The organism is Halomonas sp. IOP_31 (assembly GCF_021151495.1).
GTDB lineage: Bacteria > Pseudomonadota > Gammaproteobacteria > Pseudomonadales > Halomonadaceae > Modicisalibacter > Modicisalibacter zincidurans.
Map to the genome: position 1 here is coordinate 1 of NZ_JAIRBP010000031.1, position 45,499 is coordinate 45,499.

At 65.8% G+C, this 45,499-nt stretch carries 45 protein-coding genes; 27 read left to right on the top strand and 18 right to left on the bottom strand.

The window, feature by feature from the left end; translation table 11 throughout:
* Nucleotides 1–217: 217 nt before the first annotated feature.
* Nucleotides 218–1,126: a LysR family transcriptional regulator gene (locus K7I12_RS13965; protein WP_231664474.1), complete on the top strand. Its 909-nt coding sequence runs from the start codon at nucleotides 218–220 to the stop codon at nucleotides 1,124–1,126.
* A 76-nt stretch (nucleotides 1,127–1,202) separates the two neighbouring features.
* Here the strand turns inward: K7I12_RS13965 and K7I12_RS13970 are convergent, their stop codons facing one another.
* Nucleotides 1,203–2,354, bottom strand: coding sequence for a zinc-binding dehydrogenase (locus K7I12_RS13970; protein ID WP_442908064.1), 1,152 nt, complete (start codon nucleotides 2,352–2,354; stop codon nucleotides 1,203–1,205).
* Between the two features lie 36 nt (nucleotides 2,355–2,390).
* Complete coding sequence (locus K7I12_RS13975) at nucleotides 2,391–3,149, bottom strand: SRPBCC family protein (protein ID WP_231664476.1); 759 nt, start codon at nucleotides 3,147–3,149, stop codon at nucleotides 2,391–2,393.
* Between the two features lie 368 nt (nucleotides 3,150–3,517).
* Between K7I12_RS13975 and K7I12_RS13980 the strand changes: the two genes are divergently transcribed.
* The 5 genes from K7I12_RS13980 (at nucleotide 3,518) to K7I12_RS14000 (ending at nucleotide 5,891) form a co-directional block, all read left to right on the top strand.
* Nucleotides 3,518–3,994, top strand: a complete 477-nt coding sequence (locus tag K7I12_RS13980) for a peroxiredoxin (RefSeq protein WP_031382755.1) — start codon at nucleotides 3,518–3,520, stop codon at nucleotides 3,992–3,994.
* A 59-nt stretch (nucleotides 3,995–4,053) separates the two neighbouring features.
* Nucleotides 4,054–4,791 carry a serine hydrolase domain-containing protein gene (locus K7I12_RS13985; protein ID WP_331460594.1) on the top strand — a complete coding sequence of 246 codons (738 nt, stop codon included), beginning with the start codon at nucleotides 4,054–4,056 and terminating at the stop codon, nucleotides 4,789–4,791.
* A gap of 166 nt (nucleotides 4,792–4,957) precedes the next feature.
* Complete coding sequence (locus K7I12_RS13990; protein WP_160171085.1) at nucleotides 4,958–5,122, top strand: hypothetical protein; 165 nt, start codon at nucleotides 4,958–4,960, stop codon at nucleotides 5,120–5,122.
* A 2-nt stretch (nucleotides 5,123–5,124) separates the two neighbouring features.
* Nucleotides 5,125–5,331 carry a hypothetical protein gene (locus K7I12_RS13995; RefSeq protein ID WP_031382753.1) on the top strand — a complete coding sequence of 69 codons (207 nt, stop codon included), beginning with the start codon at nucleotides 5,125–5,127 and terminating at the stop codon, nucleotides 5,329–5,331.
* A gap of 380 nt (nucleotides 5,332–5,711) precedes the next feature.
* On the top strand, nucleotides 5,712–5,891 hold the full coding sequence (locus tag K7I12_RS14000; RefSeq protein ID WP_031382752.1) for a hypothetical protein: 180 nt from the start codon (nucleotides 5,712–5,714) through the stop codon (nucleotides 5,889–5,891).
* Here the strand turns inward: K7I12_RS14000 and K7I12_RS14005 are convergent.
* On the bottom strand, nucleotides 5,881–6,156 hold the full coding sequence (locus K7I12_RS14005; protein WP_031382751.1) for a DMT family transporter: 276 nt from the start codon (nucleotides 6,154–6,156) through the stop codon (nucleotides 5,881–5,883). The two genes, K7I12_RS14000 and K7I12_RS14005, sit on opposite strands and share 11 nt — an antisense overlap.
* A 76-nt stretch (nucleotides 6,157–6,232) precedes the next feature.
* Nucleotides 6,233–7,135: a LysR substrate-binding domain-containing protein gene (locus tag K7I12_RS14010; protein WP_031382750.1), complete on the bottom strand. Its 903-nt coding sequence runs from the start codon at nucleotides 7,133–7,135 to the stop codon at nucleotides 6,233–6,235.
* 189 nt (nucleotides 7,136–7,324) lie between these two features.
* On the opposite strand from K7I12_RS14010, the gene K7I12_RS14015 reads away from it, so the two are divergent.
* The gene (locus tag K7I12_RS14015; protein ID WP_031382749.1) at nucleotides 7,325–7,663 is read left to right on the top strand and encodes a hypothetical protein; all 339 of its coding nucleotides are present in this window, start codon (nucleotides 7,325–7,327) and stop codon (nucleotides 7,661–7,663) included.
* A gap of 101 nt (nucleotides 7,664–7,764) precedes the next feature.
* On the top strand, nucleotides 7,765–8,196 hold the full coding sequence (locus K7I12_RS14020) for a GFA family protein (protein ID WP_031382748.1): 432 nt from the start codon (nucleotides 7,765–7,767) through the stop codon (nucleotides 8,194–8,196).
* A 33-nt stretch (nucleotides 8,197–8,229) separates the two neighbouring features.
* On the opposite strand, the gene K7I12_RS14025 is transcribed toward K7I12_RS14020, so the two are convergent.
* The 3 genes from K7I12_RS14025 to fdhF form a co-directional block, all read right to left on the bottom strand.
* Nucleotides 8,230–9,123, bottom strand: coding sequence for a dihydrodipicolinate synthase family protein (locus K7I12_RS14025; RefSeq protein WP_031382747.1), 894 nt, complete (start codon nucleotides 9,121–9,123; stop codon nucleotides 8,230–8,232).
* A 239-nt stretch (nucleotides 9,124–9,362) separates the two neighbouring features.
* Nucleotides 9,363–9,848, bottom strand: coding sequence for a DUF1641 domain-containing protein (locus K7I12_RS14030; protein ID WP_031382746.1), 486 nt, complete (start codon nucleotides 9,846–9,848; stop codon nucleotides 9,363–9,365).
* Nucleotides 9,848–12,829, bottom strand: coding sequence for a formate dehydrogenase subunit alpha (fdhF, locus tag K7I12_RS14035; protein ID WP_231664477.1), 2,982 nt, complete (start codon nucleotides 12,827–12,829; stop codon nucleotides 9,848–9,850). The genes K7I12_RS14030 and fdhF overlap by 1 nt, the downstream gene beginning before the upstream one ends.
* Before the next feature lie 502 nt (nucleotides 12,830–13,331).
* Here fdhF and K7I12_RS14040 point away from each other — a divergent pair.
* Both K7I12_RS14040 and K7I12_RS14045 read left to right on the top strand, forming a co-directional pair.
* Nucleotides 13,332–13,817 carry a GNAT family N-acetyltransferase gene (locus tag K7I12_RS14040; RefSeq protein ID WP_231664478.1) on the top strand — a complete coding sequence of 162 codons (486 nt, stop codon included), beginning with the start codon at nucleotides 13,332–13,334 and terminating at the stop codon, nucleotides 13,815–13,817.
* A 27-nt stretch (nucleotides 13,818–13,844) separates the two neighbouring features.
* Entirely contained in the window at nucleotides 13,845–14,021 is a 177-nt protein-coding gene (locus tag K7I12_RS14045; RefSeq protein WP_160171084.1) for a hypothetical protein, read from the top strand.
* 335 nt (nucleotides 14,022–14,356) lie between these two features.
* Here K7I12_RS14045 and cobA read toward each other — a convergent pair whose 3' ends face one another.
* Both cobA and K7I12_RS14055 read right to left on the bottom strand, forming a co-directional pair.
* The gene (gene cobA / locus K7I12_RS14050; protein WP_031382743.1) at nucleotides 14,357–15,265 is read right to left on the bottom strand and encodes a uroporphyrinogen-III C-methyltransferase; all 909 of its coding nucleotides are present in this window, start codon (nucleotides 15,263–15,265) and stop codon (nucleotides 14,357–14,359) included.
* On the bottom strand, nucleotides 15,225–18,029 hold the full coding sequence (locus K7I12_RS14055; protein ID WP_231664479.1) for a nitrate reductase: 2,805 nt from the start codon (nucleotides 18,027–18,029) through the stop codon (nucleotides 15,225–15,227). The genes cobA and K7I12_RS14055 overlap by 41 nt, the downstream gene beginning before the upstream one ends.
* A 319-nt stretch (nucleotides 18,030–18,348) precedes the next feature.
* On the opposite strand from K7I12_RS14055, the gene K7I12_RS14060 reads away from it, so the two are divergent.
* From K7I12_RS14060 to nirD, 3 genes are read left to right on the top strand one after another with little or no spacing between them, the layout of a single operon-like run.
* Nucleotides 18,349–19,587 carry an NAD(P)/FAD-dependent oxidoreductase gene (locus K7I12_RS14060; RefSeq protein WP_331460595.1) on the top strand — a complete coding sequence of 413 codons (1,239 nt, stop codon included), beginning with the start codon at nucleotides 18,349–18,351 and terminating at the stop codon, nucleotides 19,585–19,587.
* A 1-nt stretch (nucleotide 19,588) separates the two neighbouring features.
* On the top strand, nucleotides 19,589–22,090 hold the full coding sequence (gene nirB / locus K7I12_RS14065; protein ID WP_231664480.1) for a nitrite reductase large subunit NirB: 2,502 nt from the start codon (nucleotides 19,589–19,591) through the stop codon (nucleotides 22,088–22,090).
* Between the two features lie 17 nt (nucleotides 22,091–22,107).
* A complete protein-coding gene (gene nirD / locus K7I12_RS14070; protein WP_231664481.1) occupies nucleotides 22,108–22,479 on the top strand; it encodes a nitrite reductase small subunit NirD in 372 nt (123 codons plus the stop codon).
* A gap of 39 nt (nucleotides 22,480–22,518) precedes the next feature.
* On the opposite strand, the gene K7I12_RS14075 is transcribed toward nirD, so the two are convergent.
* From K7I12_RS14075 to K7I12_RS14085, 3 genes are all read right to left on the bottom strand, one after another.
* Nucleotides 22,519–24,639, bottom strand: coding sequence for a TRAP transporter permease (locus tag K7I12_RS14075; RefSeq protein ID WP_084173307.1), 2,121 nt, complete (start codon nucleotides 24,637–24,639; stop codon nucleotides 22,519–22,521).
* A gap of 91 nt (nucleotides 24,640–24,730) precedes the next feature.
* Nucleotides 24,731–25,765 (bottom strand): TAXI family TRAP transporter solute-binding subunit, encoded by a 1,035-nt coding sequence (locus tag K7I12_RS14080; RefSeq protein ID WP_035575118.1) that lies wholly within the window; start codon nucleotides 25,763–25,765, stop codon nucleotides 24,731–24,733.
* Nucleotides 25,766–26,035: 270 nt separating this feature from the next.
* On the bottom strand, nucleotides 26,036–26,341 hold the full coding sequence (locus K7I12_RS14085) for a diguanylate cyclase (protein WP_231664482.1): 306 nt from the start codon (nucleotides 26,339–26,341) through the stop codon (nucleotides 26,036–26,038).
* Nucleotides 26,342–26,502: 161 nt separating this feature from the next.
* On the opposite strand from K7I12_RS14085, the gene K7I12_RS17730 reads away from it, so the two are divergent.
* Together K7I12_RS17730 and K7I12_RS14090 are read left to right on the top strand one after the other, a co-directional pair.
* Nucleotides 26,503–26,682, top strand: coding sequence for a hypothetical protein (locus K7I12_RS17730; protein WP_442908065.1), 180 nt, complete (start codon nucleotides 26,503–26,505; stop codon nucleotides 26,680–26,682).
* Between the two features lie 273 nt (nucleotides 26,683–26,955).
* Complete coding sequence (locus tag K7I12_RS14090; RefSeq protein ID WP_231664483.1) at nucleotides 26,956–28,368, top strand: PhoH family protein; 1,413 nt, start codon at nucleotides 26,956–26,958, stop codon at nucleotides 28,366–28,368.
* Nucleotides 28,369–28,501: 133 nt separating this feature from the next.
* Here K7I12_RS14090 and K7I12_RS14095 read toward each other — a convergent pair whose 3' ends face one another.
* The 5 genes from K7I12_RS14095 to zwf form a co-directional block, all read right to left on the bottom strand.
* On the bottom strand, nucleotides 28,502–28,735 hold the full coding sequence (locus K7I12_RS14095; protein ID WP_031382734.1) for a hypothetical protein: 234 nt from the start codon (nucleotides 28,733–28,735) through the stop codon (nucleotides 28,502–28,504).
* Nucleotides 28,736–28,894: 159 nt separating this feature from the next.
* Nucleotides 28,895–29,521 (bottom strand): DUF938 domain-containing protein, encoded by a 627-nt coding sequence (locus K7I12_RS14100; RefSeq protein WP_231664484.1) that lies wholly within the window; start codon nucleotides 29,519–29,521, stop codon nucleotides 28,895–28,897.
* A gap of 212 nt (nucleotides 29,522–29,733) precedes the next feature.
* On the bottom strand, nucleotides 29,734–30,393 hold the full coding sequence (locus K7I12_RS14105) for a bifunctional 4-hydroxy-2-oxoglutarate aldolase/2-dehydro-3-deoxy-phosphogluconate aldolase (RefSeq protein WP_231664485.1): 660 nt from the start codon (nucleotides 30,391–30,393) through the stop codon (nucleotides 29,734–29,736).
* Nucleotides 30,394–30,415: 22 nt separating this feature from the next.
* Nucleotides 30,416–31,087: a 6-phosphogluconolactonase gene (pgl, locus tag K7I12_RS14110; protein ID WP_031382730.1), complete on the bottom strand. Its 672-nt coding sequence runs from the start codon at nucleotides 31,085–31,087 to the stop codon at nucleotides 30,416–30,418.
* Nucleotides 31,088–31,089: 2 nt separating this feature from the next.
* Nucleotides 31,090–32,565 carry a glucose-6-phosphate dehydrogenase gene (zwf, locus tag K7I12_RS14115; protein ID WP_031382729.1) on the bottom strand — a complete coding sequence of 492 codons (1,476 nt, stop codon included), beginning with the start codon at nucleotides 32,563–32,565 and terminating at the stop codon, nucleotides 31,090–31,092.
* Between the two features lie 215 nt (nucleotides 32,566–32,780).
* On the opposite strand from zwf, the gene K7I12_RS14120 reads away from it, so the two are divergent.
* The 4 genes from K7I12_RS14120 (at nucleotide 32,781) to K7I12_RS14135 (ending at nucleotide 36,846) form a co-directional block, all read left to right on the top strand.
* Entirely contained in the window at nucleotides 32,781–33,641 is an 861-nt protein-coding gene (locus K7I12_RS14120; protein ID WP_031382728.1) for a MurR/RpiR family transcriptional regulator, read from the top strand.
* A 94-nt stretch (nucleotides 33,642–33,735) separates the two neighbouring features.
* Nucleotides 33,736–34,602 (top strand): putative selenate ABC transporter substrate-binding protein, encoded by an 867-nt coding sequence (locus K7I12_RS14125; protein WP_231664486.1) that lies wholly within the window; start codon nucleotides 33,736–33,738, stop codon nucleotides 34,600–34,602.
* Complete coding sequence (locus K7I12_RS14130) at nucleotides 34,602–35,351, top strand: ATP-binding cassette domain-containing protein (RefSeq protein WP_035575114.1); 750 nt, start codon at nucleotides 34,602–34,604, stop codon at nucleotides 35,349–35,351. Before K7I12_RS14125 ends, K7I12_RS14130 begins: the two co-directional genes overlap by 1 nt.
* Nucleotides 35,344–36,846, top strand: coding sequence for a PhnE/PtxC family ABC transporter permease (locus K7I12_RS14135; protein WP_231664487.1), 1,503 nt, complete (start codon nucleotides 35,344–35,346; stop codon nucleotides 36,844–36,846). The genes K7I12_RS14130 and K7I12_RS14135 overlap by 8 nt, the downstream gene beginning before the upstream one ends.
* 460 nt (nucleotides 36,847–37,306) lie before the next feature.
* Here K7I12_RS14135 and K7I12_RS14140 read toward each other — a convergent pair whose 3' ends face one another.
* A complete protein-coding gene (locus tag K7I12_RS14140; RefSeq protein ID WP_031382724.1) occupies nucleotides 37,307–37,555 on the bottom strand; it encodes a hypothetical protein in 249 nt (82 codons plus the stop codon).
* A 284-nt stretch (nucleotides 37,556–37,839) separates the two neighbouring features.
* Between K7I12_RS14140 and K7I12_RS14145 the strand changes: the two genes are divergently transcribed.
* From K7I12_RS14145 to K7I12_RS14180, 8 genes are read left to right on the top strand one after another with little or no spacing between them, the layout of a single operon-like run.
* Nucleotides 37,840–38,541 (top strand): beta-ketoacyl synthase chain length factor, encoded by a 702-nt coding sequence (locus K7I12_RS14145; protein WP_231664488.1) that lies wholly within the window; start codon nucleotides 37,840–37,842, stop codon nucleotides 38,539–38,541.
* A complete protein-coding gene (locus K7I12_RS14150; protein WP_231664489.1) occupies nucleotides 38,541–39,407 on the top strand; it encodes a lysophospholipid acyltransferase family protein in 867 nt (288 codons plus the stop codon). Before K7I12_RS14145 ends, K7I12_RS14150 begins: the two co-directional genes overlap by 1 nt.
* Complete coding sequence (locus K7I12_RS14155; protein WP_031382721.1) at nucleotides 39,331–39,594, top strand: phosphopantetheine-binding protein; 264 nt, start codon at nucleotides 39,331–39,333, stop codon at nucleotides 39,592–39,594. The genes K7I12_RS14150 and K7I12_RS14155 overlap by 77 nt, the downstream gene beginning before the upstream one ends.
* Nucleotides 39,595–39,636: 42 nt before the next feature.
* On the top strand, nucleotides 39,637–40,218 hold the full coding sequence (locus tag K7I12_RS14160; RefSeq protein ID WP_035575110.1) for a hypothetical protein: 582 nt from the start codon (nucleotides 39,637–39,639) through the stop codon (nucleotides 40,216–40,218).
* Nucleotides 40,215–41,993: an AMP-binding protein gene (locus K7I12_RS14165; RefSeq protein ID WP_231664490.1), complete on the top strand. Its 1,779-nt coding sequence runs from the start codon at nucleotides 40,215–40,217 to the stop codon at nucleotides 41,991–41,993. Before K7I12_RS14160 ends, K7I12_RS14165 begins: the two co-directional genes overlap by 4 nt.
* Complete coding sequence (locus tag K7I12_RS14170; RefSeq protein ID WP_231664491.1) at nucleotides 41,986–42,744, top strand: glycosyltransferase family 2 protein; 759 nt, start codon at nucleotides 41,986–41,988, stop codon at nucleotides 42,742–42,744. The genes K7I12_RS14165 and K7I12_RS14170 overlap by 8 nt, the downstream gene beginning before the upstream one ends.
* Nucleotides 42,741–43,688: an LpxL/LpxP family acyltransferase gene (locus K7I12_RS14175; protein ID WP_231664492.1), complete on the top strand. Its 948-nt coding sequence runs from the start codon at nucleotides 42,741–42,743 to the stop codon at nucleotides 43,686–43,688. The genes K7I12_RS14170 and K7I12_RS14175 overlap by 4 nt, the downstream gene beginning before the upstream one ends.
* The gene (locus tag K7I12_RS14180) at nucleotides 43,678–45,228 is read left to right on the top strand and encodes an HAL/PAL/TAL family ammonia-lyase (RefSeq protein ID WP_231664493.1); all 1,551 of its coding nucleotides are present in this window, start codon (nucleotides 43,678–43,680) and stop codon (nucleotides 45,226–45,228) included. Before K7I12_RS14175 ends, K7I12_RS14180 begins: the two co-directional genes overlap by 11 nt.
* The last annotated feature ends 271 nt before the right edge of the window (nucleotides 45,229–45,499 follow it).

A 45,499-nucleotide genomic window follows, 5' to 3' on the forward strand; every position in this document is an offset into this window, starting at 1 on the left:
GTTCGCCTCCGGTTGCTCTCCACCCCGCCTCGCGGCGACGCAGTTACCTTCGACTACGGGGCCATGGCTTACCCCGACTCGGACTTCCACCGAGTTGTGTGCACGCCTTCACGGGCGCACTAGGAGGCGCCTCTGGCGGGCACCGCTCACTGGCAGAGTCGCCCCGGGCTTTTATTTTGTATATTGAATATTTTTTAAGTTTCATTAAATTAAACAAATGAATCCCAGCATCAAGCAGCTCAAGGCCTTTGTCGCCGTTGCTCAATCGCGTAGCCTCGCCGAAGCCAGCGAGCGCATTCATCTCTCGCAACCGGCGTTGAGCATTGCCATTCGCAAGCTGGAGGAAACGGTCGGCGGGCCGCTGTTCGCACGAACGACCCGCCAGTTGGCGCTGACCCCGGAGGGGGCGGCTTTTCTGCCGGTGGCGATGCGCCTGCTGGACGACTGGGCGGAGGCCTTCGAGGACCTCAACGAACGCTTCCTCAAGGAGCGCGGCAAGATCACCCTGGCGGCCTTGCCGACACTGGCAGCCGGCCTGCTGCCCGGGCTCATCGCCGACTTCCGTGCGCGTCATCCGCGTATCAACCTGAGCCTGCATGACGTGCTCGCCGACGAGGTCAATCAACTGGTGCGCGAGGGACGCGTGGACATGGGATTTTCCGTCGCCCCGCTCAATGCCGACGACCTGGTCTTCGAACCGCTGATGGTCGACCGGTACGTGGCGGTGTGCCCTCTCGGGCATCCCTTGCTTGGCCAGGAAAGCGTCACCTGGTCGCAGCTTGCGGCCTATCCGTTCATCGGCATCAATCGACGCTCGAGCTCGCGCCAGGACATCGACGCCGTGATGGCCGGAATCGGCGCACGCCTGGACATCATCTGCGAAGCAAGCCAGATCGCCACCGTCGGTCGCATGGTGGCCGCAGGAGTCGGAATCAGCGTGCTGCCCTCGTTGAGCTTTCGCCAGATCGCCAGCGATGGCATCACCCACCGACGACTCATCGCGCCCGACATCCCGCGGGCACTCGGCGTCATCACGCGCCGGCGCCACCCGCTCTCGGCGGCCGCCAGCGCCATGCTGGCCATGATCGACATCCCCGAGGATGGCCCGCGAAGCGTCGACATCTAACCGTCCACGAGGGCAGAAAAGCATGAGCCCGGCGCAGGGCCGGGCTCGTGGCTTTGCTTGCCCGAACGCTCGGCGCTCAGCCGTTGGCTTTCTCGGCAGTCGCACCGGGCGCAGGCGATGCCACCGGCTTGACGAGTACCTGGCTGGCGACGTAGTAGACCACCGCCCCCAGCGCCGAACCGGTGAACCAGCCGTAATCGTAGAACCAGGTCCAGGCGCCCGTCGCCAGTGCGAAGATACGCGCTACGTAGCGCTGGCCGGGCTGCTGGCCGGAGCGTACGCTGAGTGCCTTATTGACGATCACACCCATGGGGAACTTGTCCATCATGCCGGCATAGACCCCGAGCACCAATACCGTGCCGCCCTTGCGGCAGGCGCGGATTGCTTGGCACAGCGCGGCGCCGCGTTCGGTTTGCATGAACAGCTTCTGCTTGGTCGCGTCATAGAGCTGTTCCACCCCGGTGGTATGCGCCTCCAGCCCCACGCAATCGATGCAGCGATCCGGCCCGCGGCCGCCGGTCAGTTCGACGAGCGCCTCGTGCACGTTCACCCGGGTGTAGTCGAGCACCTCGGCACCGGCCTTGTCCTTGGCCAGCGCCAGACGATCGGGGAAGCGGTCGATGCCGATGACTCGCTCGGCGCCCAGCAGATAGGCGCTGCGCATCGCCATCTGTCCGACACCGCCACAGCCCCACACGGCGACAGTGTCGCCAGGCTCGATATCGGCGATATCGGCACCGTAATAACCGGTCGGCACGGCGTCGGAGACGAACAACGCCTGTTCGTCGCGGATCCCCTCGGGCACCTTGAAGACGTTGGTATCAGCGAACGGCACGCGCACGTAGGTGGCACGGCTACCGGCGTAGCCGCCGAAGGCATGGCTGTAGCCGAAGATATCGCCGCAGGGATAGCCGTACAGTGCTTCCGTCGTCGCGGGGTTGGGGTTGGAGTTGTCGCAGCAGGAGAACTCCTGGCGCTGGCAGGGCTCGCAATGCCCGCAGCCGATGATCGATACGGTGATCACCCGATCCCCTTTTGCCAGCCCGGTCACCGCGCTGCCCAGCTCCACGATTTCACCGAGGAACTCGTGCCCCAGCACGTCCCCCGGCTTCATCGTCGGCACATAGCCGTTAGCAGATGCAGATCCGAGCCGCAGACCGACGACATCGTGACGCGGACGATGACATGCGGGGATTGACGAGCTGCGGATCGGGGATCGTTTCGACACTCAGCTTGTCGGTGCCTTGCCATGTCAGTGCGCGCATCAGCGGCCTCCTCTCTGTGCTCCGGGGCGGGCGGCGTTGGTAGTGATCTCGCCGATCTCCAGCAGTTGTTTCAGGCGGCGCAGGTCGCCGCCGGTCTGGGTGCCCGGGTCCTTGCCCAGCAGCCTGGCGACCGCGTGTCCGGCATAACCCGCCGGCGGCTCGTAGGCGAACACCGCCTGGATCACGGTCCCCTGGCCTCGCGGCGCGTCACGAAAGCTGACCCAGCCGGCCTGATGGATGTCGGCGTTCAGCTCGGTCTGCCAGGCGATATACTCGTTCTCGCGCTCGTCGGTAATCTCGGCATCCCATTCGAGACGTTTGCCCGGTGCCGGGCTCGCCACCCAGTGCGAGCGTCGTGCGTCGATGACGTCGACCCGTTCGATATGCTTCATGAACCGGGCGAGGTTGGCGAAATCCCGCCAGAAGCGGTAGATCTCCTCACGCGGTTTGTCGATGGTCACGCTGCGCGACGTCACCTTGGCGCGCTTCCAGTCGTGCGCGGCAGCCATGTCCTGCTCGTAGGAATTCGCCGACAGCGCCTTCTTGGCGCTGCAATGGCCAGCCGCGCCGCGAGAAAGCAGCAAACCGCCCAGCACGAGATGAGCCAGCCGACCGATGCCGTGGCGACGCATCCCGAGCCCGACGCACAGACAGCCGCCCAGAATGGAAAAGGTCCGCTCCCTCCCCGAGAGCCGCCCGGCACTTGCCGGCTTGCCGCGCATGGCGACCAGTGAGTCATCCTGCCATTTATCAGTCATGCTCTATCTCCTTGAGCTATTGGCAAATGCGCGCCGCGCCTTCGCCCGCTATTCCAGCAATCGACACGGCGGGCTGCCTTGGCCAAGCTCGTCGTCGGCGAAAATTGAGTCGACAATGGCTCATCCGCAGGCCGGGGCGATCCGCACCGTTTGTGGCGCGATACCCATAAGGGTAGATCGCTCCCGGACGCGTCGCTTGCCCTAACTGATTCCTTGCCCCGACAAGGACAGAACCCAACAGCTAAAGAAACGATGTTCCTACTCCACTGCCCCGCTTGCTATAGTGACGAGCCATCGCTTGCTATATCGCATGGCGCTGACATGCACCGTGATGAGCGTTCATTCGCAAGCCAAGAAAGGAAGCAGACATGACCATCGCTACAGGCGACAAGATCCCCGACGTCACCCTCAAGACCAACGGCGCCGACGGGCCCCAGGACATCTCCACCGGCGAGCTGTTCGCCGGCAAGCGCGTAGTGTTGTTCGCCGTGCCCGGTGCCTTCACCCCGGGCTGCTCCAACACCCATATGCCGGGTTTCGTCATCAAGGCCGACGAGATCTTCGCCAAGGGCGTCGATGCCATCGCCTGCATGGCGGTCAACGATGCCTTCGTCATGGACGCCTGGCAGAAGGCGCAGAATGCCCAGGCGTTTACCATGCTCGCCGACGGCAACGCCGAGTTCGCCCGCGCGCTGGGCCTCGACATGGACGCCAGCGCCGGCGGCATGGGCACGCGCAGCAAGCGCTTCGCGATGATCGTCGACGACGGCGTGGTCGAATACCTCGGCGTGGATGCCAAGGGTGTCGATCAGAGCAGCGCCGAAACGGTGCTCGGCAAGCTCTGAGACTCGGCCGCTGAACGGTAATAGAGCCGGCTGGCGCCGGCTCGACAATCGAGCGCGGCGTGGTCGAAGGTGTCGACCAGCCGATCGTCGAACTGCTCGGAGAGCGTGTGCCGGCCGACATCGACCCGCGCGTCGAGACCATCAGCGTCGGCAATTTGCTGTCGATGCAGGCCGGGCTGGAGCGCACCTCCGGCGCCAACTACGGCGGCTGGGTGGCCAGCGACAACTGGGTTCGTGACGCCTTGACCCGCCCCTTCGTCGCCGAACCCGGCGGGCGCATGCTGTACTCCACCGGCAACAGCCACCTGCTTTCCGCCGCGTTGACCGAGGCCAGCGGGCGCAGCACCCTGGCGCTGATGCGCGACTGGCTGGGCGAGCCGCTGGGCATCGCCATTCCGCCCTGGACCCGCAACCCGCAGGGCATCTACTTCGGCGGCAACGAAATGGGGCTGACGCCTCAGGCGCTGCTGCGTGTCGGCGAACTCTATCGCCAGGGCGGGGAGTACGCCGGCGAACGCGTGCTGCCCGCCGAATGGATCGAGCGCTCCTGGCGGCCGCGCACCCGCTCGCACTTCAATCAGGACGACTACGGCTACGGCTGGTTCATCACCACGCTGGCCGACGTGCCGGTCTACTACGGCTGGGGCTATGGCGGGCAGTTGCTGTTCGTGGTACCCCAACGCGCCATGACCATCGTGATGACCGCCGACCCCACGCCGCCTTCCAACGGTAGCGACTATCTCGACCGTACCAAGGCCGTGATCGGCGCGTTGATCGAAGCCGTCGAGGCGCCGTGAGCAGCCAGCTTCTCTCATCGATCAAGCCATTGACTTCGTTATTGGAACGTTCGCGAGGAAAGAGACTCAGCGAGGCGCAACGCGGTCGTTCCTCCGTCGAGAAACAGCACCTGCCCATCACTCACCAGCGTTGCTGCGACGCCGCGGCCCTTGAGGGAGAAAAACCATGAGCAGCGAAGCCCGCCTGCACCAGATGCGCTGGCGCAACACCCTGACGTTTCTCGGCATCGGCGTCTGGTCAATCGAAATCGCCCCGGTGCGGCTGATCGTCGGCGTTTCGGAGTTCGTCCTGGGCTGGCGCTGTTGGGCTTCGCGGCGGCCGCCCTCATAGGGATGCGGCTGGCCGCCCGGGCGGTCGACCGCTGGCCACTCACCCGCATCTGCGGGGTACTGGGGCTCGCCTTCGCCGCGGCGCTGTTGCTGCCCTGCTTCGCCCGGGACACCGTCACGCTGATGGTCGCGCTGGTCCTGCTGGGCGCCATCAACGGTGCCCTCGATGTCGCCATGAATGCCCGCGGCAGCCTGATCGAGAACCGCTAAGATCGTCCGATCATGTCATCTTTCCATGCCGCCTGGAGCCTCGGCGGGGCGCCGGCGCCGCGCTGGCCGGCGTGCTCACCCCCTGGGTTTCGGGCCGGTAACGATACTCTCGCTTGCCGCTTTGCTGTCGGCCGCGACACTGGCCGTTTCGGCCGGCGCCCATCAGCCCCCCATGCCGGCGCCAGACGACGAAACCTCGACACGCGATCAGGGGCGACTCGACCCTCGACTCGCCGGGCTGTGCCTGGTGGCGTTTTGTGCCCTGTTCACCGAAGGCACCATCGCCGACTGGAGCAGCATCTATCTGCAAGGCGTGCTGGAAGGCGGCTTCGCCGTCGGTTTCTTCGCCTTCTCGGTCGGCATGACGATCGGCCGGCTCGGTGGCGACGTTCGGCTATACGGGGTTCCTGTTGGGGCCCGCCGTCATCGGTGGACTGACCCATTTTCTGACGCTGCCCCTCGCCCTGCTGGTGCTGGTGATGACGATCGCCGTCATCGCCGTCACCAGCCGGCTCGTCTTCCCGCCAGCGACTGGTGTTCGGCAGTCCCTCAGCGGCTGACCAGAACGATCCCCAACACAATGGCGAGGCCGCCGGCAACGAAATTCAGCGTCAGCGGCTCGCCGAGCAGCAGCGCGCCGAACAGCGCCCCGAACACCGGCGACAAAAACGAGAACACGCCAAGCTGCGAGGCCAGGTAACGCCGCAGCAGCGCGAACCACAACAGCAACGCGCCGAACGAGATCACCAGCGTCTGGAACGTCATGCTCGCGACGACCGGGCCGGTCACGTCGATCGCCTCGAGTTCGCCCAGCAACGCCGCCAAGGGCACCAGCGCCCCCGCGGCGATGATCAGCTGGAAGTGGTTAGCGATACGCTTCGGCGAACGCGGCGTACCCCATTTACCGCAAGCCCTGCAGCGCCTCGATGACGTGCCCGCCCAGTACCTCGCAGGCCGAGCCGGTATTGGCCCCACGCACCATCGCCATCTGATACTCGCCGATAGCCGGCAGACCGGCGCCGGCCTCGACGATCCGCAGCGGCGCGCGCAAAAGACTCAGCGGCAGCGGTGCCACCGCCAGGTCGGCGAGCAGCGCGGCCTCCTGCCCGGCGCAGTTCTCGCTGGTGTAGGCAACACGATAATCGAGCCCGCTGCGATCCAGCGCATCGAGCGCCAGACTGCGCCAGGCACAACCGTGGTTGGCCAGCGCCAGCGGTAGCGGCGTGCGCTCGATGGCCACGCCGCCCGCCAGGCTCGCCCACACCAACGGCTCGCTGAACACTACCTCGCCGCGCTCGGCAGGCGGCCCCTGGTTGCCGACGGTGACCAGCGCCAGGTCCAACTCGCCGGCGTCCACTCGCTCGAGCAGGTCCACGCTGCGCCCGACCACCACCTCGACCTGCACGCCGGGGTGCGAACGTGCGAACTGCGCCAGCACACGCGGCAGGATGCGCGAGCCGACATCGTCGGGCGAGCCGAACTGCACGCTGCCTTCCAGCGGCGGCGCGATGAAGTGAGCGACCGCTTCCTCGTTGAGGCGCAGCAGGCGGCGGCCATAGCCCAGCAACACCTCGCCCTGCGGGGTCAGCCGCACCCGCCGCGCCTCGCGCACGAACAGCGACTGGCCGAGCGTCTCCTCGAGCCGCTTGATCTGCATGCTCAGCGCCGACGGGGTGCGAAACACGTTGTGCGCCGCCCGCGTGAAGCTGCCGCTTTCGGCGATGGCCACGAAGGTGCGCAACACATCGCTGTCCAGCAACGGCAAGGCCGAGGGCACCCGGGCCACGTCTGCATGGCTGTTCATGCCTTCTGAGGGCTGTGGAATCGTCGTCATGCCGGCTTACCTTTCAGATTTCCTTAAACCACACTGTAGTTCTTTTCGTTTGTTTGAACCATAAGCTCGGGCCAAGCTTGACCCCGAGGTCGCGACCCTCATCGACATTCCCTGAAACGGCCGCCCCGCAGGGGCGAGCGGCCATGAGGAGCCATCGCCATGAACGACCTCAACCAGGCCAACCGTCCGCGGTTCGGCGAGCCACAACCCGAGCGAACGCAATTTCCCGACTTCTACATGCCGGCGATGCCACCACTCGGGCTGATCGAGGCGATCGAAAAGCGCCGGCGCCGCGCATTCGCCGACCGCAAGCGCCGGCGCGCCTTCAGGCAGCGCTTTTTGCCGCTGCTTGCCTACGACGATGCAATCCTCGACGACATGGGCCACTGCCGCGACGACATCGAATGGGCCGCCGGCTTGCCGCTACAAGAGGACGCCACCGCAGCGTTACTGAAACGACGGGCACAGCGTCGCCGGCAACGCCGCCGCGAGCTGTGAAGCGCCGGCCATGGTTACACTGGATGGCGGCCCGCCGTCGCTGGCATGCCGCAAATCGCACAGCTTCGACATAACGGCAACAACACAACGAGGATCCGAACATGTCAGCCAACCATCAATGTCAGGGCGCCTGCCTGTGCGGCGCCGTCAACCTGAGCGTCGAGCTAGACAGCCATGAAGTGAGCGCTTGCCACTGCCAGATGTGCCAGACCTGGGGTGGCGGCCCGCTGCTGGCCATAGAAAGCCGCACTCCGATGACCCTGCGCGGCAAGGAGAGCGTCAGCGTCTACGCCTCGTCGGAGTGGGCCGAGCGCGGTTTCTGTCGCCATTGCGGCACACACTTGTTCTATCGCCTCAAGGAGGGCGGCCACTATGCGTTTCCCGTGGGGCTGATCGACAACGGCGACCCCTGGGCCATGGCGTTGCAGATCTTCATCGACGAGAAACCCGCGCACTACGATTTTGCCAACGATACCCGCACCCTGACCGGCGCCGAGGTGTTCGAGGCTTTCTCGAAACCGGCCGATGGCTAGCGGCGGGCGGCGGATCATGCCTTGCACTCCGCGTCAGGTCAGCTGTAACTCATGCAACTGCCCGGCAAGCTCCTGTCGGTCTGCTCCTTCCAGCGCTTTGAGTGGCCGCGGTAAGCAGGGAGACGCGGCCAAGCCCTTGAGTTCCGCTGCTGTGGCTACCACGCGTAGGCTGCCGCCATGTTGGCTGAACAGTGCCCACAGCGGGTTCAATCTTTCGGAAAGGCGCAGGACTTCCTGGGTATTGCCCGCCTGGGAGGCACGGGTAATGGCCAGTGCTGTTTTCGGGAACAGGCCGCCAACCACCGAATACCAGGCCTCACACCCAGCATTCATGCCTGTGGCTGCCAAGGGGTCACCGCTGACCCCGATCGTGACATGAGACGGGATGAACGTTCGCAGACGCTCGACACGCACCCTGGCGGCATTAGGTTCTGCTGGAACGCCTGGAATCTTGATGGAGCCGACGTTGGGAAGTTGGGCGATGCGCCCATGCAGCTCGTCACTGAATTCGAAATGGGTGGTGCCAGGATTGTCGTAGACACATAGCGGCACTGACAGCTGGCGTGTCACGGCTTCATACAGTCCGAAGACTTCATCCTCGGATAATTTCTGATACGACATCGGCGTCAGTAGCACAGCGCTCGCCCCCGCCTCCTGTGCATCTTCGGCTAGCGCCAATACCTCTCGGGTACTCAAGGCGCTGATGCCAATGATGACCGGGACATCGCCGGCATGTTTCACCGCGAGTTGCGCGATGCGTGCCCGTTCCTCCCGGGTGAGATAGGCGTAATTCCCCGTCGACCCCAGCGCACCGATGGAGTCAACGCCAGCATCGGTCAAGCGCTCGATCAGCCGTATAAAGGCCATCTCGTCGACTACGTCATGCTTCATGGGGGTCAAGGGAAAGGCACTCAGACCGGAAAACATGGATCGACTCTCCTCAGCGAAATGCAATGAAAGTGACCATGCTGGACCGGTGCGGCCGACATCCATCCATGCGAGAGGAAAGTCTCCCCCTTGCATTATGGAAATAGCCACTATCAACGGCAAGGCAACACGCGAAAGCCGCGGCGTGTACGCGGCGAAGGGCTCGATGCGCAGCCGGATACACCCGCGGCTTTTTAGCGTTTGCTCGTTTCCTCAAGCGCTGGAAGTCTCGATAGCGCCTAAGGGCCATCAGTGGGCTTGCCGGTGAAGTCGGTCACCGGTTTGTCCACCGGCTTGTCGAGCCGTTCGGCGAACGCCTTGAGCCCATCGAGCAATGGCGTGAGGGCGTGCCATAGCGTCTCGTCGTGAAGCATCCTGTAGGCGCCGGTCACCCCCGGCGTATCGCCGTCATCGTCCTCGGGGCTGTGCTGGCTGACACGCTGGAGACCATCGCGCAAGGCGAACGTGACGCGATAGAAGTCCCTGGGCTCGATGGTCGACAGCGCCATGCCCAGCACGGAAGCGTTCTGGATCGCATTGAGGGTGCCCTCCTTCTGGAGCCCACCGACGAGGACCTGCGCGATCTGCGGATTGGCGGCCACCACGTCGTTGGCAAAGCGCAATACACCGTGCTCGTGCATGGTCTGCAGCAACCGCTCGAGCTCTTCGTGCGCATCCGGGCCGATCTTGGGCGGCGTCACGGTATGTGAAATGCGTTCAGCCATTACATTTTCCTCGGATTGGATTGCTGGGCAGGCGGTTCCACGTAATCCTTCTGCATCCACTTGACCTCGACCGGCACGCCCTGTGTCGGCGTCCGGTGGCCATAGCGATAGTTGTTGCGCTTCAGCGGCGGCTCGCCCTTCTCCCGATCGAGCACCTCGAGGTTGACCGCGGTTTCCTTGTAGGCCGGCGTATCGACATCGGGATCGTGGTGCTCGCCGGTCAGCGCGTTGACGCCGGGCTTGCCCTGGTGAATCGGCAAAAACAGCGTATCGCCGCTGACCCGACTAGTGACCAGTGCCCTGACCTCGATGCTGTCGCGACGCGAGGAAAGACAAACCCAGGTGCCATCCTCGATGCCCTTTTCGGCGGCAAGCTCGTGGCTGACCTCGACGAACCAGCCCGGGGCCTCCTCCCAGATGCGCGGCCCGCGACCGGTCTGGTTGGTGGCCTGGAAGTGCTCGAGCATGCGCCCGTTGTCCAGCGAGAATCGATACTTCTCGTCGGGGGCCTCATCGGGCTCCTTCCACTCCAGCGGGTAGAGGCTGGCCTTGCCGTCCTCACTGTGAAAACCCTCGGTATACAGCAAGGGCGAGTCGCTGCCGTCGGCCTTGACCGGCCATTGCAGCGACTTCCAGCCTTCGAGGCGCTCGTAGGTCACCCCGGCGAACAGCGGCGAGATGCTGGCGCACTCCTCCATGATCTGCGAGGGATGGGTGTAGCCCCAGTCATGGCCCATGCGTGCGGCCAGGTCGGTGAGGATGCGCCAGTCGGGCCGGCTGTCGCCGAGCGGCGGCATGACTTCGTAGAAACGCTGGATACGCCGCTCGGTGTTGACGAAGGTGCCCTCCTTCTCGACGCTCGGACAGCCCGGCAGCACCACGTCGGCAAACTCGGCGGTGCGGCTCATGAAGATATCCTGCACGACCATGAAGTCGAGCTTCTCGAAGGCCGAATGCACGTTGGCGCTATCGGCATCCGAGAAGGCGGTTTCTTCGCCGATGACGTACATCGCCTTGAGTTTTTCCTTCTCGGCGGACTGCACCATCAAGAAGTTGCCCTCGCCGACCTTGTCGGAGAGCCGCTCCTTGTCCACGCCCCAGCCCTTGGCCCAGCGTTCGCGGGCGGAATCATCCGTAACCTTCTCGTAGCCGGGATACATGTTGCGCAGGCAGCCGAAGTCGCTGGCACCCTGAACGTTGTTGTGGCCACGCATCGGGTAGCCACCGGTGCCCGGTTTGCCGTAGTTGCCGGTGACCACCAGCAGGTTGGACAGCGCCGTGCTGGTATCCGAGCCATGGCTGTGCTGGGTGATGCCCATCGCCCACAGCAGGCTGACGCTCCCCGCCTTGCCGATCATCTCTGCGGTATCGATCAGCTCCTGTCTGGAGATGCCGGTCTTTTCCTCGGCGAACTCCAGGGTGAACGGCTCCAGCGACTCGCGGTATTCGTCGACCTGGTTGACCCACTTGTCGAGGAATTGCTGATCCGCGTAGCCGTTGTCGAACATGTAGCGCGACAGCGCCGAGGCCAGGATCAGGTCGGTACTGGCCTTGGGCTTCAGGTAGATGTCGGCGCGTTCGGCCATCTCGTGCTTGCGCGGGTCGATGACGATCACCTTCTGGCCGTGCAGTTTCTGCGCCGCCTTGATCCGCGAGGCGATGACAGGATGGTTCTCGGCGGTATTGCTGCCGACGATCACCACGACTTCGGCCTTCTGGATATCCTCGATGGAGCCGGCGTCGCCGCCATAGCCGACGGTGCGGAACAAGCCCTTGGTGGCCGGGTTCTGGCAGTAGCGCGACGAATTGTCGACGCTGTTGGTGCCGATGATCAGCCGGGCGATCTTCTGGGTCAGGTAAGCCTCTTCGTTACTCGCCTTGCTCGAACCGATAAAGCCCAGGCTGTCTGCACCGTACTTGTCACGAGTCTCGATCAGACGGCGAGCGACAAGGTCGAGCGCTTCGTCCCAGCCGGCTTCGCGAAAGCGCCCGTTCTCGCGGATCAGCGGCATGGTCAGGCGTTTTTCGCTGTTAACGAAATCCCAGGCGAACTTGCCCTTGATGCAGGTCGAGATGCCGTTGGCCGGGGCCTCGGCCACCGGCTGGACTTTAAGGATATGTCGATCGCGCGTCCACATTTCGAAGGAACAGCCGACCCCGCAATAGGTGCAGACGGTCTTGGTGCGCTTGATCTCCGGCTGGCGCCAGTGCATGTCCATCTCGGACAGCCCGCTCACCGGCGTGGCGCTGACGGTCTGCTCGAGGGTCTTGATGATGTCGATCATCGGTCGCTTGAGCGACTGCGGCATCGCCGTGAACGGCCCGGCATCGGGCTGCATGGTGTTTTCCATCAGCGCGTTGCACGGGCAGACGGTGACGCAATGGCCGCAATGCACGCAGCTGGAATCGTCGATTTTCTCGCCGCCATCCCAGAGTACCCGCGGATTGTCCATCGAATAGTCGATGGTCAGCGTCTCGTTGACCTCGACGTTCTGGCAGGCCTCGACACAGCGTCCGCAAAGGATGCACTGGTCGGGATCGTAGGTGTAGAACGGGCTGGATTCGTCCTTTTCGTAGGGCTTGCGCTGGAATTTGTAACGCTGGATGGGGATCTGCATGTCCACCATCGTGTTGTGCAGGGTGCAGTCGCCGGTGTTGTTCTCGCATACCGTGCAATACAGCTCGTGCTTGCCCAGCAGTCGGTCCATGCCCTCTTCACGGGCGGCCTTGGCGAAGTCGTCCTGGCTGGATACCGCCAATCCTTCTTCCGCGCGGATCGTACAGCCGCGCTTGAGCTCGCCATCGATCTCGACCCAGCAGGTGTCGCAGGTCTCGAGCGGGCCCAGCGAGGGGTGGTAGCACACGTGCGGCAGGTCGATGTCGTGCGCTTCGAGAAATTGAACGAGCGGCGTGCCCGCCTTGCCCGTCAGGCGCTCCCCATCATAGACGATCGTGCAATCGCTAACGTTGGCCTTGGCCATGGCTGATCTCTCCCTGTCAGGCCCATCGGTCGGTCGGGTTGTTGTGGGCGCTGTATCGGTCGTCGCGGACGGTCGGGTCGCAGGACCCAACCTAGACCGAACAGGCCAGGCAATGATCGGGGCTCGGGCCGCCTGCCGGTGACCTGTACAGGCCTGCAAGATGGGTGAAAACGAGAAATTGGCCCCAGGCCAACCTGCATCGATCCATCGCGCAGGGCGCTGCAGCGTGATAGACAGGCCATCGGGGCATCATCACCATGATCGAAAGACTGTGCGATGCCAGAGCCAATCCATTGCCTCCCTGAAACCCTAGTCAAGGCGCCAACGGTTGTCGAAGTTAGCAACCTATCCTCGACTAGGCACTGTCTGAAAAGTCGACGAGCGAATGTTAATGGCCAAGTAAAGTGACCCAGTACCGGCCAACGCTTTTGGCCACAAAGCCCCGATTGCCCACCGCGCCCCGCCCTGCGAGGATAGCGGCTCGCGCTCCGGAGACAGTCTCATGCAGATAACGCCGATCACCCCAGACGATTTCGCGCTTTTCTGGCCGACCTTCAAGGCCGTGGTCGAGTCGCGGGAAACCTACGCCTTCGACCCGGAAATCACCTTCGACGACGCCTATGCCCTGTGGTGCAAACTCCCGCAGCTCACCTATGTCGCCAAGGAGGACGGCGTGGTCCTCGGTTCGTACTACCTGAAGCCCAACGCCGCCGGGCCGGGGGATCACGTCTGCAACTGCGGCTACATGGTCGCCCCCGAGGCGCGCGGCAAGGGGGTGGCGCGTGCGCTCTGCCTGCACTCCCAGGACCAGGCCCTCGAGGCGGGCTACCAAGCGATGCAGTTCAACGCGGTCGTCGCAACCAACGAGGCCGCCATCGGGCTCTGGCAATCGCTGGGCTTTAATATCATCGGCACGGTGCCGGGCGGCTACCGCCACGCCCGCCACGGGCTCGTCGATACGCACATCATGCACAAGGCGTTGCGCTAGCGACTGACCAGCACGATGCCGCCCAGAATGGATCCCGATGCCGCACCAGCGGGCGAGCAGCGCCACCAGCGAGCGCAGGCCGACCTGGGCCAGGGCGAGAGATCCGCAGCCACCGCCTTAATGGCGACCTGCTGGAAACCGAGCACCAGACAGAACAGCGTCATCAAGCCGCTGGCCGACATGTCGATGGACCGGCAAGCGTGAGTGCAACTCAACACCGAATCGTCACAGGGCGTGGGCGTTCTGGAACCGTTCATGGCCCCCAGTGTCAGGATGAGTGTCGTGCCCTTTGATACCCTGTTCTTATAAACCGACCAGGGGGCGAAAGGAGACACTCATGCCTCGTTACTCCGAGGCGCGCGGCAAGCCGTGGTCGCCGACCGCCTAGCCAGCGGCGTGCTGGTGCGTCCCTTCGGCGACCGCTACGTGATCGACTCGCCGTTCACCTACGATTTGATCCTGCCCGTCACCGGCAACGCCCCATCGACGGTGCAGCGGTTTATCGACTGGCTGATTGAAGAGGCAGAGGGCAAAGCCCCTCACGCCTGCTCCGCCACTTCTTCTTGCCACCGCGTCACCTCCGCCATCCTCACCACGCCCCCCACAACGATCAGACAAGGCGACGGCAGCGGGTTCTCGGCCAGCTTCTCGGGCATGTCGCCGAGCGTGCCGAGCAGCGACTGCTGGTCGGCCAGCGAGGCGTTACTGATCAGCATGATCGACCAGTCGTCGGGCAGGCCGGCTTCTCGCAGGCCGTGGCAGATCGCTTCGACCTTGGCCAGCCCCATGTAGAACACCAGGGTCTCGTCGGTACGGGCAAGCGAGGCCCAGTCGGGCGCTCCACCCTCGCGGCACAGCTGGGCGGTGACGAAGCGCAGCTGCTGAGCGTGGGCGCGGTCGGTGAGCGCCATGCCCATCGCCGCGGCGGCGCCGGAGGCGGCGGTGATGCCGGGGACGATCTCGGCGGGTATCGCGCCCTCGGCCAGCGCGGCGAGTTCCTCGCCCATGCGTCCGAACACGCCAGGGTCGCCGCCCTTCAGGCGCACCACCGACTTGCCCTCCCCGGCCAGCTTGACTAGCAATGCGCCGATCTCGGCCTGCGGCACGCTGTGATGGCCGCGCGCCTTGCCGACGTAGTAGCGCTCGCGGCCGGCGGGAATCATCGCCAGGATGGCGTCGCCAACCAGCCGGTCGTAGACGATGGCGTCGGCCTGATTCAGCAGTCGCGCGGCACGCAGGGTGAGCAGATCGGCGCTGCCCGGCCCGGCGCCGACCAGATAGACGCGCCCCGGCCGGGCGTCGCCCGACCCCAGCTCGGGCGTATCGTGCCCAACCGGGACCCACCCGGCCAGCGCCGTCCAGGCGCGATTCGCCCCGGCGCCCACGCGCGCCAATAGGTCCGCGCGATCAAACCGCTTCGTGTACAAGCGCTTGCTCGGTGCCGGCATGGGCCGCCTCCTCTTCGATCAGGGACTTGAGTTCGGGAATGCACGAGCCGCACTGGGTGCCGCAAGCCAGCCGTGCACCCAGCGCCTCGACATCGTCGTCGCCGGCGCGGATCGCCTCGACGATCGCCTTCCTGCCGACCTGATGGCAGCTGCACACGGTAGGCCCGGCGTCGGCCTCTCCGGCGTCGCAACCGGCCAGCAGGCGACGACGCAGGTCGCTGGGCAGCGCTTCGCCGGCGGCGGCCTCGGCGAAGCGCTCGTCGAGCCAGTGAAGCGCAGGCAGCTCTAGAGGCGAGCCGACCATCAGCCACCAGCTCAGCCGGCCGCCCGCGAAACCGGCGGCGCGCAGGCGGCCGCTGGCGGCATCCTCGGCCCACAGCGCCGGTTCGCCGGGTAGATGTTGCCTGGCCCAGGCCAGCCAGTCGCGAGATACTTTTTCAACCCCGCCGCAGGCGCTCTCAACCCCGCCGCAGGCGCTCTCAACCCCGCCGCAGGCGCTTCCCACTTCTCCACCGGCGAGTTGCCAGCGCCGGCTGTTTGCCAGCGGGATGTAGGCCCAGTACGTGCTCTCGTCACGCCAGACGAACTCACAGTCGCTATCGGCGGCGAGAATCAGTGTGGCCTCCCAGCCGGGCGCCAGTGGCGCGAGACTCACCGCGCCATGTTTGGATTCGGGTTGGCCGGACACCGGGTCGAGGTGCGCGGCGAGCAACCCGCCCATGCGCGCCTGGCCGCTGAAGCTGTCGTTCCAGTGCATCGGCACGAACACCTCGCCGCGCCGCTGCGCATTGGAGACCCGCACCCGGCCGAGATAGTCGCCGCCGGCGCCCTCGAGTCGCGCCAGTTGCTGATCCTTCACACCGTAGCGTTCGGCGTCATTGGGATTCACCTCGATGAACGGCTCACTACGGTGGTTCATCAACCGCGGCGAACGCGCGGTACGGGTCATGGTGTGCCACTGATCGCGCACCCGGCCGCTGTTCAGTCGCAGCGGACGCGCCTCGCTGAGTGCTTGTCGGGGTCCACACGGACGCACCGGAATCAGCCGGGCCAGACCGTCCGGGGTGGCGAAGCGGCCATCGGTGAACAGCCGCGCGGTGCCCTGGGGCGCGCGGGCGTTGACCGGCCACTGGATCGGCTCAAGGGCGTCGTAGGCGGCGCGGTCGAGCCCGGCGAGACCGGAAATATCGAAGAGGCGTGCGCCCTGACCCTGGTTGTCAGGGTAGTTCTCGAAGTCGGACAGCCGGGCGTGCTCGTCGAAGATCTCACCCGGGTGCGTATAGGCGAAGGCTTCGGCGAAGCCCAGTCGGCACGCCACCTGGCTGATGATCCACCAGTCGTGGCGCGCCTCACCGGGCGGCGGCAACAGACCGCGCTGGCGCGAGATGCGCCGCTCGGAGTTGCTTACGGTGCCGTCCTTCTCGGACCAGCTCGAGGCCGGCAGCACGATGTCGGCGTACGGCAGAATGTCGGCGTTGGCCATGCAGTCGGAGACGATCACCAGCGGGCAGGCCTCGAGGATGCGCCGCACGCGGTTGGCGTCGGGCAGGCTGACGCCGGGGTTGGTGGCCATGATCCACACGGCGCGGATCTCGCCGCGTTGGATGGCATCGAACAGCTCGACCGCCTTGTGGCCGGGACCGTCGGGCAGACGCGGCGTCAGCGTGTCGGTGGTCCAGAAGCGGGTGACGCGATCGATGGCGCCGGGCGTGTGGTAGTCCATGTGCGCGGCGAGCTGGTTGGCCAGCCCGCCCACCTCGCGCCCGCCCATGGCGTTGGGCTGGCCGGTGATCGAGAACGGCCCGGCGCCGGGCAGGCCGAGTTTGCCGCCGGCCAGGTGGCAGTTGATGATCGCGTTGCACTTGTCGGTGCCGCTGCTCGACTGGTTGATGCCCTGGGAGTAGAGCGTCACCACCTGCAGCTGGCTGGCGAACCAGTAGAAGAAGGTTTCCAGGCGTTCGGGGTCGACGTCGCAGTCGGCGGCGATGGCCTCGATGGAACAGTCATCCTCGCGCGCCGCGGCCAGGGCGGCATCGATGCCCTGGGTATGCCGCTCCAGGTAGACGCGATCGAGGCGGTTCTTGGCGTCCATCCAGGCCAGCAGCCCAGTGAACAGCCGCGCATCGCTGCCGGGCCGGATACCCAGGTAGAGGTCGGCGATCTCGCAAGTGTCGGTAACCCGCGGGTCGATGACCACCACGCGCATCAGTGGGTTGCGCTGCTTGGCGGTGCGCAGGCGCTGGTAGAGCACCGGGTGGTTCCAGGCCAGGTTGGAGCCCACCAGCACCACCAGTTCGGCCTCCTCCAGGTCCTCGTAGTTGCAGGGCACCGCATCGGCGCCGAAGGCACGCTTGTAGCCGGCCACCGCCGAGGCCATGCACAGTCGCGAGTTGGTATCCAGGTGCGGCGTACCGAGAAAGCCCTTGAACAGCTTGTTGGCGACGTAATAGTCCTCGGTCAGCAGTTGCCCGGAGAGATACGCCGCCACCGCTTCGCGCCCGTGCGCGGCCTGGGTCGCCTTGAGTCGCTCGGCGACGGTCGACAAAGCCGTGTCCCAGTCGACCTCGAGGCCATCGACCCGGGGTCGCATCAGCCGCCCGTGGTGGCCCAGCGTCTCGGCGAGCGCCGAGCCCTTCACGCACAGCCGCCCATGATTGGCCGGATGCGCGCGGTCGCCCTCGACGCCGGTCGCCGTCCGGCCGTCGCGGGTGACGATCACCCCGCAGCCGACCCCGCAATAGGGGCAGGTGGTACAAACGCGCATGGCCATCCTTCGTTGAATCCGCTGTTGGAGGAATAAGCAAGCGCGAGACCGACAACGGCTTTTTATCGCTAAATCATATCGTTGATCACTTAATGCGCGAGTCGGCGCTCGGCTTTCGCCCCCATCTCGCCTAACTGCGCGCTAGCCTGGTGCACGGCCCACCGCCACTGCACAGCGAATGATCGTCTCAACCGTTCCCCGGCAGCCTCACCCGCAAGCATTTCCTCATCAAGCCCATGAAATAACAGCGCCAAACATAGCCTTGGCACGCGGTTGGCTTTATTGGATACGAACATCGATCAACCTGGGAGGAACCGCCGTGCAGCCTCACGAACATCTGCTGATTGTCGGCAACGGCATGGCGGGCCACCGCCTGCTGGAAGCCCTGCTCAAACATGAGCACCGGCCGCGGCGAATCAGCGTGATCGGCGACGAGCGCACCCCGGCCTACAACCGCATTCTGTTATCGAGCTGGCTTGCCGGCGAAACCACGCGCGACGCCCTGACCCTACGCGATGCCGGCTGGTACGCCGAGCAAGGCGTCGAGCTGATATTGGGTGAGCGGGTCAGCGAGATCGACTGTGGCCGCCAACGCGTGACCACCGGCAGCGGCCGCGAGATCGGCTACGACCGCCTGGTGCTGGCCACCGGCTCGCGCCCGGCGATGCCCGACGTGCCGGGCATCGAACTCGCTGGCGTGCAGGGTTTTCGCGATCTCGATGATGCCAGGGCACTGACCCGAGCCAGCCAGACTGGCCGACACGCGGTGGTTGTCGGCGGCGGACTGCTCGGACTGGAAGCCGCCGAGGGGCTGCGTAAGCGCGGCATGCAGGTCACGTTGTTGCAACGCGGCGAGCGGCTGATGAATCGCCAGCTCGACGCCACGGCGGCGGAACTGCTACGTCGTGAACTCCGCTGTCGCGGCCTCGACATCGTCCCCAATACTCGACTGGCGAGCCTTGAAGGCGACGGTCACGGTCATGTTCGCGCGGTGCATATCGAGGACGGCCGGCGGCTCCCGGCCGACTGCGTGGTGGTCGCCGCCGGCATCGTGCCCAACGTCGAGTTGGGCCGTCGGGCCGGCCTGGAGACGGCACGCGGCATCGTCGTCGATGCCTGGCTGACCACCAGCGACCCAATGAGCCACGCCCTCGGTGAATGCTGCGAGTTCGAGGGCCAAACCTACGGCCTGGTCGAGCCGATCTGGCGCCAAGTCGAGGTGCTGGCCGCCCGTCTCTGCCACGACCGCGTCGACGGCTACGTCGAGGCGCCGAGCGCTACCAAGCTCAAGGTCAGCGGCGTATTGCTTTACGCCTTCGGCCCCATCGAGCCCGACGCCGGGCACGAGGTGCTCACCTACCACGACCCGCAGCACGGCGACTACCGCCGCCTGCTGCTGCGCGACAACCGGATCGAGGGCGCCATTCTCTACGGCGATACCGCCTTCGGCCCCTGGTACTTCGAGCAGTCACTGGCCGGGCGCGATCTGGGCACCTGCCGTCAGGCCCTGCTTTTCGGCGCCGGCGATGCCAAACCGCTTCTCGAGGAGGCCGCATAGCATGAACAAGCAACGCCTGATCGTCATCGGCAACGGCATGGTCGGCCATCACCTGGTCGAACAACTGATCGAGCGTGACGCCACCCAGCGCTTCGACATTCACGTCTTCGGCGAAGAGCGCCACCCGGCCTACGACCGCGTGCATCTGTCGGAATATTTTGCCGGGCGCGACGCGCAGTCGCTGGCGCTGTGCAACGCCGATCATTACGCCGCCAACGGTATCGAGCTGCACCTGCACGAGGCCGTGACCCGTATCGATCGCGACGCCCGCCGGGTCGTCACCGACCACGATAGCTACCCTTACGACCGCCTGGTGCTGGCCACCGGCTCCTACCCTTTCGTGCCGCCGATTCCCGGCAACGACCGCGATGGCTGCCTGGTCTATCGCACATTGGACGATCTCGACGCTATCCGTGCGGCGGCCGCAAGCGCGACCACCGGCGTGGTGGTCGGCGGTGGCCTGCTGGGCCTGGAGGCGGCCAACGCCCTGCGCGGCCTGAATCTGGACACCGCCGTGGTGGAGTTCGCCCCGCGGCTGATGCCGATGCAGGTCGATGCCGAGGGCGGCGAACTGCTGCGCGAGAAGATCGAGTCGCTGGGCGTGCAGGTACTCACCGACCGCGCCACCCTGCGCATCGAGGATGGCGAGGCGGGTGCCCATCGCATGGTATTCCAGGACGACAAGGTGCTGGAGACCGACCTCATCGTCTTCTCCGCCGGCATCCGCCCGCGCGACGAGCTGGCTCGCGACTGCAAGCTGGAACTGGGCGAGCGTGGCGGTATCGTGATCGATGACAAGTGCCAGACCAGCGATCCGGCGATCCTGGCCATCGGCGAGTGCGCACTGTGGAACGAGAGCATCTTCGGCCTGGTCTCCCCCGGCTATCAGATGGCCAAGGTGGCCGCGGCCACTTTGCTGCCAGGGTCGGGCAAGAGCGGCGAGGCCTTCCGGGGCGCCGACATGAGCACCAAGCTGAAACTGCTCGGCGTGGATGTCGGCGCGATCGGCGAGGCCCACGGCGACCGCTCACCCAGTGCGCGCACGTTCCGCTACCTGGATGGAATCAAGCAGGAGTACCGCAAGCTGGTGGTCTCCGGCGACGGCAGGAGGCTGCTCGGTGCGATGCTGGTCGGCGACAACGCCACCTACGACACCCTGATGCAGTACTACGTCAACGGTCTGGAGCTGCCCGAGGACCCGGCCTCGCTGATCCTGCCCTCGTCCGAGGGCGTGCCGACGCTGGGCGCCGACGCCCTACCCGATTCGGCGTCGATCTGCTCGTGCCACAACGTCACCAAGGGTGCGATCTGTGCGGCCATCGACGCCGGCGCCACCGACCTTGCCGCGGTCAAGGGCGAAACCCGGGCCAGTACTGGCTGCGGCGGCTGCGCGGCGCTGCTCAAGAGCGTGGTCGACAGCGAGCTCGAGGCGCGCGGCGTCGAGGTCGATCAGTCGATCTGCGAACACTTCGCCCATACCCGCCAGGCGCTCTACTCGATCGTGCGCGTCGAGGGTATCAGGACCTTCAGCGAGCTAATCAAGAAACACGGGCACGGTCTAGGCTGCGATATCTGCAAGCCGGCGGTGGCGTCGATCCTCGCCTCGTGCTTCAACGAGCCGATCACCGACGCCGCCCACGTGCCGTTGCAGGACACCAACGACACCTTCATGGCCAACATGCAGAAGAACGGCACCTACTCGGTGGTTCCGCGCGTGCCCGGCGGCGAGATCACCCCGGCCAAACTGCGCGTGCTGGGCGAAGTGGGCGAGAAATACGGCCTCTATACCAAGGTCACCGGCGGCCAGCGCATCGACCTGTTCGGTGCACGACTCGAGGACCTGCCCAACATCTGGGGCGAGCTGCTCGAGGCCGGCTTCGAGACCGGCCACGCCTACGCCAAGTCGCTGCGCACGGTGAAGTCCTGCGTCGGCAACACCTGGTGCCGCTACGGCGTGGCCGACAGCGTCGGCATGGCGATCCGGCTCGAGCATCGCTACAAGGGCCTGCGCTCGCCGCACAAGCTCAAGCTCGCCGTCTCCGGCTGTACCCGCGAGTGTGCCGAGGCGCAGAGCAAGGACGTCGGGGTGATCGCCACCGAGCACGGCTGGAATCTCTATGTCTGCGGCAACGGCGGCATGCGCCCGCGCCACGCCGAACTGCTCGCCACTGACCTCGACGACGCGACGCTGATCAAGACCATCGACCGTTTCCTGATGTTCTACGTGCGCACCGCCGATCGCCTGCAGCGCACCTCGGTGTGGCGCGAGAACCTCGAAGGCGGTCTCGACTATCTCAGGGACGTGGTCTGCAGCGACAGCCTGGGTCTGGCCGAGGAGCTCGAGCAGCAGATGCAGACGGTCATTGACAACTACGAGTGCGAGTGGGCGGGCGCCCTCAGCGCTCCGGACAAGCTCAAGCGCTTCCGGAGCTTCGTCAACGACGCTCGCCCCGACCCCGACATTATCGTCACCGAGGAGCGCGGCCAATTGCGGCCCGCCTGACTGGAGGAGAGCGATACATGAGCACAGCAACGGCAATCAAGAACGACGTGACCTGGCAGCCACTCTGCACCAGGGCCGACCTGGTCGCGTTCTCCGGCGTGGCGGCCTGGCTGGAGACGGCCAGCGGCACTGCGCAAGTAGCCCTGTTCTACCTTCCCGGTTACGAGACCGAGCTGTTCGCCGTCGACAACCGCGACCCGTTTTCCGGCGCCAACGTGATTGCCCGTGGCATCGTCGGTGACCTCAAGGGCGAGCCGGTGGTGGCCTCGCCCCTCTACAAGCAGCACTTCCGGCTCGCCGATGGTGGCTGCGTGGAACAGCCCGACGTCAGCCTGCGTCATTGGCCGGTGCGCGTCGACGACGACAAGGTGATGATCGGTCTCGGCTGACAGTCCTGAATTGCCGGCGAGGCCGGACTCGATAACCGGCTAACACTCCTCGTTGCGCAAGCGTCCCGCGGCACCCGACTTGGCCGGATAGCTGCCCCGGCCGAATGGCGCCGAAGGGCCGCCCCCGGCGATGGAACGATGGCGGTGATAGAGGAAAACCAGCGCCAGAAGCGCCAGGCCGGGAACGTCGGTCATCAGGTCGGGCTTGATCAGCAGCAGGGCGCAGCCCAGCACCAGCAGGCGTTCGTACCAGCGCATCCAGGTCACCAGGTAGCCCTGAACGGCCGCGACGAAGGCCAGAATGCCCACCGTTGCCGTGAAGATCACCCAGGCCCCTCGATACCAGTTCTCCACCTCGTAGAGCAGCAACGCCGGATTGAAGAAGAACATGAACGGCAGAATGGCCGTGCGCAGATCGTAGGCGAATGCCTGGACCCCGGTGCGTACCGGATCGGCCCGGGAGATGGCCGAGGCCGCGTAGGCCGCCAGCCCCACCGGCGGCGTGTCGTCGGCGAGGATGCCGAAGTAGAACACGAACAGATGAATGGCCACCATCGGCACGACGATGCCGACATCGCCGGCCAGGTTGGCGATCACCGGCGCCACCAGCGCCGCCATCACGATGTAGTTGGCGGTGGTGGGCAGGCCGATGCCCAGAATCAGCGAGGTCACCGCCGCGAGGATCAGCACCAGCCAGATGTTGCCCATGGAGAGCACACCGATGACCTGAGTCAGGCCGTAGCCCAGGTTGGTCATGGTGACCATTCCCACGATGATGCCGGCAGCCGCGGTGGCAATGGCGATGGTGGTCATGTTGCGCGCCCCCATCTCCAACCCCTGGAAGACCGCCTTGCCGCCCTTCCATAGCCCGGCGGCCAAGCCCGAGGCGCCATTTCCGCGCACGCCGCGCCAGGCTTCCTGGACCAGAATCAATGCGATCAACACGAACAGCGCATTGAGCGCACTGCGCTCCGGGGTGAGCTGGACCCACATGAGCTCATAGAGCAGGAACGCCACCGGAATCAGGTAGTGCACCCCCTTGATGAAGGTCGGCCAGAACGGCGGCAGCTCGGCCCGGGGCATGCCGGCCAGATTGAGCTTGAGCGCCTCCAGGTGCACGGTGAACAGCAATGCCAGGTAGGAGAGCAGCGCCGGTACGATGGCATAGATAATCAGTTGGGAGTACGGCATGTTGAGAAACGTCGCCATGATGAAGGCCGCCGCGCCCATGATCGGCGGCATCAACTGGCCGTTGGTCGAGGCCGCGCACTCGGTGGCGCCGGCCTTCACACCCGGATAACCGAGCCTCTTCATCAGCGGAATGGTGAAGGTGCCGGTGGTCACCGTGTTCGCCGTCGACGAACCGGATACCACACCGGTCAGCAGGCTCGCCACCACCGCCGCCTTGGCCGGGCCGCCGCGGTAGGTGCCCAGGCCGCTGTAGGCGAGATCCACGAAGTACTGCCCAGCGCCGGCTCGATCCAATAGCGCGCCGAACAGCACGAACAGGAACACGAACGACGCCGACACCTGGATCGGCGTGCCCCAGATGCCCTCGGTGGTGATGTAGAGCTGCTGGATGATCTGCCGCCAGTCGTAACCGTTGTGCAGGAAGATGACGTCGGGCGGCGTCAGCGGAATGATGCCGGCGGGGCCGGTGATACCATACAGCACGACGATGCCGGCGATGATCGGCAGGGCGATGCCGACGATGCGCGAGGCCGCGAGCGTCAGCGCGATCAGCAGCGCCGAGCCCATCCATACGTCGCGGGTAATCGGCAGGCCACCCTGCACCGCGATCAGGTTGTAGTAATTGACCACGATGTACAGCGCGGTGGCGACCCCGACGATGGCAAGCAGCCAATCGTACCAAGGGATGCGCTGGGTGGAACCGTGCTTGGCCGGGTAGGCGAGAAATGCCAGCGCGAAGCCGAAGGCCAGGTGAATGGCGCCCAGCTTCTGCGGACTCAGCGCACCGGAGTAGGTGGCGTAAAGCTGGAACAGGCTCCAGCCGACCGCGACCAGGACCAGCAGCCATCGCTGCCACGCCCACCGCGGCACTCGCGCGCCGAATTCGCTGGCCTTGACGATGCGCTGGGCCTCGGCGAGATCCTCGTCGGTCGCCTTGCCGGTCTCGTTATCGGTTGGCGGTTCGGCCATCGCCCATTGCTCCCTGTCCCGGCCCGATTCCGGGCCGCTCACGCAAGCCGACGAACCCCGGCATCGCCGGAGCCCGTCGTATCGAGCCCTGTCACTCGGATGCTGGTTGAGCGCCATCCGACTCGGGTGGCATCAGCTCGCTGGGAATCTCGACGCCCTGTTCCTCGAAGAACTTCACGGCACCGGCATGCAACGGGATGGACATGCCTTCGAGCGCGCTTTTCACGGTGAAATACTTGTCCAGGTTGGGATTCTGAACGTCGTTGTAGAAGGCCTCCAGCTTCTCGTTGAATATCGTGTTCATGAAGGTATAGACGTCGTCCTCGGACAGCTCGGACGAGGCGGCGAGCATGGCCTTCAGGGTCACTGTCTGCACGTCCTCGTCGACACCGGGGTAGGTACCGCCGGGTATCGTGAATGGGGTATAGAAGGCGTATTCTTCCTGCAGTTGGCCGAGCTCCTCCTCGGAAATCGACACCACAGTGATCGGCGCGGTCTGCGCCGCCTCGACGATGGCCGACGAGCCCAGACCGACGGTGTAGAACATCGCCGCGATCTGGTCGTCGCGCAGCAGCCCCACGGCATTGCCCGAACTGCCGCGCACCGTCGCCTGCAGGTCATCGAAGGTCAAATCGAAGGCGCCCATGATGTTCTTGGCGTCCTGCTCGGTACCCGAGCCCACATCGCCCACGTAGACGCGCTTGCCGGCCAGGTCGGCCACGCTCTCGATGCCGGCATCGGCCCGCGCCAGAATGTGAATGGCCTCGGGGTACAGCCCCACCAGGCCACGCAGGTTCTCGATCTGGTTGTTCTCGAAGGCTTCCACGCCGGTGCCGTTATAGGCGTAATAGGCGATATTGTTCTGCATCATGCCCATCTGCATGGAGCCTTCGCCGATGGCATTGGCATTGAATACCGAAGCGCCGGTGGAGCGCGCGTTGGCACGCAACCCGACATCGGCATTGTTGAGGATGTTGGCGATACCGACTGCGGTCGGGTAATACAGCCCGGACGTCGATCCCGAGCCGATGGTGATGAAGGAAGTGGATTGAGCCCAGGCCATGGACGTCGTCAACGCCAGGCCAAGAGTTGCCGCCAGAATGCGTTTAGCGAGCTTGTTGCACATTTCAGCCCCCGTGATTGTCCGATACGGTTGTTTTCAGGGCATATAGCGTAAATTTACCCGTCTTTTTAAACCTAACAGCGATGGCCGGAAACGCAAATGCGTTACCTCAGTGGCACGTGGGCCGGCCCGACCGTTGGAGCGGCAAGACCCGCAACTGGACGCCGATTGGCATCGTGTCGCTTAACCCCGAGCGGGAGCTCCAGATCACCGTCGCCGAACCGGAAAAACAGGTGGCCTGAATAACATCAGACACGACAGATTCCTTGACAACTACCGATAGAGACGCTGGTCGGCCTTGCCGAAGTTGAACTGCGCGAAGGCTTCGCGCAGCTCGTCGATGATGCGCACGGCCTGGGGCGCTTCGCAGTCGTTGAGCACCAGCAGGAATTCCTCGCCGCCGTAGCGCCCGATCAGGTCCGACTCGCGCAATCGCCGCCTGAGCAGATTGGCCAGCGCGCGGATCACCTCGTCGCCGACCAGATGGTCATAGGTGTCGTTGACGCGCTTGAAGTGATCGTCGACGACCAGCGGGTTGGCGGCGAAACGCGGGGCTTCACGCGCGTCATCCACTTCCATCAATGAGTCGCTAACGATGGCATGGGCACTCCTGAACAAGTAATGATTGTCTTATTATCGGGCCGACAGGGGGGGCTGAATAGCCCGTGACACATTGCATTGGGATGCCGCAACGGCGTGGCTACACTGAACCTACCGTTCGCCAAGTAAAGGAGAAAGAGATGACCGCCAGGATCTGCGCGTGCCCCCATTGCGACTGCCCGGTTCCCGACACGGCGGTTCCCGTCAACGATCGTTACTATTGTGGTACGGCCTGTGCGACCGCGCATGACGATCGCCGACCCTGCCAGAACCCCAAGTGCGACTGCCACAAGCACGGCTGGGGCGGTATCAAGACTTGAACCACTCTCCCTGTGCCGATGCGTCGGCGGCGGCGTTCGTGTCGCCGCCGCAACGTTTTTCAGCTTCAGCGGAATTAACGTGGAACGCCGCGCTGGCATTCCTCGACGAGCCGGTTCATCTTGAAACGACTCTTCCATTCAGTCTTCAGGAGGTCCGCCGACATAGCGCCCAGGAAGTGATGCCGAACGTAGCCACGCCTGGCCCGTCGTCACAATCATGTAACTGACCACTGCCAGCGTCGTACCTGCCGTCAATTCGAGGAGTGCTTGCCGATGGTTCTGATCGACAAGAAAGCGACCCGCCTTTACGTACTCGACACCAACGTCCTGATTCACGACCCCGCTGCGCTTTACCAATTCGAGGAACACGACGTGGTCATTCCGATGACCGTGCTCGAGGAACTCGACAAACACAAGAACGGCATTCGCGAAATCGCCCGCACCGCCCGCCAGATCAGCCGCACGCTTTCCGAACTCACCGCCAAGGTCAGCTTCGACGAAATCCGCCGCGGCATTCCGCTGACCGACGCCTACGGCCACAGCGGTCGTCTGCGCTTTCTGTGCTACAGCGACCTCAAGCCACTCGATCATCTCGAGGAAAGCCCCGACAACCGCCTCCTGGCGGAGACCTGCCGGTTGCGCGACGAACGCCCCGACGCCTCGGTGATCCTGGTCACCAAGGACATCAACCTGCGGGTCAAGGCCTCGGCCCTGAACGTGCCGGTCGAGGACTACCTCAACGACCGTGTGTTCAGCGACAGCGACGCGATGATCGAGGGCGCCAAGGTCTACGCCCAGGCCGGACGCGACGGCGCGGGCTTGTGGGAATCGCTGAACGTCGAGGTCGCCGTCGAGCGCATCGACCATCACATCTACTATCGTCTCAGCGGTGCCATTCCCGCCGATTGGCATGTCGGCATGCTGGTCTCGGACAGCGACAACGGCGCCGATTTCGAGGCCATCGTCCGCGAAGTGGCGCCCAGTTCGGCATGCCTGCAACTGTTGACCAACTATCGCCATCACGACGGCGTGTGGGGCGTACATGCCCACGACAGCCGCCAGAACTTCACTCTCAACCTGCTGATGGACCCCGAGATCGACCTGGTCAGCATTGCCGGCAACGCCGGTACCGGCAAGACCTACATGACGCTGGCCGCAGCCTTCCAGCAGACGCTGGACAGCAAGCTGTTCGAACGCATCGTATTCACCCGGGCGCCGATTCCGATGGGCGAGGATATCGGCTTTCTGCCGGGCACCGAGGAAGAGAAGATGGGCCCCTGGATGGGTGCCTTCCACGACAACATGGACAACCTGCTGCGCGACGAGAAGGACGGCACCTCGAGCTGGAGCGAGGGCGCCACGCGCCAGTTGATCGGCTCGCGGGTACAGATACGCTCGCCGACCTTCATGCGCGGGCGCACGCTCAACGACACCTTCCTGATCATCGACGAGGCCCAGAACTTCACCCCCAAGCAGCTCAAGGCGCTGGTCTCGCGGGCCGGGCGCAACACCAAGATCGTCTGCCTGGGCAACGTCGGCCAGATCGACACCGCGTACCTCACCGCCAACACCTGCGGCATGGCGGCGCTGGTGGAACGCTTTCGCGACTGGCCGCACGCCGGGCACGTCACCCTCAAGAGCGTCGAGCGTTCGCGCCTGGCGCTGGCCGCCGAGGAACTTTTATAATTTCGAGTATGGAGTGCATGCCTAACTATAAAAAGCTCCGGGCTTCGAGCACTTGCTCGTAGCTCGTAGCTCGTAGCTCGTAGCTCGTAGCTCGTAGCTCGTAGCTCGTAGCTCGTAGCTCGTAGCTCGTAGCTCAGTGTTTATGATCAGCGTTGACCGCTTTCTCGAGTAACGCCTCGCTCTCGCTGCCCGGGCCCTTTTTCATGATCTTCTGCGCTTCATGATAAAGGCAGATGTAGGTATTGCACGAGGCGCAGAATACCTTGTCGTCCGGATTGTGGACCTCGGAGACGCGCATCAGATGGCTACCGCACTTGGGGCACGCCACCGGCATGCGAAAATCCTCGGACAGATCGTTGCTGGTCATTGGCACTCACTCCATTGATGTTGCGCAATCGGCCATGTTGCGGCCGCTTACCTAGTCTTTGGGGCATCGGCGGATTTATCAAGCTGCCCCACGCCGCAGCGCTGTTCAAGCTGCCCGACGCCGCAGCGCCATTTAAGCTGCCCGACGACGCAGCGCTGTTCAAGCTGCCCGACGACGCAGCACCACGCTGAGATTATTGGCCGGCATCTCGACGATGCGTTCGATCGCCAGCCCGTTGGCCCGCGCCAGGGTGCGAATCGCTTCCAGCGAACGAATGCCCCAGCGCGGGTCGCGGCGACGCAGATCGGCGTCGAAGGCGGCGTTGCTGGGCGCCGTCGGCACGCCATCGCGCAGGAAGGGCCCGTAGAGAAACAGCACCCCGCCCTCGGGCAGGCGCTCCCCGGCCTCGCCGAACAGCGCCAGGCTCGCCTCCCAGGGGGCAATGTGCAGCATGTTGATGGCCACCAGCGCATCGAATTCCTGCTCGGCCCAAGGGCGCTCCAGCACGTTCAGCTCGAACGGCGGCGCCAGGTTGTCGAGCGCCGCCGCGTCGCGCCAGGCCGCGATCGACGCCCGTGCCTGGGGCTCGGGATCGCTGGGCTGCCAATGCACGTTCGGCAGGGCCGCGGCGAAATGGACGGCATGCTCGCCGCTGCCGCTGGCGATCTCGAGCACTCGCGAGGAGCCCTCCAGCGCCTTCGTCAGGACGTCCAGGATCGGCGCTCGGTTACGCGCCGCGGCGGGACTGAAAAGTCGTGCGTCACCGGTCCGATGTTCCTCCTGCATGCGCTACCCCACTATTGTCGATGTGCCAAACCAGGTTGGGTCATTCTGCCTTGCCCGAGGCGATCTTAAAAATCCCGACCTGCGGCTCGCGCCGGACACATCGCCAAAAAAGACCCGCCAAGCGGCGGGCCGAACAATAGCACGGACTGTCGAGAGAGAAGCAGAAGCGTGCCTGCCATCGACAAAGGCGGTGGGTTAAAGACTAGACTGGTTTAATTGAAGCGCTCGGCGGCCTCGCGGGCCAGCGCCTCGATACCGGCCCAATCGCCGGCCTCGATCAGCTCCTTGGGAGTCACCCAGGAACCGCCGACGCACATCACATTGGCGAGCTTGAGATAGTCGTCGGCGTTTTCCGGAGTCACGCCGCCGGTGGGACAAAAACGCGCTTCGGGGATCGGTCCGCCGAACGCCTTGATCGCCGCCGCCCCACCGCTGGATTCGGCCGGGAAGAACTTGAAGCGCCGATAGCCGTACTGCCAGCCGTTCATCAGCTCGGAAATCGTCGCCACCCCCGGCAGCATCGGCACCGGGCTGCTCACGCCGTAGCGGTAGAGCGCATCGGTGGCACCGGGAGTGACCACGAAATCGACGCCGAGCTGTTCGGCCTGGCGGTACTGGGCCGGCGTCAGCACGGTGCCGGCGCCGATGCTGGCGCCGGGCAGCGCCTCGCGCATGCGGGCGATGGCATCCAGCGCGCAGTCGGTGCGCAGGGTGATCTCGAGCACCGGCAGACCGCCTTCCACCAGCGCACGGCCCAGCGGCACGGCGTCCTCGAGACGCTCGATGGTGAGTACCGGAATCACCGACGCCTTCTGGCAGATGCTGTCGAGTTCAGTGGTCCGGGTCGAGGGCAACTGTTTGTCATTGCTCATGTCAGGCTCCAGCAAGATCGGTTCAAGGCGCCCAGTAGACCGCCAGCGGGCAGGCCAGAAAGGCGCGAATGGGCAGCTCGCGAACGTCGTCGCCGGCCATGGCATGCGCCAGCACGCTGCGCTTGTCGTCGCCGACGACATGCAGGACGTGGCGACGCGCCTGGTGCAGACGCCCGGCACTCAGGGTGATTCGCGGCTGCACCACGCTGGGCGAACGCGTGGCGACCAGCGGATCGTCGGTGGTCAACGCCAGGCCGAGCTCGCCGCTGTCGGGAAACAGCGAGGCGGTATGGCCGTCCCCGCCCATCCCCAGCACCACCACGCTGGCCGGCCAGGGCAGCTCGGTGACTCGCTTGGTCACCGCCTCGACACCCAGCTCGGGGGTCGAGTCGTCACTGGTCAACGGGCAGAAACGGGCCGCCGCGGCCGGCCCTTGCAGCAGGTGTTCGCGGACCAGCCGGGCATTGCTGTCCTCGGCATCCTCGGCGACCCAGCGCTCGTCGGCCAGGGTCACGTCGATCCGCGACCAGGGCAGCTCGATGCTCGCCAGGCGCTTGAAGAACGGCACCGGCGTCGAGCCGCCCGAGACGACCAGCAAGGCCCGTTCGTGGTTTTCGAGATCCACGGCCAGCGCGCTGGCGACCGCTTCACTGAGTTGCGCGGCGAGTTGCTCGCGGGGGGTGCTAGCAGTCATGGTCAATAATCCTCGTACCAGCTGCGGCCATCCTTGGTGATCATGGCGATCGACGCCACCGGGCCCCAGGAGCCCGCCGGATAACGCCGCGGTGGAATGTCGCGTTCGGCCCAGCCCGCCACCAGCTTGTCGCACCAGCGCCAGGCATGCTCGATCTCGTCGCGGCGCACGAACAGGTACTGCTGGCCCTTCATCACCTCGAGCAGCAAGCGCTCGTAGGCGTCGGGAATGCGCGACTTGGGAAAGGCGCTGTTGAAATCCAGGTGCAGCGGTCCGGGGCGCAGCCGCATGCCCTTGTCGAGCCCGCCATCCTTGGTCAGCACCTGCAGCGCGATGCCCTCCTCCGGCTGCAGCCGGATGATCAGCTTGTTGGCCGCCAGGTCGCGCTGGTCGGGATCGAAGATGTAGTGCGGCTGCTGACGGAAGTGGATGATGATCTGCGACAGCTTGTCCGGCATGCGCTTGCCGGTGCGCAGGTAGAACGGCACGCCCGCCCAGCGCCAGTTGGCGACTTCGGTCTTCATCGCGACGAAGGTTTCGGTGCGGCTTTCGGTATCCGAGCCTTCCTCGTCGAGATAGCCCGGCACGCTGGTGCCGTCGATCGAGCCCGCCGTGTACTGGCCGCGCACCACGTCACGGCCGATGCTGTCCCGCGAGAACGGCTTCAGGGCCTTGAGCACCTTGACCTTCTCGTCGCGGATGGCGTCGGCGTCGAGATTCGACGGCGGGTCCATGGCGATCAGGCAGAGCAGCTGCAGCAAGTGGTTCTGGACCATGTCGCGCAGCTGGCCGGCCTTGTCGAAGTAGCCCCAGCGGCCCTCGATGCCCACCTGCTCGGCGACGGTAATCTCGACGTGGGAGATCTGGTTCTGGTTCCACTGGTTGCCGAACAGCGGGTTGGCGAAGCGCAGCGCGATCAGGTTCTGGACGGTCTCCTTGCCCAGATAATGGTCGATGCGATAGATCCGTTCCTCGGGGAAGACTGCGCCGATGGCGTCGTTGATCTCCTGAGAGGATTCCAGGTCGTAGCCGATCGGCTTCTCGACCACGACCCGCGACTGGTTGTCGAGACTCTCGCTGGCTTCCAGGTTGCCGCAGATATCGCCGTAGATGGCCGCCGGCACCGCCAGATACACGGTCATCGGCCGCGAGACGCCCTCGCGCCACTCGCGAATCGCCTCGTAGCCCTCGACGGTGGCGAAGTCGAGCTGGATGTACTCGAGGCGGGCAATGAATCGCTTGACGCACTGCTGATCGAGATTGCCTGGCTTGAGGTACTTGTCGAGCGCTTCTTCCACCCGCTGGCGAAAGGCGTCGCCGTCGATCTCCTGGCGCGCCAGGCCCAGCACGCGGGTCTCGGCGGCAAGCAGCCCGTCGCGATCGAGGTTATACAGCGCCGGGTACAACTTGCGCATGGCCAGATCGCCCATGGCGCCAAACAGCGCCAGATCAATCTCGGGAGTAGCGTCTTGGATCATGCCTCGAACCCCTTCAATCTGGTTATCTTACGCATAAAATAGGTCATCTTTGGGCTGATCAGCAATTGATATTGGTAATTTTACCACCAGATATTATTGGATTGCCGCTGCCCCGAAGATCGGGCCGCTTGGCGGCCCGGTAGGCGCCACGCTAGGATGTCGCCAGCGATGTAGTTAAATCACTACACGATGACAGTATCGGAGTCTTTCCCTGCATGGCCAGTCACGATCTTCTCGACCGTATCCGCGCCCGCCTCGACGAACTCAATCGCTCGGAGCGCAAGGTGGCCGACGTCATCCTCAAGGATCCGGCGACCGCCACCGGGCTGAGCATCGCCACGCTGGCCCAGAGCGCCTCGGTCAGCGAACCGACCGTCAACCGCTTCTGTCGCAACTTCGACGCCAAGGGCTACCCGGACTTCAAGATCAAGCTAGCCCAGAGTCTAGCCGGGGGCACGCCCTACGTCAGCCGCAGCGTCGAGCACGACGACGATGCCGCCCGCTACGGCGACAAGATCTTCGGCGCAACCATCGCCGCGCTCGACGACGCTCGCCGGGCGCTCGACGCCAGGCGCATCGAGCGCGCCGTCGACTATCTGATTCAGGCCAAGCAGATTCATTTCTTCGGCCTCGGCGCCTCGGGGCCGGTCGCCCAGGACGCCCAGCACAAGTTCTTCCGCTTCAACCTGCCGGTGATGGTCCACGAGGACGTGCTGATGCAGCGCATGGTCGCTGCCGCCAGCCATACCGGCGACGTGATCGTGATCATCTCGTACACCGGGCGTACTCGCGAGCTGGTCGAGATCGCCCGGCTGGCCCGCGAGAACGGCGCGGTGGTGCTCGGCATCACCGCGCCGAAATCGCCGCTGGCCGGCGAATGCACCGAGACGCTCGAGGTCATCGCCCCCGAGGACACCGACATCTACATGCCGATGACCTCGCGGATGATTCATCTGGCGCTGATCGACGTGCTGGCCACCGGCGTCACCCTGCGCCGTGGCGAGGATTTCCAGTCCCACCTCAAGAAGATCAAGGACAGCCTGCAGGCGACCCGTTTCCCGCCCAACGACGGCTGAACGACGAGCGCAGACGGCGCCCTGACCCGGCTGCACTTGCCCGGGCCTCGCCGAGGCCCAACAATAGCCCCTTTTACAAGCGAGGAGTGCTTTCATGCGCCGGCTGATCGCCACCGCCCTGCTGTTGTGTCTGAGCCTTCTGAGCGTTCCCATGGCCAGCGCCGAGACCTTTCGCTTCACCGCGATCCCCGACGAGGACCAGTCGCGGCTGGTCGAGCGCTTCCAGAAGGTCGCCGACTACCTCGCCGACGAGCTCGGCGTCGAGGTCGAATACGTGCCGGTCAAGTCGTACAGCGCCGCGGTCAGCGCGTTTCGCAACGACCAGGTCCAGCTGGCCTGGTTCGGCGGACTGTCCGGCGTCCAGGCCCGGCGCCTGGTCCCCGGCTCGCAGGTGCTCGCCCAGGGCAGCGAGGACGCGGCCTTCCACAGCTATTTCATCGCCAACAGCGCGACCGGGCTCGAAGCGAGCGATGCCGGGCTGCCCGCGGCGATCGAGGGCCACTCGTTCACCTTCGGCGCCAAGACCTCGACCTCGGGCCGGCTGATGCCCGAGTTCTACCTGCGCCGGCAGTTCGACCAGGCGCCGGAAGAACTCTTCTCGCGGGTCGGCTTCTCCGGCGATCATTCGCGGACCATCGCGCTGGTCGAATCCGGCACCTACGACATCGGCGCGGTCAACTTCACCGTCTGGCAAGCCGCGGTGGAAGACGGCCGAGTCGACACCGACAAGGTCAAGGTGATCTGGGAGACCCCCGCCTACCCCGATTATCAATGGACGATCCGCGGCGACGTCGATGCGCGCTTCGGCGACGGCTTCACCGCCCGGGTGCGCCAGGCGCTGCTCGGCATGAATGATCCCGAACTGCTGGAAAGCTTCCCGCGCGACGCCTTCATTCCCGCCGACAACGACGATTACGCGCCGATCGAGCAGGTCGGCGAGGAACTCGGCCTGTTGCGCTGATGGCTGGATCCGCTCCGCTATTACGGCTCGATAACGCCGATATTGGCCATGGCCGGCGGGTGCTCCTGGCCAGGCTCTCGCTGACCCTCAACGCCGGCGAGCGTGTCGCGCTGCTCGGCCAGAGCGGCGCCGGCAAGTCGACGCTGCTTGCCGCACTGCGCAGCCGCCTGGCCGGCGATGTCGCCTGGTGCCCGCAGAGCCACGGTCTGGTTCCGCAGCTGGCGGTCTATCACAACGTCTACATGGGTCGCCTCGAGCGCCACTCCGCGCTTGCCAATCTGTGGAACCTGGTGCGCCCCGAGCGCCGCGCCTGGACCGAGATCGCCGCGTTGTGCGACGAACTCGGTCTCGACGGCCTGCTCAAGCGACCGGTCGCGCAACTCTCCGGCGGCCAGCGCCAGCGCGTGGCGATCGCTCGCGCGCTCTACCAGCAGCGCCGGATCTTCCTCGGTGACGAACCGGTGGCCAGCGTCGACCCGCACCAGGCGTTGCGCCTGCTGGCGCTGATCGATGCCCGCCACGCCACCAGCGTCGTCGCGCTACATCAGCGCGAGCTGGCGCTGACCCACTTCGACCGCGTGTGGGGGCTGCGCGACGGCCGGCTCGAGCTCGACGCGCCAACCCGCGAATTGAATCTTGCCGATCTCGACCGGCTGTACCCGGCGGCCGACGCCCCGCCTCATTGCACGGCCGACGCCCCGCATCCTGCCGCCGATGCCCGACGCCGCGCCGTGGCCGGCGATGCGTGAATTACCGGCACCCGGTGCCTTGCGCGGTGATTCACCGGGACTGAGCCTGGCCCGGCGTTCGCTGATACTCGTCGCACTGTGCCTGCTGGCGCTGCCGTTCGCCGATCTGGCCATCTTCACCCACGACCCCTGGGCGGAACTGGCGCGAATGGCCGTCGGGCTGGCCTGGCCGAGCTGGAGCACGCTCTCATCGCCGCTGCAGGCCACGGCGCTGACCGTCGGCGTGGCGCTGTGGGGCACCTTTCTCGGCATATTGCTGGGTTTTCCGCTAGCGCTGGTGTTCGCCCGCTCGCGGCTGGTGCGCGCCGGCTGCGCCTTCGTCCGCGCAATTCACGAAGTGTTCTGGGCGCTGCTATTCCTGCAGGTGTTCGGCCTATCGGCAGTCACCGCGCTGGCGGCGCTCGCCGTGCCCTATGCCGGGATCTTCGCCAAGGTCTACGCCGAGATCCTCGAGCAGACGCCGGGCAGCGCCGCCGACAGCCTGCCCCCGGGGGCCGGTCGCTTTTCACGTTTCATCTATGCCGAGCTGCCGCTGGTCTGGGCGCGGCTCGCCGCTTATACCCGCTATCGCTTCGAATGCTCGCTGCGCGCCAGCGTGCTGCTGGGCTTCGTCGGCCTGCCAACGCTGGGCTTCCATCTCGAGAGTGCCTTTCGCGAGGGCCGCTATCATGAAGCCGGCGCGCTGCTCTGGCTGTTCTACCTGCTGATCGGTTCGATCGGCGTGTGGAGCCATCGCCGGCTGGTACCCTGGCTGTTACTGGCCAGCCTGTTCGTGCTCGGCCCCTGGCCGCAGGTCGACGGCGGCCTGCTGTGGCGCTTCGTCAGCCAGGATCTGTGGCCGGCGCCGCTGCTGGCGGGCGACTGGACCGGCTTGGTCGCCTGGTTCACCGAAATTCCCGACCTGCTGCCGGCGATCGCCAACACCCTGCTGCTGGGGCTGATGGGCACTGTCGGCGCGCTGCTTATCGCGCTGCTGGCCTGGCCGCTGGCCAGCCGTCACTTCGGCAATCGCCCGTCGCGCTTCGCCGGCAAGGCACTGCTGATCGGGCTGCGCTCGACCCCGGAACTGATGCTGGCGTTCATCTTCCTGTTGCTGCTCGGCCCTTCGATGCTGCCGGCCTGGCTGGCACTGGCACTGCACAACGGCGCGCTGCTGGCGTTTCTCGCCGCGCGCCATGCCGACAACCTCGAACCGGGAATGCCCGGGCTGCCCGCCAGCGGTCGCTACGCCTATGAACTGCTGCCCCGTCTCTACCCCGGGCTGCTCGCGCTGCTGTTCTACCGCGCCGAGGTGATCATCCGCGAGACCGCGCTGCTCGGCATGCTCGGGGTGGCCACGCTGGGCTTTTACATCGACTCGAGCTTCGCCTATCTGATGTTCGATCAGGCGTTCTTCCTGCTGCTGGTCACCGCAATGATCAACATCGCCGTCGACGCCGTAGCCCGCCGTTATCGGCCCCGCGACGTGGTGATGGACGATCCGTGCAATCGGTGAACGGATAAACGTATACACGGATTAAAGTATTCCCCCGGTCGGCCGATGACCGATATGGCCAAGCTCGATCTTGAGACGAAAAAAACCCGACCATGAGGGCCGGGCTTACAGCGCTGCATCCTTGCTACCTCCACGGGCATCCTGCCCGTGCATCCCTGGATTGAGCCGTCCCTGTGCTCGTCTTCCATGCCATGAGCGTGTCCGTGCTCACTGGATGCATTATGGCAGCCATCGATTCCGTCGCCTTTAATCCAGGTTGCCATTCCCTGTAAGAGATTGCCGACACGGCCTGTGCGTAAAATGCCATTGGCGCTCAGGCTGTGTCTGAAAAGTCGGCGAGCGAAGGTCAGACAAGGGAAACATCAAGTAAAACGGCGACGCCGCCTCAGCGATGCCGCCGTCGACTCGGCACCATGCAACTCGAAAGCCGCCAGGCATGGCCTGGGCCGGGTGTTGCCGGTCAGGAATCCCGCGACACGTTTCTCATTCTCTCGATCACTCGCATCGCATACTGCTCGCCCGCCTTGTGGGCCTGATCCTCGCTGGGGTATTCCCTTCCCGGCATGTGCCAGGAGGAATAGTCGTGACTCACCTCGATGGGCATCGAGACCCGAAAGCTATAATCCCCGTCCCGGGCCCTGTCCTGGTGAATCTCCAGAATATAAGGCTGACTCTGGTGCTTATGGACCCACTTCCTGATCGCCGTCATTGCCGTTCTCCTTGCATCCATGGTCGCTAAATCCGTTTAGCCTACTCATCACTATAGACGGCGATCAATGACCCCGAAAGATCCATGACACCCCGATCACGGCCTTGGTGAAGCCTTGTCTTAGACGGCCCATGCGACCGGTATCCGCACTCGAGTCTGGGTCTGCTCGCCTGAGCGACATCATGCCGATGGCCTGCCGAGGATGACTCGCGTAGGGTATGATCCTGAATGCAGCGCCTGGTTGTCAGGCCGCTCGGATGTTACCGGCAACCCAGGACTCGATCATGACCACGGCCCCGATGTATCTTCGCGACTGGCGTGCCTGGCAGCCGGCCGGACAGCAACATGGCCCTACCGTCAGCGACCCGCGTCTTTCGACGGTCGAACGCCCCGGCGGGCAGTCGCTGCCGGCCATGCTGCGCCGGCGGCTCAATGGTCTGGGGCGCGCGGTCTGCGACATGCTCGCCGAGCTCGACCCCAAGGGCACGGCGCTATTGATTCATGCATCCCGACACGGTGACGGTGAACGCACTCTGGAGCTGCTTTATGCTCTGGCCGCAGGCGACGTACTGTCGCCGGCGCGCTTTGGCATGTCGGTACACAACGCCATCCTCGGCGTGCATTCGATCGCCAGCGGCAATCGCCGCTCGCTGCAGGCGCTGGCCGCCAGCGGCGACGAACTCGCTGCCCTGTTCAGCGAGGCGCGCGGTTATCTGGCCGAAGGCGAAGCGCGAGTCATCGCCGTGTTCAGCGATGCCCCGGTGCCGGCGCGCTTTGTCGAACACGCCCCGCCCAGCCGCGGCACGGCCGCCGTGGCGCTGGTTTTCACGGCCGATCGTGGACGTCGCGTGCGCAGCGAACCGGCCACCGACACCAACATCGGTGCTCACGGCGCGCCGCAGCCGGTCGACGTCATCGACTGGCTGGCCTGCGGAGCGCCGCTTCTGAGCCCTCGGCGCGGCCTCGCATGGCAGCTCGACGACTGATGTCCATTCAGGCACAGCCCGGCACCTGGCGATTGTCTCGACTATGGCGCGGCGTCGGCACTGCGCTGGGCTTTATCGCGTTCGGCCTGTGCGCATTGATCATCGGCTGGCTGCTGGCGCCGCCGATCCGACTTGCCTCGCGCCACCCGCATAGCGCCCAGCGCCGCGTGCGCCGGCTCGTGCGTCTTGCCTGCCACGGTCTCATCAAGGCGTTGCGCCGGCTCGGCGTGATCGACGTACGAGTCGACCACAGCGAGCGCCTCGATATGCCCGGACGGCTGCTGCTGGCCAACCACCCCTCGTTGATCGATGCGCTGTTCTTGCTGGCGTCGGTTCCCGACGCCTGCTGCATCGTCAAGGGCCAACTGGCCGCCAACCCGATCCTGCGCCGGGTGATCCTGGCGGCCGGCTATATCACTACCTGCGAACCGCGCACGGTGATCGGTGCAGCCCGCCGCGTCCTCGCCACAGGCCAGCCATTGCTGGTGTTCCCCGAGGGCACCCGCTCGCTGCCCGGCCGGCCCGTCCGGCTACAGCGCGGTGCAGGGGCGATCGCCCTGGCCAGCGGCGCCTGGATCACCCCGGTGCGTATTCGCTGCGCCCCGACCACCCTGACCAAGGGCGAAGCATGGTATCGTGTGCCGCCGAGCCGCCCCTGTTTTCATATCGAGATCGGCGCCCCCTTGGCGCCGCTCGCTGGCGTTGACGCCTCACGACAGACCGCTCGCGACCTGACGCGGCGCCTGGAAGATTATTTCAACAGCCCCCCATGGGAAGAGGGACTCACCGATGACCACCGAGCTGGAACGCGAACTCAAGCACTTGATCATCGACACCCTGGAACTGGAAGACGTCACGCCGGATGACATCGACCCGGACGAGGCGCTGTTCGTCGAGGGGCTGGGGCTGGATTCCATCGATGCCCTCGAGCTCGGCCTGGCCCTGCAGAAGCGCTACGGCATCCAGCTCGAGGCCGACAGCGAGGACACTCGCCAGCATTTCGCCAACCTTCACAGTCTGGCTGCGCTGGTCGAGGCACGCCGCGTCAAGTAACCAATCAGGCAACCCGACAAGTCCGCAGCGAAGCACGCACCGATGGCCGCGACGAACACGCCCCTCAGCAAATCCACCGCCGGGCCGAGCGCCCTGCTCAACCTGCTGCTCGGCACCCTGGCGCTGGGCTGGCCCTGGCTGTCGGGGCTGCTCGCCGAGCGCGCCGGCGGCTGGGCATTGCTGACGCTGGTTGCCGGGCTGGCCTGCTGGCGGCTGCCAACGGGTTATCGACGCTGGGGCGGCGTGGTGCTGATCCCCGCCGCGCTGCTGGCGCTGGCCGGTCACGCCGCGCTTACCGTGCTGCTCTGGCCGGTGGTGATCAACGTCGCGCTGCTCGGCGTGTTCGCTTGGTCGCTGACCCATCCACCCAGCGTCATCGAGCGCCTGGCGCGCCGCGAACAGCCCGACCTTCCCGCCAGCGGGGTACGCTACACGCGCCGCGTGACCCAGGTCTGGTGCGGTTTCTTCGCCATCAACGCCAGCCTCGCCCTGGCCACGGTGATCCACGGCGATCGCGCCCTGTGGACGCTCTACAACGGCGGCGTCGCCTATGCCGCGATGGCGCTGCTGTTCGCCGGCGATTGGTGCCTGCGTCAACGCCTCAAGAAGAACAGCGCCTCATGACCGCATCCCCGCTACTCTCGGCGCCCTGGCGCGCCAGCGAGCCAGGGCGCCGCGTCGGCTGGCGTGCCGGGTGCACAGCGTCCGAAACCGCGTCGCGCGTCGTGACGCTCGGCGAATTCCAGCAACGCATCGGCGCCTGGCAGGCTTGCCTCGATGCCATCGCCGAACCCGGCCAGCACTGGTCGCTCTACGCCCGCGCGCCGCTGGAGTTCGCCGCCGCGCTGATCGCCCTGTGGGAGCGCGGCGACAGCGCGCTGCTGCCCGCCGACGACCGCCCCGAGACACTCGCCGCGACCGATCGCCTGACCCGCGCCCGGCTCGGCGACGTCGCCGGTGGCCATGCACCCGCCTTGCCCGGCCGGGCGCCGCGCTGGGGCCGGCTCGGCCCCGAGCGGCTCGCGCTGACGCTGTACACCTCAGGCTCGAGCGGCGAGCCCCAGCGGCTGGACAAGCGCTTCGCCCAGCTCGACGCCGAACTGGCCACCCACCAGGCGCTCTGGCCGCTCGGCGGACGGCTGGTGATCAGCCAGGTCAGCCACCAGCACATCTACGGGCTGTTGTTCGCTGTATTGCGACCGCTCTGCGAAGGCGCGCCGCTGGCCGACACCACCTGCCGCTACCCCGAGACGCTGCATGCCTGGCTGGCGGCACTGGCCGCCGCGAAGAATACCGATGCGGCCCCCGACGAGGCGGTGCTGATCAGCGCCCCGCCGCCGCTGGAGCGGCTGCCCGAGAGCATCGACTGGCCGGCGGTGCGCGCACGGCTGGCCTACGTCCACTCCTCCAGCGCACCGCTGCCCGACGCGGCCAGCGCCCGGGCCCGCGCGCTGCTCGACGCGCCGGTGCTGGAAATCTACGGCAGTTCGGAGACCGGCGGCATCGCCTGGCGCGACCAGCACCACGGCGAGCGCTGGACGCCGCTGCCGGGCATCGCGGTCCGTGCCGATGAGCGAAGCCAGCTGTGGCTGCGCTCGCCGTTCATCGCCGCCCGCGACTGGCAGCGCCAGGCCGACCGCATCGAGCCCGGCGACAACGGCTTTCAGCTGCTGGGACGTAGCGACCGCATCGCCAAGGTCGGCGGCAAGCGGGTCTCGCTGACCGCCATGGACCGGGCGCTCGCCGCGGACCCGCGGGTGCGCGAGGTACGCACCGTGGCCCTTACGCAGCATGCCACCCGGCTCGGCGCGATCGTGCGCCTCGACGCGGTCGACCTGCCGCATGAGCACACCGCGCGACGCACGCTGATCGCCAGTCTGCGCAGCCGGCTGCTGGCCGGCTACGAGCCGACGGTGGTCCCGCGTTACTGGCGCTTCGTCGCCCACTGGCCGAGCAACGCCCAGGGCAAGCTCACCGCGGCGCTGGTCTCGCGACTATTTCGTGATCTCGACGACCGCCGCCAGCCGCGCTGGCTGGGGGCCATCGACAGCGGCGAGGGGCGCTGTCTGATCGATTTCGAAGTCCCCGAACGGCTAGTCTTTCTCGACGGTCACTTTCCCGGCCAGCCGGTGGTGCCGGGCGTGGTGCTGGTGCAGTGGGCCTGTCAGCTGGCCCGCGAGCAGTTCGCGCTCGCCGCGCCCTTTCAGGGCCTCGAGCGGGTCAAGTTCCCGCTGTTGCTGCTGCCCGGCGAACGCGCGCGACTGACGCTGAGCCTGGACACTGCCGGTGGCGGCGACCGGCAATCGCTGGGTTTCAGCGTCGATAGCGCGCGCGGCCGCCACGCCAGCGGGCGGGTGGCGTTCGCCGCCGAGCGCGCGACGGAGGTGGACGATGGCTGACGCGGCCAATCCCTGCGTGCTGATCCCGGTCTACAACCATGCCGGGGCGATCGCCGCGACCTGCGCAGGCGTGCGCCAGCTAGGCATCCCGCTGCTGCTGGTCGACGACGGCAGCGATGCCGCGTGCGCGGCACTGCTCGAGCGCCTGGCCGAGGCCGACGATGTCAGCCTGGTGCGCCTGCCTGTCAATCGCGGCAAGGGCGCGGCGGTCAAGGCCGGGCTGCGCGAAGCCGCCCGGCGGGGCTTCAGCCACGCCCTGCAGGTCGACGCCGACGGCCAGCACGAGGCGGCCGATCTGCCGGCGTTCCTTCAAGACCTCGACGGCGCCGATCAGCGCCTGCGCATCGGCTACCCGCGCTTCGACGCCAGCGTGCCCCCTCACCGCTACTATGCGCGCTACCTGACCCACGCGCTGGTGTGGCTGAACACCCTGTCGTTCACGCTGCGCGATACCATGTGCGGCGCCAAGCTGTTCCCCGTCGCCGCGACCCTGCGGCTGGTCGAGACCCACGGCTGCGGCGAACGCATGCAATTCGACACCGAACTGCCGGTGCGCTGGCTGTGGGCCGGCGGCGAGGTGATCAACCTGCCGGTTCGCGTACACTACCCCCTGGATGGCGTGTCGCACTTCGCCATGGCCCGCGATAACGTCCTGCTGACGCTGATGCATCTCAGGCTGTTCGCCGGCATGCTGATCCGCCTGCCGCGGCTGCTGGGGCGGCGCCTGACGCAACGGAGGAAACCCACGTGAGTGCCACTCAAGAGGCGCCGCGACAGCACTGGGCGCGCATTCAGGAATCGGGCAGCGTCACCGGCATGCGGATCATGGTCTGGATCCGCCGCCGGCTGGGTCGGCTGCCGTTCACCTTCATTCTGCAGTGGGTGATCCTCTACTATTTCATTCGCCACCCGCTGGCGCGGCGCGCCTCGCGCGACTACCTGATGCGCATCTGGCCGCAGCATGCCGGGCATCCGCCGCGCTGGCCTCAGCGTCTGGTGCTGCGTCACTTCCAGGTCTTCGGTCAGTCGTTGATGGACAAGGTCGACGCCTGGAGCGGCATGCCGCTCGACGTGCGCCTCGACGCCGCCGATCGCGCCTGCCTCGACGCCGCCATCACCGGCGGGCGCGGCGGGCTGATGCTGGTCTCGCACCACGGCAACCTGGAAATCTGCAGCGCGATGAGCGACACCCGTGACGACTTTCACGTCTCGCAGCTGATGCACACCCGCAACGCCCGGAAATTCAATGCCCTGATGGAGCGCGCCACGCAGCAAAGCGGCCCCGAGATCGTCGAGGTCAGCGAGATCACCCCGGCCACCGCCATGCGCCTGGCGCAACGCATCAACGACGGCGGCTTCGTGGTGATCGCCGCCGACCGGGTGCCGCTCGCCGAGAACGGCCGGACCCGCGATCTCGAGTTCCTCGGCGCCACGGCGCCGTTTCCCGAAGGCCCGTTCTGGTTGGCGACGCTGCTGCGTTGCCCGCTCTATACCCTGGGCTGCGTGCGCGAGGGCGATCATCACCGGGTGCGCTTTCAGCCGTTCGACGACACCACGCACCTGAAGCGTGCCGAACGCGAGGCGTGGCGCGAAGCCGCCATGCGCCGCTATGTCGGCTGGCTCGGCGAGCAGTGCCGCGAGTATCCCTTGCAATGGTTCAACTTCTTTCCCTACTGGCATGCCGATGAGCGCTGAGAACCCCGACAACCCGACCCTGGTGCTCGACGGCACGCCGCTGGCCATCGAGGATGTCTGCCGCGTCGCCCGTGGCCAGGCGCACGTGCGCCTGGCCGCAGACGCCGCGTTCCGGGCGCGCATCGAGGCCGGCCCGGCCTTTCTCGAACGGCTGCTCGCCGAGGACGGCGTGGTCTACGGCGTGACCACCGGCTACGGCGACGCCTGCACCCGTGCGGTGCCCGCCGAGCAGCTCGCCGCGCTGCCCCATCAGTTGTACACCTTTCATGGCTGCGGGCTGGGCGAGCTGCTCGACGTCGAGGCCGCCCGCGCGGTGGTGCTGGTGCGCCTGGTATCGCTGTGTCGCGGCGTCTCGGGGGTCAGCTGGGAATTGCTCGAACGGCTGGCCTGGCTGCTCGAGCACGACGTCGTGCCGGTGATTCCCAGCGAAGGCTCGGTGGGCGCCAGCGGCGATCTCACCCCGTTGTCGTATCTCGCTGCGGTGCTCTGCGGCGAGCGCGAGGTCTACGACCATGGCCGCCGGCGCGCGGCGGCGGAGGCGCTCGCCGAGCGCGGCCTCGCGCCCTACCGGCTGCGCCCCAAGGAAGGCCTGGCGCTGATGAACGGCACCGCGGTGATGACCGCACTGGCCTGCCAGGCCTACGCCCGCGGCGAGCGCCTCTCAAGGCTCGCCACGCGCCTGACGGCGCTCAACGTCTGGGCGCTGGCCGGCAATCCCTATCACTTCGACGCCACGCTGTTCGCCGCCAAGCCGCATCCCGGTCAGCAACGCTGCGCCGCGCGGCTACGCGGCGACCTGGCCACCCAGGACGCGCAGCCGCCGCGCAACGCCTCGCGCCTGCAGGATCGCTATTCCACACGCTGCGCGCCGCACGTGATCGGTGTGCTCGAAGACAGCCTCGACTGGCTGCGCGACTTCATCGAGGGCGAGCTCAACAGCGCCAACGACAATCCGCTGATCGACCCGCTCGGCGAGACAGTGATGCATGGCGGACACTTCTACGGCGGCCACATTGCCTTCGCCATGGACTCGCTGAAGACGCTGGTCGCCAATATCGCCGATCTGCTCGACCGTCAGCTCGCGCTGCTGGTCGACGAGCGCTACAACCATGGCCTGCCGGCCAACCTGAGCGGCGCCAGTGCCGAGCGCGCACCGCTCAACCATGGCTACAAGGCGCTGCAGATCGGCGTCTCGGCGTGGACCGCCGAGGCCCTCAAGCACACCCTGCCGGCCAGCGTGTTCTCGCGCTCCACCGAGAGCCACAACCAGGACAAGGTGAGCATGGGCACCATCGCCGCCCGCGATGCGCTGCGTGTGCTGACTCTCGCCGAACAGGCCGCCGCCGGCGTGCTGCACGCCGCCTGTCAGGGCGTCGAGTTGCGCCAGATTCAGGCCGGCCCACCGCCGCCGGCGCTCGCCGGCTTCGTCGCCGTGTGCCGCACGCGCATCGCCCCGCTCGGCGAAGACCGCGCGCTGGACAGCGAGCTGCGCCGGCTGTGCGCCGAGCTCGAGACGCTCGCCGCGCCGCTGTACCAGTAAGCAAGAGAGTGTTTTACAAAACAGGCGAGCGAAGGCAAGACAAGGCAAACTCAGACGAAATAGCGGAGTTTACATGGGGTTAAATGAGCATGTTGAGGATGATTTTAACGCCGTATTGGCGAGCGCAGCCCTTTTGTAAACGCCCTCTAATACTACAGTCGTAACTGAATAAGCTACAATGCATGTGGTTGATATGGAAGCGATCACAGGGTGAAGGATGCAAGAACTGGATCTCTCTGTCTCAGCATTGTTGGATGACCTGGCAGATCGG

Bases quoted from the DNA above. Each gene is read 5' to 3' on its own strand.
- K7I12_RS13965 (WP_231664474.1), top strand. From the start codon at position 218: ATGAATCCCAGCATCAAGCAGCTCAAGGCCTTTGTCGCCGTTGCTCAA.
- K7I12_RS13975 (WP_231664476.1), bottom strand. From the start codon at position 3,149: ATGACTGATAAATGGCAGGATGACTCACTGGTCGCCATGCGCGGCAAG.
- K7I12_RS13980 (WP_031382755.1), top strand. From the start codon at position 3,518: ATGACCATCGCTACAGGCGACAAGATCCCCGACGTCACCCTCAAGACC.
- K7I12_RS13990 (WP_160171085.1), top strand. From the start codon at position 4,958: ATGAGCAGCGAAGCCCGCCTGCACCAGATGCGCTGGCGCAACACCCTG.
- K7I12_RS13995 (WP_031382753.1), top strand. From the start codon at position 5,125: ATGCGGCTGGCCGCCCGGGCGGTCGACCGCTGGCCACTCACCCGCATC.
- K7I12_RS14010 (WP_031382750.1), bottom strand. From the start codon at position 7,135: ATGAACAGCCATGCAGACGTGGCCCGGGTGCCCTCGGCCTTGCCGTTG.
- K7I12_RS14015 (WP_031382749.1), top strand. From the start codon at position 7,325: ATGAACGACCTCAACCAGGCCAACCGTCCGCGGTTCGGCGAGCCACAA.
- K7I12_RS14020 (WP_031382748.1), top strand. From the start codon at position 7,765: ATGTCAGCCAACCATCAATGTCAGGGCGCCTGCCTGTGCGGCGCCGTC.
- K7I12_RS14025 (WP_031382747.1), bottom strand. From the start codon at position 9,123: ATGTTTTCCGGTCTGAGTGCCTTTCCCTTGACCCCCATGAAGCATGAC.
- K7I12_RS14030 (WP_031382746.1), bottom strand. From the start codon at position 9,848: ATGGCTGAACGCATTTCACATACCGTGACGCCGCCCAAGATCGGCCCG.
- fdhF (WP_231664477.1), bottom strand. From the start codon at position 12,829: ATGGCCAAGGCCAACGTTAGCGATTGCACGATCGTCTATGATGGGGAG.
- K7I12_RS14040 (WP_231664478.1), top strand. From the start codon at position 13,332: ATGCAGATAACGCCGATCACCCCAGACGATTTCGCGCTTTTCTGGCCG.
- K7I12_RS14045 (WP_160171084.1), top strand. From the start codon at position 13,845: ATGGATCCCGATGCCGCACCAGCGGGCGAGCAGCGCCACCAGCGAGCG.
- cobA (WP_031382743.1), bottom strand. From the start codon at position 15,265: ATGCCGGCACCGAGCAAGCGCTTGTACACGAAGCGGTTTGATCGCGCG.
- K7I12_RS14055 (WP_231664479.1), bottom strand. From the start codon at position 18,029: ATGCGCGTTTGTACCACCTGCCCCTATTGCGGGGTCGGCTGCGGGGTG.
- nirB (WP_231664480.1), top strand. From the start codon at position 19,589: ATGAACAAGCAACGCCTGATCGTCATCGGCAACGGCATGGTCGGCCAT.
- nirD (WP_231664481.1), top strand. From the start codon at position 22,108: ATGAGCACAGCAACGGCAATCAAGAACGACGTGACCTGGCAGCCACTC.
- K7I12_RS14075 (WP_084173307.1), bottom strand. From the start codon at position 24,639: ATGGCCGAACCGCCAACCGATAACGAGACCGGCAAGGCGACCGACGAG.
- K7I12_RS14080 (WP_035575118.1), bottom strand. From the start codon at position 25,765: ATGTGCAACAAGCTCGCTAAACGCATTCTGGCGGCAACTCTTGGCCTG.
- K7I12_RS14085 (WP_231664482.1), bottom strand. From the start codon at position 26,341: ATGGAAGTGGATGACGCGCGTGAAGCCCCGCGTTTCGCCGCCAACCCG.
- K7I12_RS17730 (WP_442908065.1), top strand. From the start codon at position 26,503: ATGACCGCCAGGATCTGCGCGTGCCCCCATTGCGACTGCCCGGTTCCC.
- K7I12_RS14090 (WP_231664483.1), top strand. From the start codon at position 26,956: ATGGTTCTGATCGACAAGAAAGCGACCCGCCTTTACGTACTCGACACC.
- K7I12_RS14095 (WP_031382734.1), bottom strand. From the start codon at position 28,735: ATGACCAGCAACGATCTGTCCGAGGATTTTCGCATGCCGGTGGCGTGC.
- K7I12_RS14100 (WP_231664484.1), bottom strand. From the start codon at position 29,521: ATGCAGGAGGAACATCGGACCGGTGACGCACGACTTTTCAGTCCCGCC.
- K7I12_RS14105 (WP_231664485.1), bottom strand. From the start codon at position 30,393: ATGAGCAATGACAAACAGTTGCCCTCGACCCGGACCACTGAACTCGAC.
- pgl (WP_031382730.1), bottom strand. From the start codon at position 31,087: ATGACTGCTAGCACCCCCCGCGAGCAACTCGCCGCGCAACTCAGTGAA.
- zwf (WP_031382729.1), bottom strand. From the start codon at position 32,565: ATGATCCAAGACGCTACTCCCGAGATTGATCTGGCGCTGTTTGGCGCC.
- K7I12_RS14120 (WP_031382728.1), top strand. From the start codon at position 32,781: ATGGCCAGTCACGATCTTCTCGACCGTATCCGCGCCCGCCTCGACGAA.
- K7I12_RS14125 (WP_231664486.1), top strand. From the start codon at position 33,736: ATGCGCCGGCTGATCGCCACCGCCCTGCTGTTGTGTCTGAGCCTTCTG.
- K7I12_RS14130 (WP_035575114.1), top strand. From the start codon at position 34,602: ATGGCTGGATCCGCTCCGCTATTACGGCTCGATAACGCCGATATTGGC.
- K7I12_RS14135 (WP_231664487.1), top strand. From the start codon at position 35,344: ATGCGTGAATTACCGGCACCCGGTGCCTTGCGCGGTGATTCACCGGGA.
- K7I12_RS14140 (WP_031382724.1), bottom strand. From the start codon at position 37,555: ATGACGGCGATCAGGAAGTGGGTCCATAAGCACCAGAGTCAGCCTTAT.
- K7I12_RS14145 (WP_231664488.1), top strand. From the start codon at position 37,840: ATGACCACGGCCCCGATGTATCTTCGCGACTGGCGTGCCTGGCAGCCG.
- K7I12_RS14150 (WP_231664489.1), top strand. From the start codon at position 38,541: ATGTCCATTCAGGCACAGCCCGGCACCTGGCGATTGTCTCGACTATGG.
- K7I12_RS14155 (WP_031382721.1), top strand. From the start codon at position 39,331: ATGACCACCGAGCTGGAACGCGAACTCAAGCACTTGATCATCGACACC.
- K7I12_RS14160 (WP_035575110.1), top strand. From the start codon at position 39,637: ATGGCCGCGACGAACACGCCCCTCAGCAAATCCACCGCCGGGCCGAGC.
- K7I12_RS14165 (WP_231664490.1), top strand. From the start codon at position 40,215: ATGACCGCATCCCCGCTACTCTCGGCGCCCTGGCGCGCCAGCGAGCCA.
- K7I12_RS14170 (WP_231664491.1), top strand. From the start codon at position 41,986: ATGGCTGACGCGGCCAATCCCTGCGTGCTGATCCCGGTCTACAACCAT.
- K7I12_RS14180 (WP_231664493.1), top strand. From the start codon at position 43,678: ATGAGCGCTGAGAACCCCGACAACCCGACCCTGGTGCTCGACGGCACG.